The organism is Nonomuraea sp. NPDC048882 (assembly GCF_040649755.1).
GTDB classification, from domain to species: domain Bacteria; phylum Actinomycetota; class Actinomycetes; order Streptosporangiales; family Streptosporangiaceae; genus Nonomuraea; species Nonomuraea maheshkhaliensis.
Window position 1 is genome coordinate 172188 of the sequence record NZ_JBEZGB010000016.1, and the last position, 43742, is coordinate 215929.

A 43742-nucleotide genomic window follows, 5' to 3' on the forward strand; every position below is an offset into this window, starting at 1 on the left:
GCGGCCAGGCGGGCAACTTCCCCGTGCTGCTGGTGGAGGGGAACGTGGCCGGTGTCTGGCACCAGCGGCGATCGGGGAACCGGATCGACGTCACGGTCGAGCCGCTGCGCGACCTCACCGCCGGGCAGGCGCGCGAACTGGAGGAGCAGGTGGAGCGGCTGGGCGAGGTGCTGGAGGCCCGGCCACGCCTGACCGTCGGCCCGGTCACCGTGGGTGCGCACGCCTGACTCCGTATCACTCCCTTTCGTACGGCATAATAGGGAGTGAAATGGAGCGATACACCGTTGAACAGGTAGCCGATCTGCTCGGGCTGCACGTCAAGACCGTCCGCAACTACGTACGGGAGGGGCGGCTGCCCGCCGTCAGAATCGGCAAGCGATACCGGATCGCCAAGGAGGACCTCGAGGCGTTCACCGGCGTCCCCGTGACGCCGCCTGCTGGTCCGGCCGCGTCCCGCCGCGCGGAGGTGTCCAGCATCGTGCAGGTCGACGGCCTGCCCAGGGCCGCCATGGACCGGCTCAGCACGGCGGTCCTGGGCGCGCTGGGCGGGGGGCCGAGCGGGGTGCGGGTGCAGTTCGTCTACGACGAGGAACGCGAGCACCTCAAGGTCGTCGTGCTGGGCGCCCTGGAGGAGAGCGCCCAGGTCCTCCGCCTCATCGACGTCCTGGTACGCCCCTGACCCCGCCATGCCGGTACGCCCCGACCCCGGACAAACCGGCACGCTGGAACCCTCTCATGCGGACCCGCCGGCACGGTCCCGACGCCGGCGCGGATCGCCCGCCCACCCCCTCACCACATGCTTCATGGAGATTTCCGAAATGACCGACATTCTGCGCTACGACCCCGACGCCCAGCCTCTGAGCGAGGTCCGCGACGTGCTCGACCTCATCGGCGAGGCCTGGTCCACCCGGGCCACCTGGGTCTCCGTGCCCGCCGACCGGCTGCCCGGCGGCTTCTTCACGCTGAGCAACGGCGTGGCGGGCGAGATCACGCAGAAGTTCGCCCAGTACGGCATCGGCCTGGCCATCGTGGGCGACGTCTCCGGGCACGCCACGACCAGTTCGTCCGTGCGCGACTGGATCTACGAGTGCAACCGCGGCCGCCAGCTCTGGTTCGTCCGCGACGACGAGGAACTGACCACCCGGCACGCGGCCCTCGGCTGACTCGACGCCGTCCGGCCTGTTCTTCGGCCCTCAGCCCGTCTTGACGGCCGCCTCCACACCGTCGAGCAGCACGCCCAGCCCCACCGCGAACGTCTCGCTGACCCGATGCTCCATGTACGGCTCGTCGTCGCCGGGCCCGTCGTCCTCCGACTCGATCCACGCCACCATCGGGAACCGGGTGGCGAACCCCGGCGCGACCTCCTCCAGCAGGGACGAGCGCGCCAGCCACCACTCCTCGTCGGAGACCCCGGTCTCCGACGGCGCCTGCCGCGACTCGCTGATCGACTTGGCCGCCCCCCGCACGAAGTCGAACAGCAGCGCCACCACCCCACGCAGCCGGCGCGGGCGCAGCCCGGTGGCGCGCAGCACCGCCACCACGCTCTCCAGCATGGCGAACTCGTTGGGCCCCAGCACCGGCCGCGCCTGCGACACCTGCAGCACCCAGGGGTGACGCAGGTAGAAGGCCAGCGTGTCCTCGGCCCACGAGGCGACCGCCGCCCGCCAGCCCCGGCTCAGGTCGTAGGAGGAGGGCAGCTCGGCCAGGGCGCGGTCGTACATGAGGTCGACCAGCTCGCCCTTGCTCGGCACGTACGTGTAGAGCGCCATCCCCGTGCGGCCCAGCCGCAGGCCCACCTTCCGCATGGACAGCGCCGCCATGCCCTCGGCGTCGGCGACCTCGATCGCGGCCACCACGATCGCGTCGACGCTCAGCCCCGGCTTGGGACCGGGCCGCACCTCGCCCGGCTCGCCGCTGCGCCACAGGAGTGCCATGGACCGTCGCGCGTCACCCTGACCTGCGTAGACGACCAAGCGGAACTCCCCGTCCTGGACAATTCTTTACGGCATAAGGATATCAGGGGCGCTCTTTCGCTGATCTCCGCGCGATCACCGCGGCGAGCATCTCCCACGACGTCTCCGGGTGCAGGGTCTGCTCGGGGTCGCCGTGGAACGGGTCGAGCACCACGGTCTCCGCGCCGAGGACGCGCAGCTCCTCGAGGTCGTCCATGATCTGCTCGATCGTGCCCACGCCGGCCAGCCGGTCGGTGCCCGTCACGGGCTCCGGCGTCACCCGCAGCTGGATCCGGGGGGCCAGCGCGGGGGCGGCCACGCCCTCCTCGGCGGCCAGGGCCACCACGCGCGGATAGGTCTCGCGCAGATAGGGGAGGGTGTTCCAGAGCGGGTGCCAGGCCTGGCCGAAGCGCACCGTGCGGAGCAGCGCCGCCCGGCTCTCGCCGCCGACCCAGATCGGCACGCGGCCGCGGTAGTCGCGTTCGTCGGCCCAGGCGGCCGTGATGGCCGCCAGATGTTCGTCGGTGATCCGGCCGCGCTGGTCGTGGGCCACTCCCAGGGCCTCGAACTCCTGCCGCGCCCACCCGATCCCGACGCCCAGCACCAGCCGGCCGCCGCTGAGGTCGTTGAGGTTGGCCGCCATGCGGGCCACCAGCAGCGGATGACGATAGGGGACGATCAGCACCGTGGTGCCGAGCGCGACGCGCGTGGTGACGCCGGCCAGCCAGGAGAGCGTGGTGAACGGCTCGTAGAAGGGGGCGGGATACTTCGCGGCGACGTCGGGGGTGATCGCCACATGGTCGGAGACCATGAGCAGATCGAACCCGAGCCCTTCCACCGTCTGCGCCCAGTGGCGGATCATGCCGGGGTCGGTGCCCGGGCCGAAATTGGGGACGTTCACACCTAGTCGCACCCGGTCAGGCTATCGAGTGATCACCCACCGCGGAAATCCGCACGGCGCAGAACGGGTGGCGGAGCAGTTCGGGGGCTGACGTCCAGGACGGTCAAGGCCAGGACGGGTGACGTCCGGGACGGTCGGGCCGGGACGGGACGCCTGACGTCCGGGACGGCCGGGGCCGGGACGCGCAACGTCCGGGGCGGTCGTCCCGGCACCCGTACCGCGGGCGCCGGGACGGTCACGTGACGGGAGGTCAGCCGCCGACGCCCGCGCCCGCGCCGCGGCCGAGCCCGTGGCCGACCCAGTTGCCGTTGCCGCTGGTGGGCCAGTTGCGGTGCAACCACCTGCGGACCTCGTCGTGGTCACCGTACTGGCCGTACCAGTGGTCGCCGTGGTGGCCGTGGTGACCGTCGTGCGCGCCGCCCTTGCAGCCGTCGGCGTCGCGGGTGCCGGCGAAGACGCCGTGGCGGGTGACGTGGTGGTAGGTGGTGTCCTCGTTCAGGCCGACACCGCAGTCCTTCGGGTAGCTGTGGTTCCAGTCGGTCCAGATGTCGGCGGCCGCGGTGCCGGTGGTCCCGAACAGCGCGGCAGCGGTGAGCAGCGCACTCCCGGCGGCGATGAGGCTCTTTCTCATGATCTCCCCCTGTAATCACGAAGTGACATCGGCCATCACTCTACGGAGCGATCTTGGGCGATGAAGGATGCGCCACACCCCGTTTCACCCAACAGGCGGCCCTCTACCAGCAAACTCACCCCCGGCCTCCGGGCGCGCGGTGTACGGGCCGGCCGCCGCGCACGGTCGAACGCGCCCGGATCAGGCGCCCACGGTCAGGCGCTCACATCAGGGCACCCGCGTTCAGGCGAGCAGCACTTCGGCGCCCACCGGCACGTACCCCGCCGCGAGCAACGCCCGCACGCTCGCCGCGTTCCCCGGCGCGACCTGCGCCCACACCGGCTCGGGCACGACATGCCTGGCCGCCAGGGCCAGCCGCCGGCCCAGGCCCCGGCCGCGGCACTCCGGCTCGACCTCGACCGCCGCCTCCCAGCGGCCCGCCACTCCGCGCCCCACCGTGAGCAGGCCGCCTTCCGGTGCCGTCCACACGCGTACGGAGTCGCGGTAGCGGCGGGCCCGCGCCACCCGCGGATGGTCGTTGTCCGTCACCTCCTCCAGCTCGATCGGCGGCGGGCCCGGTAGGGGCTCGGCCAGGCCGAGCAGGTCCACGCTGCCGATCCGGCGCCCCGTCCGGCCGGCCAAAGCCTGGAGGAACGCCGGTCCGAGGGGCGCCGACAGGTCGCCGGGCGGCAGCAGGCCGCGGATCCAGGCGGGGTCGGCGTCGGCGAAGACCACCGCGTGCGCCGTGAGGGACAGCACGCCCAGGTCGCGGGGCGAGGGCTGCGGCACGATCGTCAGCCCGCCGTCGGCCGGCGGGAAACAGCCGCGCCGCACGTTCAGGAGGATCTCGTCAAGGGTGGTCATGCCGGCCCAGTCTGCAGGGTCTCGACGGAGGAGGTCGGGCCGGCTCGGTCCGCAGGGGTCGTCCAGGCTCGTCATGTCGTTTCGGTCCGCAGGGCGCGTACGGCGGCGAGGTAGGCGTGGATGGCGTCGCGGTTGCGGGACAGGCAGTCGATGCGTTCCTGGAGGCGGTTCGCCTCCGCCTCCAGGAGGGCGGCCAGCTCGGGGGTGAGGCACTGCGGATGCAGGTGGATCTGGCTGGGATCGTCCAGGAACGGCAGGATGCGGCGGATGATCTCCGTGGTGAGGCCGGAGTCGAGCAGGCCGCGGATCTGCTGGACGAGCCGGACCGCCGACTCCGGGTAGTCGCGGTAGCCGTTGTCGGCGCGCTCGGGATGCAGGAGGTCCTGCTCCTCGTAGTAACGCAGCATGCGCGGAGGAACGCCCGTGCGCTGCGACAACACCCCGATCCTCATTACGTGCTTCCTCCGTATTTGCCTTCACATTGATGTGAAGGTTTCAGCATGGTCGCATGTTTGACGAGATCGCTGCCAGTTCGCGGAGACTGCCCTGGCCGGCGCTGCTGGCGTTGTTCGCGGCGGCGTTCACGGCCGTGATGACCGAGTTGCTGCCCGCCGGGCTGCTGCCGGGGATCGCGGGCGCGCTCGGGGTGACGGAGGGGCGCGCCGGGTTCCTGGTGACGGCGTACGCGGTGGCGTCGTTCGTGTCGGCCGTCCCCGTGACGGCGCTCCTGCGCGGATACAACCGGCGGCCCGTGCTGGTGGGGACGCTCGCCGGGTTCGCCCTGCTGAACGGGGTGACCGCGCTCTCCTCCTCCTACCCGCTCACCTTCGCGGCCCGGATCCTGGCCGGGGTCATGGGCGGTGTCCTGTGGGCCATGCTGGTCGGCTACGCGGCCCGGATGGTCCCCGAGGAGCGGCGGGGGCGGGCGATCGCGATCGTCTCGGCGGGCATCACGGTCGCGCTGTGCGCCGGGATCCCGGCCGGTGCGGCGCTGGCGGCGGTGGCCGGCTGGCGTGCGGCCTTCGGCTGCCTGGCCGTGGCGGCGCTCGTACTGATCGCGTGGGTGCTGTGGCGGGTGCCGGACTTCCCCGGCGAACCCGCCGCCGAGCGGGTGCCGCTGCGGCGGGTGGTCGTCATGCCCGGCGTGCGTACGGTGCTCGGCGTGACGTTGCTGACGTTGCTCGGCCACCAGGCGGTCTACACCTACCTGGCGCCGCTGGCACAGGCGTCGGGAGGCGGGCCCGCCGGCGTGGTGCTGCTGGTGTTCGGGGCCGGGACGGTGGCCGGGATCTGGCTGGTCGGCGCCGTCATCGACCGGTACGCGCGCCTCACCCTCATCACGGCACTGGCCGCCGTGGCGACGGCGATGACCCTGCTCGGGACGGCCGCCGGAGCGTCTGCCGGTTCGTCCGGCTGGGTGTCCGGCTGGGCTTCCGGCTTGGTGACGGGCTGGGTGCCAGGCGGGGCCGGTGGCGTGGTCCTGGCCGCCGCCGGGCTGTGGGGGGCGGCGTTCGGGGGCGTGCCGACGTTGCTGCAGACGGCGCTGGTGAACGCGGCCGGCGCCGCCAACGCCGACGTGGCCACCTCGCTGCAGACGACCGTCTACAACGCCGGCATCGCCGCTGGCTCGCTGGCCGGCGGGATGGTGCTGGAGGGCGCCGGGGCCGGGGCGCTGCCGTGGACGGCGTTCCCGGTGGTGGCGGCGGCCCTGGCGATCGTGGTGGCGGCGCACCGGCGCGCCTTCCCAGGACGGCCGGCGAGTGTCAGAGGCCGTGTCTGGCCAGCGGCTCGACCAGTTCGTGCTCCTCGTACGACAAATGCGACAGAAGGGTGTCGGTGAGCAGGTCCACCGCGGCGCGCAGTTCGTCCAGGCCCGACGGGTCGGTGACGAAGGCGACCAGGGCGCGGTCGACGCGTTCGAGGACCTTGTGGATGGCCTGGTGCTCCTCCCGGAGCCGGTCGAGCACCGGGGCGAGGCCGGGCTCCACGCGGCGCAGGTGCGGGAAGACCATGGCGTCCTCGGCCGAGTGGTGCATCGTGACCAGGCGGCAGTAGGACTCGCAGTAGGCGCCGAGCGTCCAGTTGTTCTGGCGCATGGTCATGGTGCTGATGTGGTCGCGGGCGGCGCCGGCGTCCAGCGTTCCCGCGGCGACCTGGCCGGCCAGGTCGCGCAGCCGGGCGAGTTCGGCGCGCAGGTGGTCGTGCACGTCGATCAGGTGCCGTCCGGCGGCCTGCTCCCTGGGGGTGTAGCGGCGATTCGGGTCGGGGGACGGCCCGGCGGGGCGGGTGGATTCGTCCCAGATCCGGACGGAGCTGAGCCGCACCCCGTCGTCCGGCGTCGGCACGGCGGCCAGCGGCGCCCCTCCCGCCCTCGCGGACGTCGGCGTCTTTCCCGGTTCTGCGGGCATCTGTGACCTTCCGGCTGAGGCGGGAGCGCGTTCGGAGGCGGCCTGAGCTTCGAACGCGGGGTCGCGCTCGGATGATGCGGGGCCGCGTTCCATCGATGCGGGGTCGCGTTCGAGTGATGCGGAGTCGCGTTCAAGTGTGGCAGGAGATCCGGCGGCGGCGGGGGAGCGCCCGGCGGCGACCAGTTCGCGGACGGCGGGAGCCGTCTCGGCGGCGAAGCGCTCGATGGCGCGCACGTCGCGGGCCATGAGGATGAAGCCGCTGACGCCGTGCTCCAGGGCGAGCTCGGCGAGCTGCCCGGGCTCCCGCTCGCGGTCCAGGTTGAGCAGGCGGCGGATGCCGGCGGGCGAGCGGCCCGCCTCGGCGGCAGCCTCGTCGATGACCGCGTTGCCCGCCCCGAGCTCGGCGAACGACCGGTAGCGCGGCAGCGACGGCAGCCAGCCGTCGGCGAGCCGGCCGGTCATGCGGAGCATGCGCGGCTGGTACGCCCCGAGCCAGATGCCCATGTCGTGCGCCGGGCGCGGTCCCCGCGGCGCGCCCTCCACCCGGTAGTGCTCACCGAGGTGCCGGATGCCGCCGGGCGCGTCGGTGTCCCAGGCGGCGCGGATGATCGCGATGCCCTCCTCCAGCGCGTCCACGGCCTGGCCGGGCGTCAGGCGCGGCGCGCCCATGGAGGCGATGGCGTCCCGGTAGCCGCCGGTGCCGAGGGCGAGCTCGAAGCGGCCGTGGCTGAGAATGTCCAGGCTGGCGGCGGCCTGGGCGAGCATGGCGGGCGGCCGGAGCGGCAGCGGGTGCACGCTCCTGTGGCCATAGTTGGTATCACGAACAATTGGGGATGCGAAGGAAAGTAGTTCGTTTCGCGAACTTTTGTCAACTAGACTCGGCTCGTGGTCACGACGAAAGAGCCGACGCTGTCCTTCACCTCCGCGCTCGTCCGGCTCGCGCACCTGGTGCAGCAGGTGTTCGGCGAGGTCAGCCGCGAACACGACCTGACCCCGCAGCAGACCCAGCTGCTCTGCCTCCTCGTGGGCGGGCCGGTGGGCATGGGCGAGCTGAGCCGTGCCCTGCACCTGGAGAAGTCGAGCCTGACCGGCCTCGTGGACCGGGCCGAGAAACGCGGGCTCGTCATGCGTACACGCTCCTCCCGCGACCGCCGCGCCTGTCTCATCGAGCTGACCGGCGAGGGGCGGCGGATGGGCGAGCTGGCGCACGAAGGGGTGGCGGCGCGGCTGGAGGCGCTGGCGGGCGACCTCCCGGCCGGCCACCGCGACCTGCTGGCCTCCGCCGTCGAAGCCCTCCTGGCCGAACACGCGGCTTCGGCACCCCGTTCCGGCCCGCGTTCCGGCCCGGAACGGGCGTGAAATCGTTTGCCTGCCGTCTGCCACGAACCCGGCCCGATCCGCGATCTCCGTGGATAGGGTGGGGTCCCATCCCCGCGAAGGACGGCGCCATGGCGGAAACGATCGAGGTACACACGAATGTCGAGGGTGAGGACCGGGCCGTCGACCTGGCGCACCACCTCCTCCGCACCGGGCTCGCCGTCTCGATCGACCTCGCGCCCGTCTCCGGCTCGGGGAGCGACGGCGGCGTTATGTGGAAGATCTCCGTCCTGACCACCGGTGACCGGCTGGCCGCCGTGGAGGAGGAGTTCGGCCGGGCGCACGGCGGCGCCGTGCCGTCGGTTCTCACGTTCCCGGGCGCCGGCGGTGGCGAGAGGCCCCTCGAACACCGCTGACGACGGAACCGGGCGCAATGCCCGCTGCACGAGACGGGACGCGGAGCCCGCCGCACGGGACGGGACTCGAAGCGGAGGCGCTCGGCCGGGCGTCAGCGCGGCGTGTAGACGGTCAGGCGGAGACCGGGGTCCTCGTTGGCCTGGAAGGTCGCGTAGTCGTACGCGCGCCCGCCCAGCACCTTGCCGCCCGCCCCGCCCCGCGCGACGTCGTGGCGTTCCCACCAGCGGCCGAACTCGGGCGAGCCGCGCCGCAGCCGGGCGGCCAGGCCGGTGAAGGCCGCGTCGGGCGCCCACAGATCGAAGGCGGCGCGGAACTGGGCGGTGGCGTGCCGCGCCTGCCCGGCCCAGCCGTCGCCCAACAGGTCGCGGGCCATCGGCGTGAGCAGCAGGTAGACCAGCACGTTCCGGTCGCCGGGCGGCAGCCGGTCGATTCCGGTGAACAGCTCGGCCGCGGCGGCGTTGACGGCCAGGACGTCCCAGCGGCGGCCGGTCAGGTAGGCGGGCCGGTCGAGGCTGTGCACCAGGCGGGCCGAGCCCTCCGGAGCCCGTTCCCTGGTGAACGCCGGCCGGGCCGTCTGGCGGGCCAGCGTGCGCAGATGGGCGTGCTCGGTCTCGTCGAGGCACAGCGCGCCGGCCAGCGCGTCGATCGTGGCGGGGGAGGGGGTCACGGCACGGCCCTGTTCGAGGCGTACGTACCAGTCGATGCCGATGTCCGCCAGCTCGGCCACCTCCTCCCTGCGCAGCCCCGCCGTACGGCGGCGCGGGCGCGGCGGCAGCCCCACCAGCTCGGGCGTCAGCCGTTCGCGCCTGGAGCGCAGGAACTCACCGAGCGCACGGCCGGCCGGTTCCGTCATGATCGCCGCCTTCCCGCAAGGTGGTATCGGCCCATCCCAGGACGATACCGGCCCTGGTTACGACGCCGGCCGACGGCCACGATGAAGCCCGCCGAGAGAGAGGGGCGCCACGATGATGAAGGCGGCTGTGCTGACGGAGTTCGGGTCACCGTTGTCGGTGGAGCGGGTGCCTGAGCCCGTGCTGGGCTCGGGCGAGGTGGTGGTGGACGTCGTGGCGGCGCCGGTGCTGCCGTACGCGGCCGAGGTGTTCACCGGAGCGCGGCGCTACCTGCTGACCCTGCCGGTGACACCCGGCGCAGGGGCGGTCGGCCGGGTCCGCGCGTGCGGGCCCGACGCCACGAAGCTCGCCCCGGGCGACTGGGTGCTGTGCGATCCGACCGTACGCGCCAGGGACGACGCGCTGACCCCGGACATCACCTTGCAGGGCCTGAGCGCGCGCGGCGAGGGCGGGCTGCTCCTGCAGCGGCACTTCGGCCAGGGCTCCTTCGCCGAGCGCGTGCTCATCCCCACGGAGAACGCCGTGCCGCTCGGCCCTGTCGACCCCGCCGAGGCGGGCCGCTGGAGCGCGTTGTGCCTGTGTCTCGTCCCGTACGGCGGGCTGCTCGCGGGCGAGCTCCAGCCGGGGGAGACGGTGCTGGTCAGCGGGGCGACGGGCAACTTCGGCGGCGCGGCGGTCGCGGTGGCGCTGGCCATGGGAGCCGCCCGCGTCATCGCTCCGGGCCGGAACGAGCGCGCGCTGGCCGCGCTGGAACGCCGGTTCGGCGAGCGGGTCGCCACCGTACGGCTCACCGGAGAGGCCGGCCAGGACAGCGAGCGCATGGCCGCGGCGGCGGGCGGCGCCCCCGTGGACCTCGTGCTCGACCTGCTCCCGCCCCAGGCGGGGACGGCTCCCGTCCGGGCCGCCGCCATGACCGTGCGCGAGCGCGGCCGGGTCGTGCTCATGGGCGGCGTGGGCATGCTGGGCGGAGACGACCTGGCGCTGCCGTACCCGTGGCTCATGCGCAACAGTGTCACGGTGCGCGGGCAGTGGATGTACCCGCGCGACGCCTCCGTACGGCTGGCCGCCCTGGCCCGGAGCGGGCTGCTCGACCTCGGCCGGTTCGACGTCACCGACTTCGCACTCGACGACGCGCCCGCGGCCGTGGTCCACGCCGCCGAGCACGCCGAGCCCTTCCACCTGACCGTGATCCGGCCCTGACCGTCATCCTCCCGATGACCGCGTCCCGGGGAGCCCGCGCGACCGGTTGAGCCGGAAATCGGGAAAGATCGGATTCCGGTCCGCCGGTGGGTCCATCCTTGAGGGATGCGGATGACCGACCTCCTTCACCCCCTCTACGCCCGGCGCCTGCGGCGGCAGGTCATGACCGGCCCCCTGCCCCGCCACGTCGGCCTCATCATCGACGGCAACCGGCGCTGGGCCAAGCGGATGGGCATGGCCAACCCCAGCATCGGCCACAAATACGGCGCCGAGCACATCACGCACGTCCTGTCGTGGTGCGAGGGCCTGGGCATCGACCACGTGACCGTGTTCCTCTGCTCGACGGAGAACCTGCAGCGCCGCGGCGACGAGGAGGTGGCCACGCTGCTGCGCGTCATCGAGCAGCTGGTGGCCGAGCACTTCGACCGTCCCGACGCCCGCTGGCAGGTTCACGTGGCGGGCATGCTCGACATGCTCCCCGACAGCACGGCCCGCGCGCTGAAGAGCGCCGTCGAGGCGACCCGCGACTGCGCCACCGGCTTCCATCTCACCCTGGCCATCGGGTACGGCGGCCGTCAGGAGGTCGTCGAGGCGCTGCGCGAGCTGCTGTACGAGCGGGCCGAGCAGGGCCAGTCGATGGTGGAGCTGGCCGCGGCGCTGACCGTGGACGACATCGCCCCCCACCTCTACACGGCCGGGCAGCCGGACCCCGATCTGGTCATCAGGACCAGCGGGGAGCAGCGCATGTCGAACTTCCTGCTCTGGCAGTCGGCCTACTCCGAGCTCTACTTCTGCGAGGCGTACTGGCCGGCGTTCCGCGAGATCGACTTCCTGCGCGCCCTGCGCAGCTTCTCCGCCCGGCAGCGGCGTTACGGCGGCTGACGCGCGGGCGGAGGCGGGCCTGAGCGGCGTAAACCGGTTGCCCGGTGGCAGGGGCGGCTGGTGAGGTGTGCGGATGAATCGTGACGAAGTACTGGCTGTGTTCGACAGGGAGCTGCGGCGCGAGGCCGCGCCCGAGGGCTCGGGCAGCGTGGTCGAGCGGGCCGGCGGCGTCGTGCGCATGGTCGGGCCTGAGCACGGCTGGAACGGCGTCCTGTGGTCCGGCCTCGGCGACGGCGACGCCGACGCGGCCATCGCCGAGCAGGTGCGCCACTTCGGGGCGCTGGGGCGGCCGTTCGAGTGGAAGCTGTACGCCCACGACCGGCCCGCCGACCTCGACCGCCGCCTCCTGGCCGCCGGCTTCGTCCCGGAACCGGCCGAGACGCTCATGGTGGCCGAGGCCGCCGGCATCGCCGGAGGTCCTGAGGCGGTGCCGGAGGGCGTGCGGCTGGTCCCCGTCACCGGTCAGGACGGCGTCGATCTGCTGGCCGACGTGCACGACCTCGCCTTCGGCGCCGTCCACGAGCACCTCAGGAAGGCCCTGCCGGCCCAGCTCGCCGCCGGGACCGTCATCGCCGTCGTCGCCATGGCCGGCGACACGCCCATCAGCGCGGCGCGCATGGACCTGCACCCGGGCACCGCGTTCGCGAGCCTGTGGGGCGGGGGCACCGTGCCCGGCTGGCGGGGGAAGGGCGTCTACCGGGCGCTCGTGGCCTATCGGGCCCGGGAGGCGGTCGCGCGCGGGTACCGCTACCTCCAGGTGGACGCCTCCGACCAGAGCCGGCCGATCCTGGAGCGGCTGGGGTTCGCGCCGCTGACCACGACGACGCCGTACGTCCATCCGTGAGGCCGTACGTCCATCCGTGAGTACGCTGATGTCCGTGAGTACGCTGATGAACGCCCCCGCCCAGCGCCCGTGAGTACGCTGGTGGACCGCCTTAGCTCAGCACCCGTGAGGAGACCAGCGCGTTGCCCGCAACCCATCCGCGTGAGCTCGGCCTGACCGCCGGCTGCGAGAACTGCTTCGGGCTGTGCTGCGTCGCGCTGCCGTTCTCGGCCTCGGCCGACTTCGCCGTGGACAAGGAGGCCGGGCAGCCCTGCCACAACCTGCGCGGCGACTTCCGCTGCTCTATCCACGACCGGCTCAGGGACCGCGGGTTCCCCGGCTGCACCGTGTTCGACTGCTTCGGCGCCGGCCAGAAGGTCTCGCAGGTCACGTTCGAGGGACGGAGCTGGCGCGAGGCGCCGGAGACGGCCGCGCGGATGTACGCGGTGTTCCCGGTCATGCGGCAGTTGCACGAGCTGCTGTGGTACCTGGCGGAGGCGCTGACCCTGGAGGCGGCCGAGCCGATCCACGTCGCGTTGCGCCAGGCATTCGACGAGACCGAGCGGCTCACCAGGGAGCCGGCCGGCGCCCTGGAACGGCTCGACGTGGCCGCCCACCGGGCCGGGGTCAACGAGCTGCTGCTGCGTACGAGTGAGCTGGCGCGCGCCAGGCTCAAGGGCGTGGAACGGCGCGGGGCCGACCTCATCGGCGCCCGCCTGCGGGGAGCCCGGCTGAGGGGCGCCAACCTGCGCGGGGCGTACCTGATCGGGGCCGATCTGCGGGGCGCCGACCTGCGGCGGGCCGACCTGATCGGCGCGGATCTGCGCGGTGCCGACCTGTCGGGCGCCGACCTCACCGGCGCCGTCTTCCTCACCCAGGCCCAGCTCAACGCGGCCAGGGGCGACGCCGCCACCCGCCTGCCCGCCACGCTCACCCGCCCCGGGCACTGGGCGGAGGAAACGAGCGACCCGGCCTCGTCCCACCGCCCCCGTCCGGCCCGGCGCTCATCACGAGGCCGCCGCCGCTGACCGGCCCCGCACCGGCCGTCTAACCGGCGCCTGCACCCCACCCTGCACCGGCCCGCCCGCCGGTACTCGCACCGCCCTCGCGTCCGGTCGCGGCTACAACTCGCCGGATGGTTCGGTCAGCCGGGCCGCGCGGTGCGGAAGTGGCGGCTGCGCATAAGGTCATGATCTGTACCTATGCCATCGCCAAGGAGGGCGGCATGACCATCACCGCGCACCCCGTCACCGACCCCGTCGCCGAGCACGGTGAAGGACCCGTGTGGTCCGGCCGCTGGGGCCTGCGGTGGGTGGACATGATGGCCGGCGACGTGCTGCAGCTCGGCGACGACGGGAACGTACGCCGCCGCCACGTCGGCACCGTGGCCGCCGTCGTACGCCCGCGCGTGAACGCCGGTTACGTCGTCGCCGCCGAGCGCGAGCTGCTGCTGGCCGACTCCGACGACCTGGACGCCCCGCTGCGCTCCCTCGGCGAGGCCTTCAGCGACCCGTCGATCCGGATGAACGAAGGCGGCTGCGACCCCGACGGCCGCTTCTACATCGGCACCATGGCCTACGACGCGGGCCCTGGCCGCGGCTCGCTCTACGTGGCGGGCCCCGGCGGCGAGCTGAGCGTGGTGCTGGCCGGGACGACGATCTCCAACGGGTTCGGCTTCAGCCCGGACGGGCGGCGGGCCTACTATGCCGACACCGGGGTCGGGCGCGTGGACGTGCTCGACTACGACCCCGAGACCGGATTGAGCGGGCGGCGGCCGTTCGCCGTCGTGGACCCAGCCCAGGGCGGCCCCGACGGCCTGACGGTGGACGCCGAGGGCGGCGTGTGGGTGGCGTTGTGGCAGGGCGGGGCGGTGCACAGGTACGACGCGGACGGGCGGCTCGACGCAGTCATCAGCCTGCCGGTACGCAAGGTCACGGCGGTCGCGTTCGGCGGCGAGAACCTCGACCGGTTGTTCATCACCACCTCGGCCCTCGACGTGGACCGCGCGGAGCAACCGCTGGCCGGCAGCCTGTTCACGGCCGAGCCCGGCGTACGCGGCCTGCCGGTGCTGCCCGCCGCCCTCTGATCCCGCGTAAAAGATTTGCACCTCCATACCTAGGGTCTCTAGGTTTAAACTAGAGACCCTAGTCTATTGGAGGCGTTCCGTCATGACCCCCATCACCGAGGCCGGCATCCGCGCCGGCTTCGTCAACTGCTCCAAAGGCGAGGCCCGCCGCCTCGGCGTCCCCCGCGACCTGCTGCGCGCCCCCTGGCCCGATCTCGACTTCCTGGGCTGGCGGGATCCGGGGGCGCCCGAGCGCGCCTACCTGGTCGCCGAACGCGACGGCGGCACCGTGGGCGTGGCGCTGCGCCTGGCCCAGGGCGTGCGCAGGAGCGTCACCAAGACCACGCTCTGCTCGGTCTGCGTGACACCGCACACCGGCCCGGGCGTCGCCCTGTTCACCGCGCCCCGCGTCGGACCGGCCGGCCGCCAGGGCAACACGGTCGGCCTCTACATGTGCGCCGACCTGGACTGCTCGCTCTACATCCGGGACAAGAAGCAGACGGAACTGGGGGAGCGGTTCGAGTCGCTCACCGTCGGGGAGCGCGTCGCCAGGGCCGCCGCGAACCTGGACGCCTTCCTCGACCGCGTCCTCGACGGCACCCTCGCCGACACGCGCGGATAGGACGCCGGCAGGGGCGGCACCGGGCATCGGGGATGTGTTTGGCGGGGGGCGACGCTCAGCGCGCGCCCGCGGACGGGAAGGGCCGTCGCGGCGTCAGCCGGCTCCGCTCCACCCGCGGCCGCTCACAGACGGACGGCGGGCGGCGGGGCACCGGCGTGAACGTCGCCCATGACTTGGACCGTCCGTCCACCCCTGCCGGTTCCATCGAGAGCCGAAACCATGACAGGCGGCCGGCCCTCGCCATCGAGCCCCGCCCAGAAAAGGCGCACCAGGGGGAAGGCCCTGCCAAGGGAAAAGTACGCTCCCGGAGGCGGTATTTGTCCTTCGACCCGCCGGTCCGGCCCTTCCTACTCTGATGTCAGGCCGACGGTGGGGGGAGGGTGTCATGCGAGCTCGTACGTGGACCGCCGTGGCGGTGCTGCCACTGGCGCTTACGGCCTGCTCCGCAGCCGGGATCGATCGTGCCACCCCGTCCGCGATCGACCCCGCCCCCACCTCGGCCCCTGCACCGGGCCGTGAGCCCGCCGACCGGCCACCGACGACCGGCCCCTCGGCCGGCAGTCCAGCGGCGGACTCCTCGGACGGGAGGCCGGGGGATGGCGCCGAGCCGGTGGCCAGGGCCACATTCAAGGCCGGGACGGCGGGCAGCGCGGAGATCGCGGTGATCGCGCTACGACGCCGCGGCAGACTACTCGACCTGGTGCTGTCGATCACCGCGCGTTCGCAGGGGGCGGGTTACGTCTCGGCCCAGGAGTTCACCGGCGCCGGCCCTTCGGCGATCACTCTGGTGGACAACGTCCGGCTCAAGCGGTACCTGATCGTGCGGGACTCGGACAACCGGCCGCTGCAGCCGCCGAACTGGATCGTCAAGACAGGCGAGCCCAGCGTGCGGACCTACACCTTCCCGGCCCCGGGACCCGAGGTGACCGCGCTCGACGTGAGCATCGGAAGCGAACCGCCCTTCCGCGACGTGCCGGTGACACCATGAATCCTCTCGCCCTGGCCCTGGCGACCGCACTCCTGAGCCCGCCGGCCGAGGTGCCTGAGGAGAATCTGCGGGCCGCGGTGCTCGACCTGGCACTCACCGTTCAGCCGCTGCGGACCGAGACCGCCGAGGGGAGCGGGCGCAGGATCACGATCTCGTCGGACGTGCTGTTCGGCTTCGACCAGGCCACGCTGACGCCGCTCGCCGTCCGCCACCTGGCCGCCGTCGCCGCCCGCCTGCGTACGGCCACCGGCACCGTACGCGTGGACGGCCACACCGACGCGCTCGGCACCACCGCGTACAACCTGGGCCTGTCCAGGCGCCGCGCACTGAGCGTCAAGCGGGAGCTGGATCGCGTCCTCGCCGGCCGGCCGCGCGTCGTCGCGGCGGGCCACGGCGAGTCCGACCCGGTCGCCCCCAACACGGAAGGAGGCGCGGACAACCCGTCCGGCCGGGCCGAGAACCGCCGCGTGGTGATCCACTTCACCGGCTGAACCCCTGTGAACCGGGTGGATCCCCGTGAACCGGCTGGATCCCCGTGAACCGGCGTTACCGCCGATTGGCGGCTTGCAGGGCGAGAAGCCGGTCGACCAGTGCCCTGGCGTGGTCGTGGCCGATGGGGCGGTTGAAGAAGAACGCGTGGTAGTACAGCGGCGCGATCACCACCTCCATCAGTTCCAGGAGGGTGGGTGGCCGCTCGCCGCGGGCGGCCGCGCGTTCGAGCATGGCTTGCAGGTCGGCCGCGCGTTCGATCATGTAAGTGTCGCCGTCGGGGCCTCGCGAGCCGACCATGGCGGCGCGCAGGAAGAGGGTGCCCAGCGGGCCGGCCACGCCGTCGGCGAGGTTGACGGCATAGGCCTCCAGGTCGCCACGGAGAGTCCCGGTGTCGGGCACCGGCGACCCTTGTGCCAGTTGCTCGGTGACGACGTCGTTGATCAGGTCGTTGACCGTGCCCCAGCGCCGGTAGAGCGTCGCCTGGTGCACCCCGGACAGCTCAGCGACCCGGGACAGGCTCAGCTCGTCCCAGTCCTCCTCGCGCAGGAGGTCGACGACTGCCTGGTGAACAGCGGCCCGAACCCTGGCGCTGCGGCCCCCCGGCCTGCGTGCTCGCTCCATGCCGGCCAACCTAACGCGAAGTGGAGTGCATTAGGCTCGCGAGCATGTTGAGCAGGACGATTCCGTCAGTCCCGCACCACGGTGTCCAGGAACAGCTTGCGGTAGCGGGCACCGTCCACGCCCAGCGCCACAGCATCTTCAGCGCGTATCCGGCCGGGGTGGAGCCGCTCACCCAGGTGCCGTGGCCGAAGGCCCAGCGCGCGACCGGGTTGTGCGCCATCATGGCGCCGATGACCGTGTCGGCCTCGGGATGGCGCAGGGCCGTACGGGCGGCTACATGGTCGCCGCCCAGGTACGCGGCGATCGCCGCGCCCATGTCGTAGACGCCGTCGAAGGCGATCAGTGCCTTGATGCGGGGCTCGAACGCCGCCGCGCGCGGGGCGAGCAGTCCGCCCATGCTCACGCCGAGCAGCGCCACCCGATCGGGGTCGATGTCGTACGGGGAGGCGTGGAGCCAGTCCAGAACCGGGGTGACGACGGGCTCCCAGCCGGGCCGCAGGTGCATCCCGGCGCGCATCGCCGCCGGCTGGCCGGGGCCGTCGAAGACCAGGACGTTGAAGCCCCGCTCATGCAGCGCGGCGGCGGCGAAGAAGTGCATCTCCTCGGCGCTGCCGTCGAAGCCGTTGTGCATGATCACCGTCGCGCCCCGGGTGCCGCGGTAGAAGTAGCCCTTGAGGGCGGCCGGCTCGTAGGGGATCTGGATCGGCTCGATGTGCTCCACGAGCTTGGCGTACGCGCGGAAGCAGGTGGCCTGGCGGGTGTAGGCGGCGTCGATGCGCGGGTCGCCGGGATCGCCGTGCAGGAAGAACCCGGCGGAGCAGTAGTGGTTCGAGGCGCGCAGGAAGCCGTCCCTGGCGCTGACCGGGTGGCCGCTGACCAATGCGGTGCGTGCCTCGGTCTCGACCCGATCGGCGGTGGCCGGTCATTGGTCGTGCCAGCTGTCGTAGTCGCCCTCGGTGATGCGCTGTGCGGTGGTGACCACCTCACCGAAGTCGGCGCCGCCGTAGGCGATGTGACCGAAGGAGCGCAGCGTCTCGTACCAGAAGGTGATGTCCTTTTCGAAGATTAAGGGGTGCGAGCGAAACTCCTTAACGCGAATCCGTTCGCCCAATATGGGACCGGCTTCGCTCTTAAAGCAAGTCGGTTCGCGTTAACGTCGCTGCAGGCAACCCGCACGGCGCCCAGGGGTACGCCGGGCCGGCGCCGCGACGAAGTCGTCAGTAGCCGAGCTCGTCGCGGACGTCGCTGAGCCGGTCGAGGACGCGGCGCCGGTCGTCGGCGGACAGCTGGTCGTCGCGATGGCGGACCGGACCGGTGTCGAAGCCCAGCATGGCCGGGTCGTCCGGCAGCCCCAGGCGATCGAGCAGGCGGAGCCGTTCGGCCGACCAGTCCGCCGCGGCGTCCTCCAGCCGCAGCTCGATGTAGCGCGGATCGGCCGCCAGTGCCGGCCGCTGATCCAGTAGCCGCCGGTACACGGGTTCCACCCAGCTGATGACGTCGTCGAGCGTGCGCGGCGCCCACGGCTGGTGCAGGTGCGAGGCGACGACCGACAGCGGATCCCTGATCATGTGTACGAACCGGGCCCCTGGATACAGCTCCCACAGGAACGGCACCGACAGCACGTTGAACGGTGTCTTCTCCACCCACGTCGTCTTGCCGGCGGCCACCGTCACCGGCTCGAACAGCGCGGACACGAAACGCCGCAGGATGGCCAGCAGCTCGCCCCGGTCGGCGAAGTAGCGACCGACGACACGCCGGTTCACCTTCGCCTCGCCCGGCAGGTGCCGCTCCTGATGCGGGCCCGGCGGCACCCGTTCGTGGAACTCGTACCAGGTGAGTGCGGCGAACAGCTCGTCCACGGCCGCCCAGTACCGGTCCGGCCCGAGCTCATCGACCAACCCCCACCCCCGGAACGCCTCCATCGACCGGCCAGAGACCCGCCGGCCGAGGAGGAAAGCGAGCCGCCGCAGCGCGTCGTCGGCCGCGTACGGTTCGTAGCCGACGGTCAGCACCCGCGCGGCATCCTCCAGCCCGCCGGGATCGACGATGAACCGGCTCTCCCAATGAATCGCGTGCACGTCACGGTGACTGCCGAGCACCTTGTTCATCCGGCTGGTGCCCGACCGCCCAGTGCCACCCACGAACACCGGCTCTCGCATACCCACGCCTCCACCCCCTTCGCAAAAAGGGACACACTAGCCTCCGTCTTCGGCCGGTCGTCAATCGTTTTTGTCCGGGGGTAGCGCTTATACGGCAACAACTCGGCGCTGGTCAACGAGGTCGCGGCGGCCATCAGGTCGGTCTACGGCTGGTCGGCCGTAAGCGTGGAGACCAACAGCTCACCATCACCGGCACCGTCAAGGCCGGTCGCGCTGGGAGGCCGCCGCGTGGCAGGCGCCGAAGCCTTCGGCGCGCAGGACGATTCGCCCTGAACGGACCCGGATCGCGACCTCCGTCATGTCCCCCGGCTCGGCGACTCCGGCCGCCGCCGCCAGCGCGCCCGACTCGTCGTACACGATCCGCAGCCGGGGCCAGGCCGGTTTCGGGAACGCCTGCCGCAAGCACGTGCCGACCTCCGCGACCACCAACCGGGCCAGCGGCAGCACCTCAGCAGGTGTACGGGTCACGACCACGGCGGTGACCTCGGCCCCGGGCGGCGCGGCGCGTACCGCCTCTTCGGCCGCCGAGAGCCGGTGCACCCCGAGCACCGCCACCACCCCGTCACGCCCGAGCCGCGCCGCGCCGCCGTCCGCGCGGCCGTCCGCGTCGCCATCCACCCCGCCGTCCGCCGTCCCGTCCGAGGCCCCGCTCGCAGCCCCGCCCGCAGCCCCATCCATTGGGTCCCGGATGATCGGCGGCGACCAGGGCTCGTCGGTCTCCCGCACGTCCGGGATAACGGGCGCGACCGTCCAGCGGTCGTCCAGGTCGAGATCGGCCAGTCGCTCGCACACCCGGATCACGTCGAACGAGTCGACGAACCCGGGCGCCGCCGCCGCGAGCTGCCCCGCCCCCTGCAGCACCGTGAGCGCCGCCCCGGCCAGCCGCACCAGCCGCCCGTCCGGCTCCTTCGGCGGACGCAGCCGCTCCATGGACAGCCCCAGCAGGATCGCGTTGAGCCGCATGAGCTCGGCGAACGGCTTGTGCAGGGTCTCGTCGGCGAGGATCTCGGGCATCAGGTCGGCCCCGAGCCTGCTGGGCGCGTGGCGGTCCTCGGTCATCAGCGGCAGCCGGGTCACCCAGGCCCGCGCCACCTCCCCGAGCGCCTCGCGGACCGTGAGCGCCGGCTCCTCGGCCAGGATCACCGGGGCGCGCTCGGCCAGGTCGGCGAGGACGGCGAAGTAGAGCGCCCGTTTGCCGGGAAAGTTCGAGTACACCGCCCCGCGCGTCAGCTCGGCCCGGTCGGCGATCTCGTCGATCTTGGCATCCCTGAATCCGCGTTCGGCGAACTCCTGCCTGGCCGCTTCCAGCACTTTCGCGCGATTGCGTTCCTGGGCCTCCGCCCTCGTGAGCCGGGCCAACCATCCTCCACTCGTTGCCGTCCGCTCCCGAACCAAGATACCGTGAGCATTCAGATGATGAGATCATCCGAAAACTCAGATCATGTGAAAGTGGAGGGCAAGGTCATGACCGAAGTGCCGGAGATCGACCTCACCGACCCGGCGGTGCTGGCGGACCCGTTCGCGGCATACGCGCCGGTCAGGGAGAAATCACCGGTCGTGCGGCTGGTGGCGCCCGGGCTCGGGCCGTTCTGGGCCGTGACGCGGCACGAGGAGGCCCGCGCGATGCTCGCCGACCCGCGCATGGAGATCCACAGCGATAGCTTCATGCGCCCCGACGTGCCCGAGCACTGCCTGCGCTACATGCGCACCATGTCCGAGATGAACGGCCCCGAGCACTCCCGCCTGCGCCGCCTGGTCGCGCCCGCGTTCACGCCGCGCCGGGCGGCCGAGTTCGCGCCGCGCATCGAGGAGATCGTCGTCGGCCTGCTGGACGAATTGCCCCAGGACGAGCCGGTCGATCTGCTGGCCCGCTTCGCCAGGCCGCTGCCGATGGAGGTCGTCTGCGAGCTGGTCGGCATCCCCGCCGTCGGCCGCCCGGCCTGGCGCGAGTACGGCGCCGCCATCGCCGCGGGCCACGGCGAGAAGTTCGCCCAGGCCATCCCGGCCATCATGGAGGACGCCAAGTCGGCCATCGCCGGGGTGCGGGCCGAGCCGCGCGGAGACCTGCTCTCCGACCTGGCCCGCATCAACGAGGAGGACGGCGACCGGCTGTCCGACGAGGAGCTCGTCACCATGGTGTGGCTGCTGGTGCTGGCCGGCCAGACGCCGACGAACCTCATCGCCAACGCCGTCGCGGCCCTGCTCGCCCACCCCGCCCAGCTCGCCGCGCTGCGCGCCGACCCCGGGCTCATGCCGCGCGCCGTCGAGGAGCTGGCCCGCTGGTGCACCCCGCAGCCGATGACCGTTCCCCGCTTCCCGTCGGAAGATGTGGAGATCGGTGGCGTACGCATCCCGAAGGGGGAGCGCGTCACCGCCTCGATCCTCTCCGCGAGCCGGGACGAGCGGGTGTTCGACGACCCCGGCGCCCTCGACATCACCAGGGAGCCGGGGCCGCATCTTGCCTTCGGGCACGGACCGCACTTCTGCGTCGGGGCGTCGCTGGCCCGCGTGCAGACCGGAATCGCGCTCGGGGCCCTGCTGCGCCGCTTCCCCCGCCTGGAGCTCGCCGGCGAGGCCGCGTATCTGCCCGACCCGGGCACCCTGCGCCTGGCCTCCCTGCCCGTCACCCTGCACCCGGCCGAGTCGGCTGAAGGGCCGGCTGAAGGTCCGGCCTAAGGGGCGTCCTCGCCGACGAACATGCGGCAGATCGGCACCGTGGGCGGCCCGGCCGTGGCCGCGTACGGCTCGCTGTCGTCACGTGGCTCGTAGCCGAGCTTCATGGCCGAGGTGATGTCCCAATGGCGCCGCGTGTTGGCCGACATGCCGAAGTGCGCGCTCCACCCGGGGCCGGCTCTCAGCGCGGCCAGCATCAGCGCGCCCACGTCGCGGTCCGACAGCCACACACCGAGATAGCGCCGCTCTGACAGGGGGTAGCCGGTCGTGCCGAGGCGCAGGCAGACCACCGAGGCGCCGGTTTGATCCGCGTGCAGCCGGCCGAGCGACTCGACGACGAGCTTGCTCAGCCCGTACGAGCAGCAGGGACGCGGCTCCCACCCGGGGCCCACCGGGCGGTGCTCGGGCCGGTTGTACTCGCCCATCACGTGGACCGTACTGGCCAGGACCACGCGCGGGACGGCATGCGTCGCGGCGGCGTCGAGGACACGCCTGGTGAGGGCCACGTTGGCGTGGTAGACCTCCTCCCAGCGGGCATCCGTCCTGGGATCGGCCGCCAGGTGCACCACCGCCGACGCCCCGGCCAGCGCCTCCTCGGCCAGCCCCGGCTCGGCCAGGTCGCCGGCCACGACCTCCTCGCCCGGTGACACCGCACCGGTCACCCGGTCGACGATCCGCAGCGGATACTTCTTCAGCAGCGCCGGCCGCACCAGCCGGCCCACCCGCCCGAACCCGCCCGTCACCACAACCGGCCCCATGCCACGCCTTCCTCTCCTCTCCCCGACCGTACGCCGCCCTCCGGCCCCTGACCACTTCCTCCCCGCGCTGTGAACGTCGGGTCGCGGCCCCGGCCAGGACGTGAGAACGGTTCTGATACTGTGACGGTCGTTCGACGAGATCGGCCCTAGGAGGTGAGCCCCATCAACGCTGTGTCAGGCTGGGTGCTCCCTTCCATCAGCCAGCCGGCCCACCGGGACTGAGGTGGCCGCGGGAGCGCCCATCGGCGTTCCGAAAGGCATTCATGTCGGTTTTTTCGTCATCTACCACTACCGCTGAGATCGTCCTGCGGCTCCGGGCCGCCGGGTGCGTGTTCGCCGAGGACGAGGCCGCGCTGCTCGTCTCCACCGCCCCCACCCCCGACGCCCTGGCCGCCATGGTCGCGCGCCGCGTCGGCGGTGAGCCGCTCGAACACGTCCTGGGCTGGGCGGAGTTCTGCGGCCTGCGGGTGGCCGTGGCGCCCGGGGTGTTCGTGCCCCGGCCGCGTACCGCGTTCCTCATCGAGCAGGCGGTCGCGCTGGGGCGCCAGGTCGCGGGGGCGGCGGTGGTCCTGGACATGTGCTGCGGGACCGGCGCGATGGGCGCGGCGGTGGCGGCCGGCCTCGACCGGGCCGAGGTGCACGCCGCCGACCTCGACCCCGCCGCCGTGGGCTGCGCCCGCCGCAACCTGCCCGGCGCGTACGTCTACCAGGGCGACCTGTACGACCCCCTGCCCGTCACCCTGCGCGGCCGGGTGCACGTCCTCATCGCCAGCCCTCCCTACGTGCCGACGGAGTCGATGGGCCTGCTGCCACCCGAGGCCCGGCTGCACGAGCCGCTGATGGCGCTCGACGGCGGCCCCGACGGGCTCGACGTGGTGCGCCGGGTGATCGCCGGAGCCCCCGGCTGGCTCGCCCCGGGCGGCCACCTGCTGGTGGAGACGAGCGAACGCCAGGCGGAGGCCACGGCGGGCGTGGTGGCGGCGGCCGGGCTGGACGCCCGCGTGACGACCTCGGACGAACTCGACGCCACCGCGATCATCGGCACGCGCCCTTCCTGATCTCCCGCTGATCGGCGATCATCGTCTCGAAGCCGGACGAAGGAGACATCGGGTGCCGACCTCAGCGATGGCCGTCGCCGTGCTCGCCGGCCTGCTCGCCACCCTGCTTGCCGGCCCGCTCGCCGGAACGGGAGCTCCCACGGCGGCCGCGACCACGACCCCGGCAGGGGCGGTCACCATCCCGGCGGCGGTCTCGGCGGGGACGGTCCCGGCCGCGATGGCGGACGACTACTGGGTGGTCGGAGGGGATCAGACCGGCAGGCGGCTGACGGCCTACGATCCCGCCGTCGCCGACTGGAACACCGCCCAGGCCGTGAAATGGACCTGGCAGCCCACCGTGACCCCCGCCGGCTTCAGCGCCGACGAGGTCTCGGCGTTCGGGCTGATCGCCGACTTCAAGCTGCGCCGCCGCCCGTCCGGCGCGCAGAGCTTCGTGGTGGCGGCCGGCGGCAGCAGGGGCGTGGCCGCCGTCGTCTCCTACCCGGGCGGCACCCGGCAGTGGGCGCGCGTCCTGCCCGGCAACCTGCACGCCGCCGAGCTGCTGCCCGACGGCAACGTCGCGGTGGCCGCCTCCACCGGGGGCTGGGTCAGGGTGTACGCCTCCTCGCAGGGCCCGAGCGCGGCCACGTACGCGGAGTTCCGGCTGCCCGACGCCCACGCCGCGCTCTGGGACCCGGCCGTCAGGCGGCTGTGGGTCATCGGCCGCGACCCGTCTCCGACGACCGGCACATCCTCACCGCGCTCGCGGTCGAGGGCACCCCCGCCGCCCCGGCGCTGCGTGAGGACACCGGACGCCGGGCCGAGCTGCCCACGGGCGGCGGCCACGACGTGTACGCCCACCCGCTCGACCCGGGCAACCTCTGGCTCACCACCGGCTCGGCCGCTTACCTGTACGACAAGACCGCGAAGACCTTCACCCCAGCCCCCGCAGGAGCGAACAGGAACGCCGTCAAGTCCATCGGCAGCCAGCCGTCCGGCCAGATCGTCCAGACGCGGGCCGACTCCGCCAAGTCGCCGCCAGGAGCGTGCACTGCCAGCACCTGGTGCACCGACACCGTGGACTTCTTCGCGCCCGCCATGACCCGCAGGCGCACCGGCGCGGGCATGGGGCGCCCGTTCCAGGATCGACGCGAACGGGTCGGTGAATGCCCTGGCGGCGGCCGGACGGGCGGACGGCGGCCTGCACGTCCAGACCGTCGTGCCCGGCTCCGGCGTCTGGGACCGCACGCGCGCGCCGGCGGGAACGTGGGACCCGTCCGCGACGAAGATCGACGCCAACGGCAGCGTCCTCGACGTCTCAGCGGCCGGGCTGAGCGACGGCGCCGTGCACCTCGTCACGCTGCCCGACATCGCTTAACGGATTCGCCCCTTTTACAGCGGGGCATGCGGATGTCCGTTCGTGGACTTCGCCGCCGAACCGCGCTTTCATATGCTCCGTCGAATTTCATGACGGAGGATCAAATGGCTCGTTCGCGGAAAATTCTACACCTCGCCCTCGTATTCACGGCGGCGATGGCCGCCGCCCCGCCGGCGGCGGCGGAGCGGCGCGAGCCGGTACGGATCACCCGTTTCCTCGGGGAGCAGCGGATCCCGTACATGGAGCGCTTCGAGGACACCGTCGTGGGCGGCCTGTCCGGCATCGACCGCGACCCGCGCACCGGGACGTGGTACTTCGTCTCCGACGACCGCCGGCGCTACAACCCCGCCCGCTTCTACACCGGAGAGCTGGACATCGACCGGGTGACCGGCGCGTTCACCGGCGTCCGGGTGACGGGGGTGGCCACGCTGACCCGGCGCGACGGCACACCTTACCCGGGCTACGGCAACCCGGAGGCGGCCGACCCCGAGTCGATCAGGTTCGACCGGTGGAGCGGGCGGCTGCTGTGGGGCGACGAGGGCGACCGGCCCGACACGGCGAATCCCGATATTCCTATTTCGCGCGCCGCAATACGCGGAATGGACCTGAACGGGCGGCACACGGGAGAAATGCGGACCCCGCCGAATTTGCGCCTGACGACCACGGAAAACGGGCCTCGACGCAATTTCGGTTTCGAAGGACTGGCCGTCACGGCACGTTCCGTCACCGCCGTGACGGAAGGCCCGCGCTACGAGGACGGCCCCGTCCCGACCGCAGAGCGCGGCGCGGTGACGCGGCTGACCGTGTGGAACCGCGGCGGCGAGGTACGCGGCCAGTACGCTTACCCGCTCGACCGCCTGCCCGCCGCCCCCAACCCGCCCTCCGGGCACACCGACAGCGGCGTCTCGGAGATCCTGGCCATCGACGAGTTCCGCTACCTCGCCCTCGAACGCGCCTGGATCCAGGGCGTCGGCTACCGGGTCAGGCTGTACGAGATCGACCTGCGCGGCGCCACGAACGTCCTCGACCGCGACGCCCTGCCCCGGAGCGGCTCCTACCGGCCGGTGACCAAGCGCCTGGTCCAGGACCTGGGCGAGTTCCGTCCCCCCGTACAGAACCTGGAGAGCCTGGCCTGGGGCCCGCGGCTGCGCGGCGGCGAGTGCACGCTGGTGATCGGCTCGGACGACAACTTCGATCAGCGGGAGATGACGCTCATGATGGCGTTCGCCGTCACGGGTTGCCGCTGACGACGGCGATCACCACGAACCGGGAGTGATGGCCGGGCGGGCGCTCACATGGCGTGGATGCGGCGGCCGGTGACACGCTGCGGGATGATCCGGATGAAGAGCTTGCGGTCGCCGCCCGCCCACGGGGTCACCTCCGCCCCGGCCACGCTGGCCGCCTCCTCCTCCGGCACGTGGTGCGCCGGCCCCTGCACCAGCACGCTCCACCCCTCCCGGTTGGCTTCGTCGATGTTGTCGATCTGGAAGGCGATGACCAGTTCGACGCCTTCCATCCCGGTACGCAGGTCCTGGTCCATGGCCCCGCCGACGGCCGTGACGAAGACGATCGCCCCTTCGTGCATCGTGTAGTTGACCGGCAGCACGGTCGGCCCGTACGAGCCGTTGAACGCCACCCGCCCGATGCCGCCGGGCGCGATCAGGCGCAGGCACTCGGCCTTGTCCATGGTCTCCAGCCTCGGGTGGGCCGTGGCGGGGCCGTACCCGGGCGGGCGGTCCTGGCCGCCGCCCAGCAGGTCCTCGGTGGTCGTGTCGAGGGCGTCGGCGAGCCGGAAGAGGGCTCCGTGGTCGGGATTGTCGGCGTTCTCCTCCAGATATTTCAGGTAACCGGGTGACATGTCCGCGCGCTCGGCGACCTGCTCCTGGGTCAGGCCGAGCCGCTCGCGGTGATGGATGATGCGACGGCCGAGATCGCCGGTGCCTGTCATGATCGGTTCTCCTCGCGTTATGGATGCGGGCGCGCTCGCCCGGTGAGGACCCGCCCCCGATGGACACCGCGACCGGTATGCCCCGGCTCGACGGGCAATGCCCCATGCGTGGACGGTACCCGCGCAGAAGCACCTCAGCCATGGCCGTACGACTCCGTGACAAGGGACCTTCGTCCCCCAGCTGGGTACGTCATCCTCGTACCGTCGGCACGTCACTGGAGGTATCCGCATGAGAGTGCTCGCCGTACGAGCCCTGCCGCTGCTGATCGTGCTGGGAATGGGTGCGGCGGGCTGCGCGGACCCCAGGCCGGCGGACCCCCGGCAGGCCGAGCCGCCCGCCACCGCCACCGCCATCCCTTCCGACCCGTCGCCGTCCACCGCCACTCCGGGCCCGGCCGAGACCCAGGCGGCGTCCCCCAGCCCGGGGGAGAGCCTGATCGCCGGTCGCTACCAACCCCTGTGGCCGTTCGCCGGCCCCGCGGAGGCCGCCAAGTGGCAGCGCGCCCACCAGGCCGACGGGACCGAGGCCTGGCACCTCGACGCCGCCCGCACCGCCGTCGCCTTCACCCGCGACTACCTCGGCTTCACCGAGATTGACCAGGCCGTCAAGGTCGTCCAGGACGGCGCGCACGCCCGGGTGCACGTCGGCTACCGCGCCGAGGAGGGGCCGAAGCCATTTGTGGCGGCCGTGGTGCACCTCATGCGGTACGGCCAGGGCAAGGACGCCCCCTGGGAGGTGGTCGGCACCGACGACACCTCGCTCACCCTCACCAGGCCCGCGTACGGCGCCTCCGCCTCCTCGCCGCTGACCGTCGGCGGGCGCATCACCGGCGTGGACGAGAGCATCAGGGTCCAGGTGCTCCACCCCGGCGCGGACGGCCCGCTGGGCGAGGTGTGCTGCCTGAGCGCCGGCGGGCAGAAGGCGGCCTGGTCGGCGAAGGTGGACTTCGCGGCCAGGCCGGGCGGGACGCTGACCGTCGTGGCCTCAACCGGCGGCCACGTCGCGACCGTCGAACGCTTCGCCGTCACGGGCGTGACCGTGCCACGCTGAGCAAGTCACGGGAGTCCGCGGCGGCGCTGAGCAAGCTACGGGAGTCCGCGGCGGCGCTGAGCAAGCTACGGGAGTCCGCGGCCGCGTTGAGCACCCTCCGGGGAGTCCACGGCCTGAGCACGCTCCGGGGAGTTCGCGGCCGCGCTGAGCACCCCTGCGGCCGCGGGTGAGCCCGGCTCCGGGGGGGCCGTTAGCATCTCGCCCATGGAACTGCGGCAGCTCGAATACTTCGTGGCCGTCGCCGAGGAGGCGGGCTTCACCAAGGCCGCCGCCCGGCTGCACGTCGCCCAGCCGGGCGTCAGCGCGCAGATCCGCCAGCTCGAACGCGAGCTGGGCGAGCCGCTGTTCGACCGGTCAGGGCGCGCCGTTCGGCTGACGGCGGTCGGCGAGGCGGTGCTCCCGTACGCGCGGGCCGCGCTGGCGGCGGTCTCCGGGATCCGGCTGGTCACCGACGAGCTCACCGGGCTGCTGCGCGGCCGGGTCGTGATGGGCGGCGTCTCCACGCCCTCGGTGCTCGACCTGCCCGGCATGCTCGCCTCCTTCCACGACCGCTTCCCCGCCGTGGAGATCGCGCTGGTGGAGAACGACCCGGAGTCGCTGCTCGACGGCATCACCGGCGGGCGGCTCGACCTCGGCCTGCTCGGGCTCGGCGCCCCGCTGCCGCCTGGCGTGGCGGTGCAGGTCGTCGTGGACCAGAGGCTGGTAGCGGTCGTGCATCCGGATCACGAGCTGGCCGGCGCCCGCTCGGTCACGGTGAACGAGCTGGAGGGCCGGCGGCTGGTCTGCCTGCCCATCGGCACCGGGCTGCGGGCCGCGCTGGAGGAGGCGTGCGCGCGGGCGGGGTTCGCGCCGCAGGTGGCGTACGAGGCCAGCGAGCCGTACGTGCTGGGGCAGCTGGCCGCGCGCGGGCTGGGCCTGGCCGTGCTGCCCGAGTCGGCGGTCGCCGCCGCCGCGTCCGAGCTGCGCGTCCTGGAGCTCACCGAGCCGGCCATGCGCGGGCGGATGGGCGTCGTGTGGCGCGCAGAAGGCCCCAGGAGCCCCGCGGCCAGGGCGTTCATCGAGCACGCCCGCCGCCACCTGCCCGACCTCGGGACGCCCGACGGCGCCGCCGCTTCCGCCGGCTGACGAAGGCGCCTCCGGCGAGCAGCCCCGAGCCGGGAGGTGGGCGGCCCTCGTACGTTCGATGCCCGACTCCGCGACGCTCCGGTCCAAGACAGGATCGAAACCCCCTCTGACAGGGGATGATCGTCGAAAGGACGACCCTGCGAGGTGCGCATGAGCCACGTGGAAGACCCGGAGCGCGAGTCTCTGGCGGAGCTGGCCCGCAGACACGGGCTGCGGCCCGCCATCGCGCGGCCCGGATTCACCGTCTACCTCCGCCAGCTCTGGGAGCGGCGGCACTTCGTGCTGACGTACGCGACCTCGCGCAACGTCTCCAAATACTCCGGCTCGGCGCTCGGGCAGCTGTGGCAGGTGATCACGCCGCTGCTGAACGCCGCCATCTACTACGTGATGTTCGGTCTCATCCTGGGCGGCAGCCGGGGCATCGAGAACTACACCGCGTTCCTGCTGACCGGCATGTTCGTCTTCACCTACACCCAGCGCACGGTCTCCGCCGGCGCCAAGTCGATCTCCGGCAACCTGTCGCTGATCCGCGCCCTGCACTTCCCGCGCGCCTCGCTGCCGCTGGCATACACGATCCAGGAGCTGCAGCAGCTCGCCATCTCGATGGGCGTGCTGCTGCTCATCGTGGTCATCACCGGGGAGCTGCCGAGCTGGTTCTGGCTGATGATCCCGCTCGTGCTGGTGCTGCAGACGATGTTCAACGTCGGGGCGGGGCTGATCCTGGCGCGGGTCGGCGCGTCGATGCGCGACCTCAACCAGTTGCTGCCGTTCATCATGCGTACGTGGCTGTACGCCTCGGGCGTGTTCTTCGCCATCCACGACAAGGTGGTCGGCAGCGCGGGGCTGCCGGAGTGGGTGGCCACGGTGATGTACCTGAACCCGGCGGCCTCCTACATCGAGTGGATGCGCGACATCCTCATCCCCGGCCACGCGCCGCCGCCGCTGGTGTGGCTGTCGTGCCTGGTGTGGGCGTTCGTCGCGCTCGTGGCCGGGTTCTGGTACTTCTGGCGGGCCGAGGACCGCTACGGACGGGGCTGAGCCGCCCGACGAGGGCGGCTCAGCCCTTACGGCGGGCGTCGAACAAGGGCCTGATCTGCTCCTTCTTGCCGGCCTTGATCAGGGTTTCGACGACCCTGCCCTTGAGGTCGACGACGCCGAAGCCGTCGCGCACGGGGGCGAGCAGGTGTTTCTCGTCGTACCAGCCGAGCACCGGGCCCCACACGGGGCTGAAGGTGGTCTTGAGGCGGGTGACGGCCCGGCCGGTGGCGGTGTCCCAGACGCAGGCCGACCGCTCCAGGGAGGTGCAGGCGGTGACGAAGCGACGGCCCGACGGGGAGAACGTGCCCAGGCCGTGGCCGACGGGACGGCCGCGTACGTGCCAGGTGCGCTCGACGGCGCCTTCGAGGTCGTACCGGCGCACGGAGGTCCTGCCGTTCTTGCCCCACCGCACCACCAGGCCCTTGCTGTCGCGCGTCCACTGGAAGCCGCCCACCGTGATGAGCGCCTTCTCGATGCGGACGAAACGCGGGCGCAGCGAGGGGACGTCGATGAGCACCACGCCCGCCGAGCGCGGCTCGAAGCCAGGCTCGAAGACGTTGACCAGCAGGGTGCGGCCGTCGGGGGACCACGTGGGCCACAACGTGTTGAGATATCCGCTGCCGCGCTCGGGATCCTCGGCGACGGGCAGCTCGACCTCGGTCTTCCTGCCGCTCTCGCGGTCGGCGAACCGTACCGAGGGCCGGCGGTCCGGGTACCGCTGATTCAGCAGGACGGCCTCCCAGCGCCCGCCGGGCGAGACGGTGACGTCGCCGTCGGCCTTGACGAACGCGCGCCGGGCCGGGCTCCAGCTCCACGCCGTCGGCCGCCGCCTGGGGAGGAGCTGGAGTAGGCGGTGAGCTGGACAGGCCGGCGGGGCTGATTGGGCTGATTGGGCTGGTTGGGTGCCGAGCGTGGCGGCCAGGGTCAGGCGGCTAAGTTCATGATCATGTCGACTCCCCGGGGCGGATTCGATCCCGGGACACTACAAGATCGTCCACGCGGTCGATCCCCGGTAAGGGGATGAAACGGGGGAGGCGGGCGGGTTGGATGGTGCGACGCCCTGGAACCGCCGGGGCCCCGTCACGAGGAGAGCCGTCCCATGAGCACCAACGCAGACCCCAAGGGCCGGCCCGCCGTCCGGCAGCTCAGGCTGGTGGTCGAGGCCGAGGACTACGAGGCCGCGCTGGCCTTCTACCGCGACGTCCTGGGCCTGCCCGAGGAGGCCGCCTTCACCGCGGACGGCGGCGCGCGGGTGGCCATCCTGGACGCCGGCCGGGCCACGCTGGAGATCGCCAACCCGGCGCAGAAGCGGATGATCGACGAGGTCGAGGTTGGCCGGCAGGTGGCGCCGAAGCTGCGGGTCGCGTTCGAGGTGGACGACGCCGAGGAGGCGACCGGCCGGCTCGTGTCGGCGGGCGCCACCGAGGTCGCGCCACCCACGCTCACCCCCTGGCAGTCGCTCAACTCCCGCCTCGACGCGCCCGCCGGCCTGCACATCACGCTCTTCCAGGAGCTGACCTCTCAGGAGGAACGGGAGCGCATGGACGGCTTCGGCAAGGAGTCGTGACGCCGCAGGTGGGCCGGCGGATGCGATGAACACGGCGTTGTGACGGCAGGGGCCGGTCGGTGCGTGCGATGACGCGGGGCACACCTGGGGCGGGTATTTGTGCGCGGTTCACCGGTGTGACGGGACGTTACCTTCCCTGGGTGCACGTGAGCCGGTGGGCGCCGCCTCGGCCAGCGACGGGCGTGCCGCGCCTCCCGCGATCCCGCGAGGGGCATCGCATCCAACACCTTGGAGAATCGCAATGACCATGCCGTCAACCGTCCCGACCCGCAGTGCCGGGCGCCGGCGTCGCATCGTGCTGACCGCCGCGGCGACCGCGGTGGCCGCGGGCGCGCTGCTGGCGGGCAACGCCACGTCGGCCGAGGCGGTGCCGCCGGAGGTGATCAGCCGCTGGAACAACCTGCTGATCCACTCCAACAGCCTCAGCCCCGGGTTCAACCAGTTCCTGGCGACCGGGCCGTACACGATCACCGCCAAGCTCACGGCCGTCAACACCGGCTCCGCGGCGATCGACTACACGTGCCTGATCAGCGCCGCCGGCGGCGCCGACACCGACAGGACGGACGTCACCCTGCCCGCCAACGGCAAGGTGAGCATCTTCCTGAACGTCGTGCACAACTACACCAGCGCCGGCCAGCTCAGCTTCGGCTGCACCAAGCCGGGAGGCACGGCGCAGGTGCGGATGCAGCAGGTGAAGATCACCGCGGTCAAGGTCAACTCGCTGGACAACCAGCCGTTCTGACCCTGATCCCAACGAACCCGGAGGCGCCGCACCGTGGCGCCTCCGGGTTTCCCATCGGTAAGGGGAGGCGTCCCGCCGGCGCGGTGGGACGCCTCCCCGCCCCCGTGCTACTTCATGGCCCGGCGCGCCCGGTCGGAGTGGCCGTTGTGCGGCGTCTCGACGAGCGGCGTGTCCACGAGGTGCTCGACCAGGAACCAGGTCTGCAGCTCGCCCGTGCGGATGACCCCGGAGACCAGCAGGTCGTTGGTGCCGTCGTCGCCCATCTCCTCGGCCCGCGCTGCGGCGTCGTGGCAGGCCACGAGGATGGTCTCGTGGGCCTCGATCAGCCGCGAGAGCATCGCCGGCACCTCTTCGGCGCCGTTCGGCGGGCGCGGGATGACCGTGATCTCCGCGACGTGCCGCGGGTCGCCGACCGCGATGCCGCCCAGGGTCTGGACGCGCTCCGCGAGCTGGTCCACGAGTTCGAGCTGCTCGCCGGCGTGCTTGTCCAGCAGCAGGTGCAGCTGGTAGAAGGTCGGGCCGCGCATCAGCCAGTGGTGTTTCTTGTACAGGGCGTACAGGATCTGGGTGTCGGCCAGGATCTGGTTGAGCCGTCCGCACGAGTAGGCGCGGGCCTCGTCCGACAGGCCCAGCGGCCACGACCGGACCGTGCCGAACTCCTGGATCTGGGTGCCGTCCACGTGCAGCCAGGGCTGGCTGCTCGTCGTCTTCCTCGACGCTTTGCTGGTGGTGCTGCTGCCTTTGGCGGGCACGATCATCTCCCGGTGCGGTGGTTTTGAGCCGATATGACGACGAACCTTCCCGTATGTCCGCCCGTCGGAGCCCAGCCCAGGCCCAACGCCTGGCAAAACTTGTTCCACCCCGGCGCTCCCGCCGACCGGATGGTCAGCCGTCCGCGGCGGCGAGCCGGTCGAGCCACTCCTTCAGCAGCTCTCGTTCCGGGCCGCTGAGCGTGGTCTGCTCGGGCAGGGTCGCGCGCAGGGCGCGGGCGGCGCCGGCCGGGCCCGCGTCGTGTACGGCGGGCTCCAGGACGGTCACCGCGGTGACCATCGACTCCCTGAGCGTGCTCAGCAGCGCCGGATCGCGCTGCCCCTCGGGCAGGGACAGCCAGGTGAGCACCGCCCCGCGCGCCGTGGCGTGGATGATCGCGACCGCGAGCTCCTCGCCGACCCGCAGCCAGCCGCCGGCGGCCAGGCGGCGGATGCGGCCCTTGAGGATCTCCATGCCGGCCTGGAAGGCGGGGGAGGCGGAGCTGGTCGGCTCGCCGTACATGAGCGTGTAGAGGGCGGGGTTGGACAGGCCGAACTCGACCGCCAGGTCCCAGCCCGCCCGCAGGTCCTCGATGGGGTCCGGCGGGTCGGGGCCGACCCGCTTGGAGGCGAGGAACATGGCGAAGCCGTGTTCGGCGACCGCTTCGAGCAGCCCCTCCTTGTCGCCGAACAGCCGGTAGATGGCCGGCGCCTGCACGCCCGCCGCGACCGCGACGGCACGGGTGGTGACGGCGTCGCGGCCCTCGCGTGCCAGCAGTCCGGCGGCGGCCTCGATGACCCGCTGCCGGGTCTGCTCGCGGCCGGCGAGCGCGGCGTCGGAGTCGTCGGCGGGTGGAGGTGATGGCATGTATCAACGATATCGCACTCTTGATTCCGTCGTTAATATCAGTGATACGGTGAAAATGTTTCCACCGGAATCATTGGAGTGCATCATGATCATCGTGACCGGAGCCACGGGGTTGCTCGGACGTCAGATCGTCGAGCGGCTGCTGGCTCGCGTACCGGCCGGCCGGATCGGCGTCAGCGTCCGCGACCCGCGGAAGGCGGGGACGCTCGCCGCCCAGGGCGTACGGGTCCGGCAGGGCAGCTTCGCCGACGCCGGCAGCCTGGCCCACGCCTTCGAGGGCGCCACCCAGGTGCTGATCGTCTCCGTCGACCTGATGGGGGAGGAGGCCGTGCGCCTGCACCGTACGGCGATCGGCGCCGCCGTCGCGGCCGGGGCCCGCCGCGTCCTCTACACCAGCCACATGAGCGCCGCCGCCGCGTCGCGCTTCCAGCCCTGCCGCGACCACGCCGCCACCGAGGACGCGCTGCGGGCCTGCGGCGTGCCGTTCACGTCCCTGCGCAACGGCTTCCACGCCAGCAGCGCGCTGCGCTTCTTCGGGGACGCGCCCCGGACGGGGCGGGTCGACCTCCCGTCGGACGGGCCGGTCACCTGGACCGCCCATGAGGACCTCGCCGAGGCCGCCGCCGTCATCCTGGCCGACGAGGGCCGCTTCGACGGCCCCACACCCCCGCTCACGGCGGCGCGGGCGCTGACCTACGCCGACATCGCCGGCCTCGCCGCCGAGCTCACCGGCCGCCCGATCACCAGGAACACGGTGCCCGACGAGCGGTTCCTGCACGGGATGACCGGCCACGGCGTCCCGGCCGAGCTGGCGGAGCAACTGCTCGGCGCCTTCACCGCCGCCCGCGCCGGCGAGTTCGCCACCACGGACCCGACCCTGGCCACCCTGCTCGGCCACGCCCCCACCGACATGAGCACCCTCCTGCGCCGCCACCTGTCCACCCCCGCCCCGAGCGCCGCCCGGTAGGGATTGCGGCGACACGCCTTGGGGTCACAGGGAAGTCGTCTCGTGGATGATGAAGCCGACGTAGCTCTCGGAAGGGGTCATTCCACGGGTGAGCATCCAGTGGACGCGGCCGGCCCCGGTCAGCGCGAGCGTCGCCAGGTAGCCGAAGTCGACGTCGGCGGTCTCGAACCGGCCGTCGAGGCCGTCCAGGTAGTGGGGGAGATGCCGCCCGAGCGTGGTGAGCGCCAGTGAGGCCAGGTCGGCGCCGACCGGGCCGATCCCCAGGGTGGCCCAGTCCAGCACGACGGTGGTGCGGCCGTCCTTCGAGGCTCTGAGGTTGCCGAGGGAGAAGTCGCCGTGCACGAGGACCTGCGGCAGCCGGGACAGCCGCCGCACCAGGTCACCGCGCCGGTCCCAGAGCGCCGGGATCCTCGGATGCACGTCCAGTCCGGTCCAGTCCAGGTCGCTGACCGCGATGCGCTGGGCGAGCTGGTGCCCGGACAACCACGGCAGGTCCGGGGCCGTGGCACCGGCCTGCCAGCGGCCCAACCGGTGCGCGGCCGTGGCCGGCGTCTCCGGTGTGCCGCCCACGTCGGCCAGGTAGACGCTGTCACCGACGACGCCGTAGCAGCGGGGTGCGGCCAGACCCGGCCCTGAGGGCAGCAGCCCGCCGGCATAGGCGAGCGGTTCGCGCCGCCAGTAGGCCCAGTGGCGCGGATCGGCGGCGCCGGCCGCGTGCCGTCCTGACGTCACCGGCTCGGCGGACTTGTGGATCACCGTGAAAGGGATCCGCCGGTCGCCGAGCCGTGCAGTGCCCGACAGCCGCCGCACCGCGCCGGTGGCGGCGCCCGAGCCGCCGGAGACCGGTTCGCTCCGGCACGACACCAGCGAGCCGCCCGGACGGCCCAGCAACTCGTCCAGCACCGTTGAAGGGAGGTGACTCGTCACTTACGGCACGGTAAGTGATCGCACCGCTGCCCTGCCTTCAATTTTCCGGCCGGGGCCCGGGCAGGGGCGCGGGTGCGGCCGCGGCCCTGCCCGGGAAGGTGTCAGACGCGGTCGGCGGCGATCAGCAGGTACTGGAAGCTGCCCCCCTTGTACGCCTCCAGGAACGCCTCCTCGATCCCCGTCGCCAGGTGCGTCCTGGCCCGCAGCTCCCAGTACGGGATGGTGGCGGGCGTGAGGTCCACCACGCTGACCGGCACGAGGCGGTTGGCCGCCAGCTCCTTGAAGTACGTGCTGCGCGAGTGGATGTCGCAGATGTAGTGGGCGTTGATCTGGCTGATCGCCCTGGACGGCAGGCCGTAGGCGTCGTTGTAGCACCCGGTGATGCACACGTACCGCCCGCCACGCCGCAGCAGACGGGCGTGCTCGGCGAACAGCAGCGACAGCTCCACGTACATGGTGCTCTCGTTGTTCCAGCTCGCCTGGAAGGCGCCGGTCTCGAAGCCGGTGTCGAGCATGTTGCGGAAGTGGAAGCGCACCCGGTCGTCCACGCCGCGCTCCTTGGCCTGCTGGTTGGCGAAGGCGACCTGGGACTCGGAGATGGACACGCCGTCGACCTGGCAGCCGAAGCGCAGGTTGGCCAGGATGCTGGAGCCGCCCCGGCCCGAGCCGGCGTCCAGGACGCGGTGCTCGGGGCGCAGCGGCCCGAGGTGGGCCATCAGCGTGTGCGCCTGCGCGCTCTCCAGCCGGTGCAGCTCCTGGACGACGCGTTCCTCCTTCGACTCGGCGGGGGCGTCCAGGACCGACCAGTCCACGTCGCCGATGCCGTAGTGGTGGTGGTAGAGGCCGTCCACCTCCCCCAGCCGCAGGTTGACGGGGTTTTCCTCGGTGTTCCAGTAGTCGGCGACGGACTGCTGGTAGAGGCTGCTCAGGACGGGCGAGGCGTTGGACGTGACGGTCACAGCGGGCTCCTTGGCATCAGGTGGGTCGTCAGGACTGGTAGCGGCTGGTGCTCTGGTGCCACTCGAGGCCCCCGGCCATCCACGCCTGCGCGCCGCGCAGGAAACGCTTGAGCTCGGGGGAGGGGAGGGCGGCCAGCGAGCGCTGGCTCTGCTCGAACCCGCGCACGAAGTGGTTGTGCAGGTGGACGGTGCGTTCGGTGGCCTCGCGGATCGAACAGCCCTCCTCGGCGGCCATCAGCAGGATCACGTTGGAGTCGGGCAGCTCGTCCGCGGCCTCCCGCTCCACCGAGTGCAGGTCGTTGACCAGCACGCTCGCGGTGCCGGCCTGCATCAGCGCGGTGTGGAAGCGCGGCTCGCCGAACAGGTTCGCGGGCAGCTCGTAACCGCCGACGACGTCGATGAGGACCATGGAGGTGTAGAAGCTGTCGTGCTGGCGGGCCGCGAGGTAACGCCACACGGGCGGCGGCGTCTCCAGGTAGCGCCAGGCGGCGTAGGCGGCCCAGCTCACGTACATCTGACTCGTGATGCCGCGGATCCGCATCACCTGCGCGGGGGTGGAGTGGCGGGCCGCGTGGCTGGTGGCCGAGCGCAGCGCGACCAGGACGGGATCGCTCCTGATGTGCTCCTCCAGCTGCTCGGTGTAACGACCGGCGTCGGGCGGCGGGTCCATGGCCGAGGTGACCAGCGCCAGCCGGGGTGGCAGCTCCGTGGGGGTCGCGCCGAGGTCGCTCTCGTCGGCGTAGTAGTCGTCGGCCGCCCACCACGCCGCGTTGAGCTGGGCGGCGATCAGCAGGTGGTCGGGGTCGTCGCTGTCGGCGTGGGTGAGCATGGCCAGCCGCCCGTAGCCGGTGGCGGCGAACTGCTCCATCCGCCCCTCGTGGACGCCGGTCCGCTCGGCCCACGCCACCAGGCGCCGGTCGACCTCCGCGCCGAGGTCGTCGTCGACGCGAACGGTCTCGGGCACGTACAGCGGCGGGTAGGTGCCGTCGCCCCACTCCCGCTCGCGGCAGGCCAGCGGGGCGAGGCTGAGGCCGCGGTCGCCGCCGGTCGCGCGCGGCCCGCCGGGGACGCCGTCCTCGTGCCCGTCGCCCTCCTCGAAGCCCGGCCGGTACGGCCGCAGCGCCGAGCGCAGGCTCAGCGTGTACGCCCCCAGCCCCGTGGGCCCGGCCGGCACCGGCGTCGCGGAGGGATCGAATGCGGAGAAGTCGAACATGTCGCGTCTCTTCCTAAGCTCGGCGGTCAGGAACGCGGGGCCGCGATGTCGACGTCCTCCAGGATCCCGATCGCGTCGGGCACCAGCACCGCCACCGAGTAGTAGGCGCTGACCAGGTAGGACATGACGGCCTGTTCGTTGATGTCCATGAAGCGCACGTTGAGGCCGGGCTCGTACTCCTCGGGGATGCCGGTCTGGTGCAGGCCGACGACCCCCTGATCGTCCTCGCCCGTACGCAGGGCCAGGATCGAGGTGGTGCGCCCCTCGGAGATCGGGATCTTGCCGCAGGGGAAGATCGGGATGCCGCGCCAGGCGGGCACCTCGTGGCCGTTGACCTCGGTGCTGCCCACGACCAGCCCGCGCTTGTTGCACTCGCGGAAGAACGCGGCGATGGCCTTGGGATGGGCCAGCAGCAGGCGGGTCTTACGGCGCATCGCGATCAGCTCGTCGAGGTCGTCGGGCGTCGGCGGCCCTGACCAGGGGTAGATCCGCTGGTCGTAGTCGGTGTTGTGGAGCAGCCCGAACTCGCGGTTGTTGAGCAGCTCCCACTCCTGGCGCTCACGCAGCTCGTGGATCGTCAGGCGGAGCTGCTGCTCGATCTGGTTCATCGGGTCGTTGTAGAGGTCGGCCACCCGGGTGTGCACGCGCAGGATGGTCTGCGCGACGCTGAGCTCGTATTCGCGCGGGTGCAGGTCATAGTCGACGAACGTGCCGTCGATGACGGGCTCGCCGGTGTGGCCGGCCGACACGGCCACCGCCGCCTCGCCGCGCCGGTTGACCGGCCGCCGCAGGCTCTCGCGGTAGCGGGCGACGTGCTCGCGCAGCGCGGGGGAGCGCTCGGCCAGCCGGCGCAGCTCGTCGCGCGGCGCGAACAGGATCGTGCAGGCCGTCGCCGTCCGGTACGTGCACGGCCAGCGCGGGTCGTCCTGGGTGAGGGCCTCGGTGCCGAACTGGTCGCCGCCGGCGATGACGCCGAGGAACTGGGCGTTGCCGTAGCTGCCGGTGGCCAGCCGCTCGACCCGGCCGTGGGCGATCACGCCCGCCTCGTTGACCGGATCGCCCGCCCTGACCACGACCTCGCCGGCCCGGTATTCGCGCGCCGCGAACGACTCCGCCACGGCCGCCAGCACGCCCGCGTCGCCGAAGCCGCGCAGCGCGGGGATCTCCGTCAGCGTCTCCGGCACGATCCGCACGTCGTCGGCCCCGCCCAGCGTCACGGCCACGCGCCCGCGCCCGGCCCGGTGCGTCAGCCGGCGGTTCACGCGGTAGGTCCCGCCCCGCACGTCCACCCAGGGCAGCATGCGCAGCAGCCAGCGCGAGCTGATGGCCTGCATCTGCGGGCGGGTCTTGGTGGTGGTGGCCAGGTTGCGCGCGGCCCGCGTGTCCAAACTCAGCCGAGTGTCCGTGGGCTCGGTGGGCATTGCTCCTCCGGGGGGTCGGGCAAGCGGTCGCTACTTAACGTAGTTATACGGACACTCAGCGTAGAGTATCTCGGCAGTGAGGAATGCTGTCCCGGCGTAAGGGCGATGTGACCGTACGGCCACTTACGGGCCGGGCGTCGGCGCGGCCAGTTGCGCGGCCAGGGCGGACACCTGCCGGCGCAGCTCCTCGTCGGCCCAGAAACCGGTGTGGGCGCCGACTCGCGGCAGCGGCTGGCCGTACAGGAAACGGCTGGTCGGAGGGTCGGGCAACTGCTCGTCCACCGTCCCGCTCATCTTCACAGGGCCGCCGATGTAGTCCGTGTCGCACCAGAAGTTCCGCCAGTACGCCACCTTGATCCCCGGCCCGTACGCCAGCCGCCGGAACAACCCGTCGCCGAAGTACGCGGGAAAGCCCCAGGCGTACAGCGTGCGCAGCGGCGAGCCGAAGGTGACCAGCGCCACCCGGTCGCCGACAGGACGGGCGTCGGCCTGCGCGAGCGCCGCGACGGCGATGATCGAGCCTTGGCTGTGCGCGGCCAGGAGCGGGGTCCCGCCGTTGTCGTGCAGCCACCACAGCCGCCGTTGCAGCTCGGGCACCGCCCGCTCGGCGTACGACGGCGGCGCGAGCGGATGGGAGTGACGCGGCCAGAACGTGGCCACGTCCCACAGCACCCCGATGGAACGGCGGTGACGCTCGTCCTTCCAGCCCAGCCGCAGCAGCACGAGCAGCAGGGCCGGCAGCAGCATGGCGGCCCCTGAACAGGCGGTGATCAGCCAGTTGGGGTTCGTCGGCGGGCCGCCGGACGTGCGCAGCCGCCACTGGATCCACACGAACAGCACGCCCCCGACCACCGCCACCGCCGTGAGCAGCAGATCGAGATCGCGCGGCGCCTGGGCCAGCCGCCGCGCCCTGGCCACCCGGCCGGGCCACTTACGCACCAGCCGCCGCTGCCACTCGGGCACGGGGCCGCGCTTGACCGTGGAGACCCACCACTCGGGGTGCGCCTCGCCGGCGACGTCACGCGGGCAGAAGTAGTCGAACACGGCCTGCCTGCCCGTCCACCCGCTGATCAGCAAGCGCACCAGCTGGTAGAGCACGAAGCAGGCCACCAGCAGCAGGGGGACGGCGACGAGGTACGGGGTGATGTTCCTGATCAGCGGGAACACCGCGATCGGCGTTTCGTTCCCCGGCGGCGTGGCGACGTCCAGGCAGCCGCCGAGCCACGGGTCGTGACAGGGCCGCAACGTGCCCAGCCATTCGGCCACGATCAGCAGCATGGCCAGCATGAACGTGTTGAGCACCGCCATGGCCACCCCGAGCACCACGAACGGCGCCGCCCATCGAAACCTCCCGTCTCCTCCTTCGGAGAGGGCGCCGGCCACGCCGACCGCGATCCCGAGCCCCGTGCCGATCCAGATCCACAGCGAGTCCGTGCCCCAGCGCGCCAGCACGGCCACCCCGCCGGCGAAGGCCGCACCCACCAGGACGGTGCGCCGGGCGGCCCCCGGCCAGTTCTCCCTGGTCCACGCGCCCGCGACCAGCGTGACGGGGACGAGGAAGAGCGTGAGGAAGACGACCCCGTACACCGCGTCCATGAAGACCTGCAAGCCGGGCAGCTCGTGCGGGCCCGCCCCCAGCGGATCCCCCGCCGGCCGGCTCACGGCCAGCACCGCCGCGCCCGCCATGGCCGCGCCCGCGACGCCCAGCAGCGCCCACGACCGCCACAGGTAGCGTTTGCCCACCGTGTCGGCGCGCAGCTCGATCGCGCACAGGGCGACGACCGCCGCCGGCACCGCCAGGAGCGGCCAGAGCCAGGCGACCTCCACCGGCCTGACGCCGTTGGCCGTCCACGCGACCAGCGCCGCGACGAGGGCGAGCGAGCCGGCGACATGCAGGCGGGTGAGGGCGCGGGTGTGCTGGACGCCGTTCCAGAACGCCGGGTCGCGCAGGCCGGGGAAACCGTTCGCCTGCTCGGGGCGCTCCTTGCCCGGTCCGGGAGCGGCCGGTTTGATCTGGTCGTAGCGGTTCTGGGTGGTGTGGGCGAGCAGGTACAGCACGCCGATCAGCAGCAGCGGCGCCAGCGCCCCCACCAGGATCCGCACCGCGGGCAGGTCCGGCGGCAGCACCCAGGCCGGCCACCGCGCGCACGAGGGCACTCCGCCGCACTGGTAGGCCACGTAGTCGATCGGTACGGCGGCGGCCAGCAGCACCAGGTTGAGCGTCAGGCCGAACGAGGCCAGCCGGGCCGCCCACCGGAACAGCCGGAACCGCACAGGGCGGTCGGCCAGCCACGGCGGGAACATGTGGGCCGCCATGTTGGCCAGCGCGAACGGCAACAGCACCAGCCACAGCACCCGCCACGAGCTGCCCGAGGTCAGGCCGCCCCACGAGTACGCCTCGACGTGCCGCCCGTCGCGGTCGGCCGTGCGGTAGAAGCCGGCGATGCGGTCGCCCGCGACCTGCGTGGGGGCGAGGTCGCCGAGCAGCGACGCGGGCGAGGTCCCGCCCACGCCGTGCAGGCGCAGCTCGGTCACCCCCGACAGGTCGTCCGGGTGGTGACCGGTGACGTGGGACGTGTGCTGCGACATGGCGCGCCACCTCTCCCTCGGCGGGGGACTCCATGATGAGTCCGCCGGGCGCGCGCCGCATGAGTAATGTTCGCCGACCGTTCCTGAGTACGGTCGGCGAGGTATGGCCGAGGCTCCCAGGATCGAGGGCTCCCGCGACGACACCCGGGGCTGGTGGGCCGAGGGCACCTGTGGGGAGGGCTCGCGCGACTGGGGCCCGGGGCTGGTGGGCCGAGGGCGCCCGCGACCGAGGCGAGCGGCTTACCAGCCCTGGCCGCGCAGGAAGACGGCGCAGCGGCGCGTCCAGTCGGCGGCGACGGGCTCCTCATCGGCCAGCCCGAGCCCGTGCCGGCCACTGGGATAGACGTGCACCTCCTGCCGGACCCCGTGCCGGGCCAGCGCCCGCGACAGCAGCAGGGTGTTGTCGAGCGGAACCCCGTCGTCGTCGGCCGTGTGCCACAGGAACGTCGGCGGCGTGTCAGGCCCGACCCGTCCGGGCAGCGACAACCGGGCCCGCAGCGACTCGGGCGCGTCCTCCCCGAGCAGGTTGGCCGCCGAGCCCAGGTGGGCGGCCGGACCGGTCAGCGTCGTGACGGGATAGCAGAGCACCGCCAGCCCGGGACGGGGATCGGCCGCGTCGATCGCGTCGTGCGGACCCTCCGCGAGCGCCGGGCCGGTCTCGGTGGCCAGCAACCCGGCCAGGTGCCCGCCCGCCGAGAAGCCGAGCACCCCGACGCGGGCCTGGTCGACGCCGTTGGCGGCGGCGTGGTGCCGGACCCAGCGCACGGCCCTGGCGGCGTCGAGGAGGGGGAGTGGGTGGCGGTGCGGCGCGATCCGGTAGCGCAGGACGAACGCGGCGATCCCCAGCGAGTTCAGCCACCGGGCCACCGGGGCGCCCTCGTGGTCGGCCAGGTGGTGGTACGCGCCGCCGGGGAACACGACGACAGCCGGGGCGGGCGCGCCCGCGCGTACGGGGAAGGCGGTGATGGCGGCCGCGCCGGTCTCCGGCCACAGGGGGTGCTCGCTCATGATCGGCCTCTCGTCTCGCTCGACGACGGATCGTAGCGAGCGAGGAGGCCGCGCCCGGACGCCGGGTCCACGGCCGGGCTACCGGATTTGTCGGTGGTGCTCCGGCCTTCAGACCGGGGGTGAAACGGACTCTTTCGCGTAGCGGGGCGGGAACAGCTGTTTCGCTGCCAGGCGGGCCGGTGTCGGCGTGGTCAGGCCGGGTGGTTTTGCTGCTCGATGTACTGGCGCACGCTCGCCAGCGGGCGCCTCCCACGCTCCCCCGCGAAGTATGAGCCGGACCACAGTTTGCTGGTTCGGTAGTAGTGGGCGGCCAGGTCGGGGAACTCTTGGCGCATCCGCCGGGACGCCACCCCCTTCAGTGAGTTGACCAGCTTGGACAGAGCGACCTTGGGCGGGAAGTTGACCAGCAGGTGGACGTGGTTGTCTGCGCCGTTGAACTCGGTCAGTTCGGTTTCGAAGTCCGCGATCCTGCAGGAGCAGGCGTCCGCCGCGATCACCCTGTGGAACTGCCTGCACGCCTATTGGACGCATTTTCCCGGCAGAAGGCCGACT

General features: G+C 72.5%; 48 protein-coding genes and 1 pseudogene (1 of these 49 only partly in view). 25 read left to right on the forward strand and 24 right to left on the reverse strand.

What is annotated here, in order from left to right; all coding sequences use genetic code 11:
• The 3 genes from AB0C27_RS43250 to AB0C27_RS43260 all read left to right on the forward strand — a co-directional run.
• Positions 1–227 carry the end of a winged helix DNA-binding domain-containing protein gene (locus tag AB0C27_RS43250; protein ID WP_357857692.1) on the forward strand. Its footprint begins 799 nt before the window's first position, so the window shows 227 of its 1026 coding nt (coding positions 800–1026); its start codon lies beyond the left edge, outside the window; its stop codon occupies positions 225–227.
• Between the two features lie 41 nt (positions 228–268).
• Positions 269–679, forward strand: a complete 411-nt coding sequence (locus tag AB0C27_RS43255) for a helix-turn-helix domain-containing protein (RefSeq protein ID WP_357857554.1) — start codon at positions 269–271, stop codon at positions 677–679.
• 139 nt (positions 680–818) lie between these two features.
• Positions 819–1163: a DUF4180 domain-containing protein gene (locus tag AB0C27_RS43260; RefSeq protein ID WP_357857557.1), complete on the forward strand. Its 345-nt coding sequence runs from the start codon at positions 819–821 to the stop codon at positions 1161–1163.
• A 30-nt stretch (positions 1164–1193) separates the two neighbouring features.
• Here the strand turns inward: AB0C27_RS43260 and AB0C27_RS43265 are convergent, their stop codons facing one another.
• From AB0C27_RS43265 to AB0C27_RS43285, 5 genes are all read right to left on the reverse strand, one after another.
• The gene (locus AB0C27_RS43265) at positions 1194–1973 is read right to left on the reverse strand and encodes a TetR/AcrR family transcriptional regulator (RefSeq protein ID WP_357857560.1); all 780 of its coding nucleotides are present in this window, start codon (positions 1971–1973) and stop codon (positions 1194–1196) included.
• A gap of 43 nt (positions 1974–2016) precedes the next feature.
• Positions 2017–2865, reverse strand: a complete 849-nt coding sequence (locus tag AB0C27_RS43270; RefSeq protein WP_357857563.1) for an LLM class flavin-dependent oxidoreductase — start codon at positions 2863–2865, stop codon at positions 2017–2019.
• Between the two features lie 238 nt (positions 2866–3103).
• Positions 3104–3484: a hypothetical protein gene (locus AB0C27_RS43275; RefSeq protein ID WP_357857566.1), complete on the reverse strand. Its 381-nt coding sequence runs from the start codon at positions 3482–3484 to the stop codon at positions 3104–3106.
• Between the two features lie 222 nt (positions 3485–3706).
• Complete coding sequence (locus AB0C27_RS43280) at positions 3707–4327, reverse strand: GNAT family N-acetyltransferase (protein WP_357857569.1); 621 nt, start codon at positions 4325–4327, stop codon at positions 3707–3709.
• A 71-nt stretch (positions 4328–4398) separates the two neighbouring features.
• On the reverse strand, positions 4399–4779 hold the full coding sequence (locus AB0C27_RS43285; RefSeq protein WP_357857572.1) for a MerR family transcriptional regulator: 381 nt from the start codon (positions 4777–4779) through the stop codon (positions 4399–4401).
• Positions 4780–4835: 56 nt separating this feature from the next.
• Between AB0C27_RS43285 and AB0C27_RS43290 the strand changes: the two genes are divergently transcribed.
• On the forward strand, positions 4836–6167 hold the full coding sequence (locus AB0C27_RS43290; protein ID WP_357857575.1) for an MFS transporter: 1332 nt from the start codon (positions 4836–4838) through the stop codon (positions 6165–6167).
• Here the strand turns inward: AB0C27_RS43290 and AB0C27_RS43295 are convergent.
• Positions 6091–7530, reverse strand: coding sequence for an LLM class flavin-dependent oxidoreductase (locus AB0C27_RS43295; protein ID WP_357857578.1), 1440 nt, complete (start codon positions 7528–7530; stop codon positions 6091–6093). The genes AB0C27_RS43290 and AB0C27_RS43295 overlap by 77 nt on opposite strands.
• A 90-nt stretch (positions 7531–7620) precedes the next feature.
• On the opposite strand from AB0C27_RS43295, the gene AB0C27_RS43300 reads away from it, so the two are divergent.
• Both AB0C27_RS43300 and AB0C27_RS43305 read left to right on the forward strand, forming a co-directional pair.
• Positions 7621–8094, forward strand: a complete 474-nt coding sequence (locus AB0C27_RS43300; RefSeq protein ID WP_357857582.1) for a MarR family transcriptional regulator — start codon at positions 7621–7623, stop codon at positions 8092–8094.
• A gap of 89 nt (positions 8095–8183) precedes the next feature.
• Entirely contained in the window at positions 8184–8468 is a 285-nt protein-coding gene (locus AB0C27_RS43305) for a hypothetical protein (protein WP_357857585.1), read from the forward strand.
• 92 nt (positions 8469–8560) lie between these two features.
• Here AB0C27_RS43305 and AB0C27_RS43310 read toward each other — a convergent pair whose 3' ends face one another.
• Complete coding sequence (locus AB0C27_RS43310; RefSeq protein ID WP_357857588.1) at positions 8561–9322, reverse strand: helix-turn-helix transcriptional regulator; 762 nt, start codon at positions 9320–9322, stop codon at positions 8561–8563.
• A gap of 112 nt (positions 9323–9434) precedes the next feature.
• Here AB0C27_RS43310 and AB0C27_RS43315 point away from each other — a divergent pair, with 112 nt between their 5' ends.
• The 8 genes from AB0C27_RS43315 to AB0C27_RS43350 all read left to right on the forward strand — a co-directional run bounded on the left by AB0C27_RS43315 (position 9435) and on the right by AB0C27_RS43350 (position 16391).
• Positions 9435–10520: a zinc-binding alcohol dehydrogenase family protein gene (locus tag AB0C27_RS43315; protein ID WP_357857590.1), complete on the forward strand. Its 1086-nt coding sequence runs from the start codon at positions 9435–9437 to the stop codon at positions 10518–10520.
• A 105-nt stretch (positions 10521–10625) separates the two neighbouring features.
• Entirely contained in the window at positions 10626–11402 is a 777-nt protein-coding gene (uppS, locus tag AB0C27_RS43320) for a polyprenyl diphosphate synthase (RefSeq protein WP_346113250.1), read from the forward strand.
• A gap of 73 nt (positions 11403–11475) precedes the next feature.
• Positions 11476–12246: a GNAT family N-acetyltransferase gene (locus AB0C27_RS43325; protein ID WP_357857594.1), complete on the forward strand. Its 771-nt coding sequence runs from the start codon at positions 11476–11478 to the stop codon at positions 12244–12246.
• 122 nt (positions 12247–12368) lie between these two features.
• Positions 12369–13253: a pentapeptide repeat-containing protein gene (locus AB0C27_RS43330; RefSeq protein WP_357857597.1), complete on the forward strand. Its 885-nt coding sequence runs from the start codon at positions 12369–12371 to the stop codon at positions 13251–13253.
• A gap of 161 nt (positions 13254–13414) precedes the next feature.
• Positions 13415–14311, forward strand: coding sequence for an SMP-30/gluconolactonase/LRE family protein (locus AB0C27_RS43335; protein WP_357857600.1), 897 nt, complete (start codon positions 13415–13417; stop codon positions 14309–14311).
• 82 nt (positions 14312–14393) lie between these two features.
• Positions 14394–14912 (forward strand): FBP domain-containing protein, encoded by a 519-nt coding sequence (locus AB0C27_RS43340; protein ID WP_357857603.1) that lies wholly within the window; start codon positions 14394–14396, stop codon positions 14910–14912.
• Between the two features lie 385 nt (positions 14913–15297).
• The gene (locus AB0C27_RS43345; RefSeq protein ID WP_357857606.1) at positions 15298–15900 is read left to right on the forward strand and encodes a hypothetical protein; all 603 of its coding nucleotides are present in this window, start codon (positions 15298–15300) and stop codon (positions 15898–15900) included.
• Positions 15897–16391 (forward strand): OmpA family protein, encoded by a 495-nt coding sequence (locus AB0C27_RS43350; protein ID WP_357857609.1) that lies wholly within the window; start codon positions 15897–15899, stop codon positions 16389–16391. Before AB0C27_RS43345 ends, AB0C27_RS43350 begins: the two co-directional genes overlap by 4 nt.
• A 55-nt stretch (positions 16392–16446) precedes the next feature.
• Here the strand turns inward: AB0C27_RS43350 and AB0C27_RS43355 are convergent, their stop codons facing one another.
• From AB0C27_RS43355 to AB0C27_RS43375, 5 genes are all read right to left on the reverse strand, one after another.
• The gene (locus tag AB0C27_RS43355; RefSeq protein WP_357857612.1) at positions 16447–17013 is read right to left on the reverse strand and encodes a TetR-like C-terminal domain-containing protein; all 567 of its coding nucleotides are present in this window, start codon (positions 17011–17013) and stop codon (positions 16447–16449) included.
• 10 nt (positions 17014–17023) lie between these two features.
• Entirely contained in the window at positions 17024–17893 is an 870-nt protein-coding gene (locus AB0C27_RS43360) for a hypothetical protein (RefSeq protein ID WP_357857615.1), read from the reverse strand.
• 42 nt (positions 17894–17935) lie between these two features.
• A complete protein-coding gene (locus AB0C27_RS43365) occupies positions 17936–18124 on the reverse strand; it encodes a hypothetical protein (protein ID WP_357857618.1) in 189 nt (62 codons plus the stop codon).
• Positions 18125–18230: 106 nt separating this feature from the next.
• The gene (locus AB0C27_RS43370; protein ID WP_357857621.1) at positions 18231–19172 is read right to left on the reverse strand and encodes a sulfotransferase; all 942 of its coding nucleotides are present in this window, start codon (positions 19170–19172) and stop codon (positions 18231–18233) included.
• A gap of 198 nt (positions 19173–19370) precedes the next feature.
• Positions 19371–20531 carry a TetR family transcriptional regulator gene (locus tag AB0C27_RS43375; RefSeq protein ID WP_357857624.1) on the reverse strand — a complete coding sequence of 387 codons (1161 nt, stop codon included), beginning with the start codon at positions 20529–20531 and terminating at the stop codon, positions 19371–19373.
• A 105-nt stretch (positions 20532–20636) separates the two neighbouring features.
• Between AB0C27_RS43375 and AB0C27_RS43380 the strand changes: the two genes are divergently transcribed.
• Positions 20637–21848, forward strand: a complete 1212-nt coding sequence (locus AB0C27_RS43380; RefSeq protein ID WP_357857627.1) for a cytochrome P450 — start codon at positions 20637–20639, stop codon at positions 21846–21848.
• Here the strand turns inward: AB0C27_RS43380 and AB0C27_RS43385 are convergent.
• Positions 21845–22603, reverse strand: a complete 759-nt coding sequence (locus AB0C27_RS43385; protein ID WP_357857630.1) for an NAD(P)-dependent oxidoreductase — start codon at positions 22601–22603, stop codon at positions 21845–21847. The two genes, AB0C27_RS43380 and AB0C27_RS43385, sit on opposite strands and share 4 nt — an antisense overlap.
• 263 nt (positions 22604–22866) lie before the next feature.
• Here AB0C27_RS43385 and AB0C27_RS43390 point away from each other — a divergent pair, with 263 nt between their 5' ends.
• The 4 genes from AB0C27_RS43390 to AB0C27_RS43405 all read left to right on the forward strand — a co-directional run bounded on the left by AB0C27_RS43390 (position 22867) and on the right by AB0C27_RS43405 (position 26265).
• Positions 22867–23661, forward strand: coding sequence for a putative protein N(5)-glutamine methyltransferase (locus AB0C27_RS43390; protein WP_357857633.1), 795 nt, complete (start codon positions 22867–22869; stop codon positions 23659–23661).
• Between the two features lie 52 nt (positions 23662–23713).
• Positions 23714–24742, forward strand: a complete 1029-nt coding sequence (locus AB0C27_RS43395; protein WP_357857636.1) for a hypothetical protein — start codon at positions 23714–23716, stop codon at positions 24740–24742.
• Between the two features lie 60 nt (positions 24743–24802).
• Positions 24803–25018, forward strand: a complete 216-nt coding sequence (locus AB0C27_RS43400) for a hypothetical protein (RefSeq protein ID WP_357857639.1) — start codon at positions 24803–24805, stop codon at positions 25016–25018.
• A gap of 155 nt (positions 25019–25173) precedes the next feature.
• Positions 25174–26265 (forward strand): esterase-like activity of phytase family protein, encoded by a 1092-nt coding sequence (locus AB0C27_RS43405; RefSeq protein ID WP_357857642.1) that lies wholly within the window; start codon positions 25174–25176, stop codon positions 26263–26265.
• 44 nt (positions 26266–26309) lie between these two features.
• On the opposite strand, the gene AB0C27_RS43410 is transcribed toward AB0C27_RS43405, so the two are convergent.
• On the reverse strand, positions 26310–26966 hold the full coding sequence (locus tag AB0C27_RS43410; protein WP_357857645.1) for a pyridoxamine 5'-phosphate oxidase family protein: 657 nt from the start codon (positions 26964–26966) through the stop codon (positions 26310–26312).
• A gap of 229 nt (positions 26967–27195) precedes the next feature.
• Here AB0C27_RS43410 and AB0C27_RS43415 point away from each other — a divergent pair, with 229 nt between their 5' ends.
• The 3 genes from AB0C27_RS43415 (at position 27196) to AB0C27_RS43425 (ending at position 30180) form a co-directional block, all read left to right on the forward strand.
• Positions 27196–28017, forward strand: coding sequence for a hypothetical protein (locus AB0C27_RS43415; RefSeq protein ID WP_357857648.1), 822 nt, complete (start codon positions 27196–27198; stop codon positions 28015–28017).
• Between the two features lie 204 nt (positions 28018–28221).
• Positions 28222–29142, forward strand: coding sequence for a LysR family transcriptional regulator (locus tag AB0C27_RS43420; protein WP_357857651.1), 921 nt, complete (start codon positions 28222–28224; stop codon positions 29140–29142).
• 150 nt (positions 29143–29292) lie between these two features.
• A complete protein-coding gene (locus AB0C27_RS43425; RefSeq protein ID WP_357857655.1) occupies positions 29293–30180 on the forward strand; it encodes an ABC transporter permease in 888 nt (295 codons plus the stop codon).
• A gap of 19 nt (positions 30181–30199) precedes the next feature.
• Here the strand turns inward: AB0C27_RS43425 and AB0C27_RS43430 are convergent, their stop codons facing one another.
• Positions 30200–30781 (reverse strand): hypothetical protein, encoded by a 582-nt coding sequence (locus tag AB0C27_RS43430; RefSeq protein WP_357857658.1) that lies wholly within the window; start codon positions 30779–30781, stop codon positions 30200–30202.
• A gap of 498 nt (positions 30782–31279) precedes the next feature.
• On the opposite strand from AB0C27_RS43430, the gene AB0C27_RS43435 reads away from it, so the two are divergent.
• Positions 31280–31747: a VOC family protein gene (locus AB0C27_RS43435; RefSeq protein WP_357857661.1), complete on the forward strand. Its 468-nt coding sequence runs from the start codon at positions 31280–31282 to the stop codon at positions 31745–31747.
• A 241-nt stretch (positions 31748–31988) separates the two neighbouring features.
• Entirely contained in the window at positions 31989–32489 is a 501-nt protein-coding gene (locus AB0C27_RS43440; RefSeq protein ID WP_357857664.1) for a hypothetical protein, read from the forward strand.
• Between the two features lie 107 nt (positions 32490–32596).
• Here AB0C27_RS43440 and AB0C27_RS43445 read toward each other — a convergent pair whose 3' ends face one another.
• Both AB0C27_RS43445 and AB0C27_RS43450 read right to left on the reverse strand, forming a co-directional pair.
• Positions 32597–33241 (reverse strand): DNA starvation/stationary phase protection protein, encoded by a 645-nt coding sequence (locus tag AB0C27_RS43445; protein ID WP_357857667.1) that lies wholly within the window; start codon positions 33239–33241, stop codon positions 32597–32599.
• A 133-nt stretch (positions 33242–33374) separates the two neighbouring features.
• Positions 33375–34106, reverse strand: a complete 732-nt coding sequence (locus tag AB0C27_RS43450) for a TetR/AcrR family transcriptional regulator (protein WP_357857670.1) — start codon at positions 34104–34106, stop codon at positions 33375–33377.
• An 85-nt stretch (positions 34107–34191) separates the two neighbouring features.
• On the opposite strand from AB0C27_RS43450, the gene AB0C27_RS43455 reads away from it, so the two are divergent.
• Positions 34192–35073 carry an NmrA family NAD(P)-binding protein gene (locus AB0C27_RS43455; RefSeq protein ID WP_357857673.1) on the forward strand — a complete coding sequence of 294 codons (882 nt, stop codon included), beginning with the start codon at positions 34192–34194 and terminating at the stop codon, positions 35071–35073.
• Positions 35074–35097: 24 nt separating this feature from the next.
• Here the strand turns inward: AB0C27_RS43455 and AB0C27_RS43460 are convergent, their stop codons facing one another.
• The 7 genes and pseudogenes from AB0C27_RS43460 to tnpA all read right to left on the reverse strand — a co-directional run.
• Entirely contained in the window at positions 35098–36000 is a 903-nt protein-coding gene (locus AB0C27_RS43460; protein ID WP_357857676.1) for an aminoglycoside phosphotransferase family protein, read from the reverse strand.
• A gap of 101 nt (positions 36001–36101) precedes the next feature.
• Positions 36102–36959 (reverse strand): geranyl diphosphate 2-C-methyltransferase, encoded by an 858-nt coding sequence (locus AB0C27_RS43465; protein WP_346114055.1) that lies wholly within the window; start codon positions 36957–36959, stop codon positions 36102–36104.
• Positions 36960–36987: 28 nt separating this feature from the next.
• The gene (locus AB0C27_RS43470) at positions 36988–38172 is read right to left on the reverse strand and encodes a family 2 encapsulin nanocompartment cargo protein terpene cyclase (protein ID WP_357857680.1); all 1185 of its coding nucleotides are present in this window, start codon (positions 38170–38172) and stop codon (positions 36988–36990) included.
• A gap of 26 nt (positions 38173–38198) precedes the next feature.
• Positions 38199–39593 (reverse strand): family 2B encapsulin nanocompartment shell protein, encoded by a 1395-nt coding sequence (locus tag AB0C27_RS43475; RefSeq protein ID WP_357857683.1) that lies wholly within the window; start codon positions 39591–39593, stop codon positions 38199–38201.
• 123 nt (positions 39594–39716) lie between these two features.
• Entirely contained in the window at positions 39717–42182 is a 2466-nt protein-coding gene (locus tag AB0C27_RS43480) for a hypothetical protein (RefSeq protein WP_357857686.1), read from the reverse strand.
• A 240-nt stretch (positions 42183–42422) separates the two neighbouring features.
• Complete coding sequence (locus tag AB0C27_RS43485) at positions 42423–43190, reverse strand: alpha/beta hydrolase (RefSeq protein ID WP_357857689.1); 768 nt, start codon at positions 43188–43190, stop codon at positions 42423–42425.
• Positions 43191–43381: 191 nt separating this feature from the next.
• A pseudogene (tnpA, locus tag AB0C27_RS43490) lies at positions 43382–43651 on the reverse strand (IS200/IS605 family transposase); the annotation flags it as partial.
• Positions 43652–43742: the final 91 nt, after the last annotated feature.

Coding starts and splice junctions, on each gene's coding strand:
- AB0C27_RS43255 (WP_357857554.1), top strand. CDS start 269: ATGGAGCGATACACCGTTGAACAGGTAGCCGATCTGCTCGGGCTGCAC.
- AB0C27_RS43260 (WP_357857557.1), top strand. CDS start 819: ATGACCGACATTCTGCGCTACGACCCCGACGCCCAGCCTCTGAGCGAG.
- AB0C27_RS43275 (WP_357857566.1), bottom strand. CDS start 3,484: ATGAGAAAGAGCCTCATCGCCGCCGGGAGTGCGCTGCTCACCGCTGCC.
- AB0C27_RS43280 (WP_357857569.1), bottom strand. CDS start 4,327: ATGACCACCCTTGACGAGATCCTCCTGAACGTGCGGCGCGGCTGTTTC.
- AB0C27_RS43285 (WP_357857572.1), bottom strand. CDS start 4,779: ATGAGGATCGGGGTGTTGTCGCAGCGCACGGGCGTTCCTCCGCGCATG.
- AB0C27_RS43290 (WP_357857575.1), top strand. CDS start 4,836: ATGTTTGACGAGATCGCTGCCAGTTCGCGGAGACTGCCCTGGCCGGCG.
- AB0C27_RS43305 (WP_357857585.1), top strand. CDS start 8,184: ATGGCGGAAACGATCGAGGTACACACGAATGTCGAGGGTGAGGACCGG.
- AB0C27_RS43310 (WP_357857588.1), bottom strand. CDS start 9,322: ATGACGGAACCGGCCGGCCGTGCGCTCGGTGAGTTCCTGCGCTCCAGG.
- AB0C27_RS43315 (WP_357857590.1), top strand. CDS start 9,435: ATGATGAAGGCGGCTGTGCTGACGGAGTTCGGGTCACCGTTGTCGGTG.
- uppS (WP_346113250.1), top strand. CDS start 10,626: ATGCGGATGACCGACCTCCTTCACCCCCTCTACGCCCGGCGCCTGCGG.
- AB0C27_RS43325 (WP_357857594.1), top strand. CDS start 11,476: ATGAATCGTGACGAAGTACTGGCTGTGTTCGACAGGGAGCTGCGGCGC.
- AB0C27_RS43335 (WP_357857600.1), top strand. CDS start 13,415: ATGATCTGTACCTATGCCATCGCCAAGGAGGGCGGCATGACCATCACC.
- AB0C27_RS43340 (WP_357857603.1), top strand. CDS start 14,394: ATGACCCCCATCACCGAGGCCGGCATCCGCGCCGGCTTCGTCAACTGC.
- AB0C27_RS43345 (WP_357857606.1), top strand. CDS start 15,298: ATGCGAGCTCGTACGTGGACCGCCGTGGCGGTGCTGCCACTGGCGCTT.
- AB0C27_RS43350 (WP_357857609.1), top strand. CDS start 15,897: ATGAATCCTCTCGCCCTGGCCCTGGCGACCGCACTCCTGAGCCCGCCG.
- AB0C27_RS43355 (WP_357857612.1), bottom strand. CDS start 17,013: ATGGAGCGAGCACGCAGGCCGGGGGGCCGCAGCGCCAGGGTTCGGGCC.
- AB0C27_RS43370 (WP_357857621.1), bottom strand. CDS start 19,172: ATGCGAGAGCCGGTGTTCGTGGGTGGCACTGGGCGGTCGGGCACCAGC.
- AB0C27_RS43380 (WP_357857627.1), top strand. CDS start 20,637: ATGACCGAAGTGCCGGAGATCGACCTCACCGACCCGGCGGTGCTGGCG.
- AB0C27_RS43385 (WP_357857630.1), bottom strand. CDS start 22,603: ATGGGGCCGGTTGTGGTGACGGGCGGGTTCGGGCGGGTGGGCCGGCTG.
- AB0C27_RS43390 (WP_357857633.1), top strand. CDS start 22,867: ATGTCGGTTTTTTCGTCATCTACCACTACCGCTGAGATCGTCCTGCGG.
- AB0C27_RS43405 (WP_357857642.1), top strand. CDS start 25,174: ATGGCCGCCGCCCCGCCGGCGGCGGCGGAGCGGCGCGAGCCGGTACGG.
- AB0C27_RS43410 (WP_357857645.1), bottom strand. CDS start 26,966: ATGACAGGCACCGGCGATCTCGGCCGTCGCATCATCCATCACCGCGAG.
- AB0C27_RS43415 (WP_357857648.1), top strand. CDS start 27,196: ATGAGAGTGCTCGCCGTACGAGCCCTGCCGCTGCTGATCGTGCTGGGA.
- AB0C27_RS43420 (WP_357857651.1), top strand. CDS start 28,222: ATGGAACTGCGGCAGCTCGAATACTTCGTGGCCGTCGCCGAGGAGGCG.
- AB0C27_RS43425 (WP_357857655.1), top strand. CDS start 29,293: ATGAGCCACGTGGAAGACCCGGAGCGCGAGTCTCTGGCGGAGCTGGCC.
- AB0C27_RS43435 (WP_357857661.1), top strand. CDS start 31,280: ATGAGCACCAACGCAGACCCCAAGGGCCGGCCCGCCGTCCGGCAGCTC.
- AB0C27_RS43440 (WP_357857664.1), top strand. CDS start 31,989: ATGACCATGCCGTCAACCGTCCCGACCCGCAGTGCCGGGCGCCGGCGT.
- AB0C27_RS43450 (WP_357857670.1), bottom strand. CDS start 34,106: ATGCCATCACCTCCACCCGCCGACGACTCCGACGCCGCGCTCGCCGGC.
- AB0C27_RS43455 (WP_357857673.1), top strand. CDS start 34,192: ATGATCATCGTGACCGGAGCCACGGGGTTGCTCGGACGTCAGATCGTC.
- AB0C27_RS43470 (WP_357857680.1), bottom strand. CDS start 38,172: ATGTTCGACTTCTCCGCATTCGATCCCTCCGCGACGCCGGTGCCGGCC.
- AB0C27_RS43475 (WP_357857683.1), bottom strand. CDS start 39,593: ATGCCCACCGAGCCCACGGACACTCGGCTGAGTTTGGACACGCGGGCC.
- AB0C27_RS43480 (WP_357857686.1), bottom strand. CDS start 42,182: ATGTCGCAGCACACGTCCCACGTCACCGGTCACCACCCGGACGACCTG.
- AB0C27_RS43485 (WP_357857689.1), bottom strand. CDS start 43,190: ATGAGCGAGCACCCCCTGTGGCCGGAGACCGGCGCGGCCGCCATCACC.